At 66.6% G+C, this 55,208-nt stretch carries 56 protein-coding genes, 1 tRNA gene and 1 pseudogene; 30 read left to right on the forward strand and 28 right to left on the reverse strand.

What is annotated here, in order from left to right:
- Window positions 1-65 precede the first annotated feature (65 nt).
- The 3 genes from MQH10_RS00735 to MQH10_RS00745 form a co-directional block, all read right to left on the reverse strand.
- The gene (locus tag MQH10_RS00735; RefSeq protein WP_242562159.1) at window positions 66-872 is read right to left on the reverse strand and encodes a universal stress protein; all 807 of its coding nucleotides are present in this window, start codon (window positions 870-872) and stop codon (window positions 66-68) included.
- A 602-nt stretch (window positions 873-1,474) separates the two neighbouring features.
- Window positions 1,475-2,734 (reverse strand): type II toxin-antitoxin system HipA family toxin, encoded by a 1,260-nt coding sequence (locus MQH10_RS00740; protein WP_242562160.1) that lies wholly within the window; start codon window positions 2,732-2,734, stop codon window positions 1,475-1,477.
- A gap of 802 nt (window positions 2,735-3,536) precedes the next feature.
- Window positions 3,537-4,034 (reverse strand): DUF305 domain-containing protein, encoded by a 498-nt coding sequence (locus MQH10_RS00745; RefSeq protein WP_242562161.1) that lies wholly within the window; start codon window positions 4,032-4,034, stop codon window positions 3,537-3,539.
- Between the two features lie 275 nt (window positions 4,035-4,309).
- On the opposite strand from MQH10_RS00745, the gene copC reads away from it, so the two are divergent.
- From copC to MQH10_RS00785, 9 genes and pseudogenes are all read left to right on the forward strand, one after another.
- Window positions 4,310-4,672, forward strand: coding sequence for a copper homeostasis periplasmic binding protein CopC (gene copC / locus MQH10_RS00750; protein ID WP_242562162.1), 363 nt, complete (start codon window positions 4,310-4,312; stop codon window positions 4,670-4,672).
- Between the two features lie 3 nt (window positions 4,673-4,675).
- Window positions 4,676-5,605: a copper homeostasis membrane protein CopD gene (gene copD, locus MQH10_RS00755; RefSeq protein ID WP_242562163.1), complete on the forward strand. Its 930-nt coding sequence runs from the start codon at window positions 4,676-4,678 to the stop codon at window positions 5,603-5,605.
- Between the two features lie 89 nt (window positions 5,606-5,694).
- Complete coding sequence (locus MQH10_RS00760) at window positions 5,695-6,060, forward strand: hypothetical protein (RefSeq protein ID WP_242562164.1); 366 nt, start codon at window positions 5,695-5,697, stop codon at window positions 6,058-6,060.
- Between the two features lie 124 nt (window positions 6,061-6,184).
- Window positions 6,185-6,430: a hypothetical protein gene (locus tag MQH10_RS00765; protein ID WP_242562165.1), complete on the forward strand. Its 246-nt coding sequence runs from the start codon at window positions 6,185-6,187 to the stop codon at window positions 6,428-6,430.
- Window positions 6,431-6,552: 122 nt separating this feature from the next.
- Entirely contained in the window at window positions 6,553-7,779 is a 1,227-nt protein-coding gene (locus MQH10_RS00770; RefSeq protein WP_242562166.1) for a TolC family protein, read from the forward strand.
- 106 nt (window positions 7,780-7,885) lie between these two features.
- Window positions 7,886-8,533 carry a heavy metal-binding domain-containing protein gene (locus MQH10_RS27220; protein WP_473828304.1) on the forward strand — a complete coding sequence of 216 codons (648 nt, stop codon included), beginning with the start codon at window positions 7,886-7,888 and terminating at the stop codon, window positions 8,531-8,533.
- Entirely contained in the window at window positions 8,527-9,387 is an 861-nt protein-coding gene (locus MQH10_RS27225) for an efflux RND transporter periplasmic adaptor subunit (RefSeq protein WP_473828305.1), read from the forward strand. Before MQH10_RS27220 ends, MQH10_RS27225 begins: the two co-directional genes overlap by 7 nt.
- A pseudogene (locus tag MQH10_RS00780) lies at window positions 9,384-12,499 on the forward strand (efflux RND transporter permease subunit). Before MQH10_RS27225 ends, MQH10_RS00780 begins: the two are co-directional and overlap by 4 nt.
- A 98-nt stretch (window positions 12,500-12,597) precedes the next feature.
- Window positions 12,598-13,035 (forward strand): DUF1775 domain-containing protein, encoded by a 438-nt coding sequence (locus tag MQH10_RS00785; protein ID WP_242562167.1) that lies wholly within the window; start codon window positions 12,598-12,600, stop codon window positions 13,033-13,035.
- Window positions 13,036-13,828: 793 nt separating this feature from the next.
- On the opposite strand, the gene MQH10_RS00790 is transcribed toward MQH10_RS00785, so the two are convergent.
- The 6 genes from MQH10_RS00790 to MQH10_RS00815 form a co-directional block, all read right to left on the reverse strand.
- Window positions 13,829-14,299 (reverse strand): DUF411 domain-containing protein, encoded by a 471-nt coding sequence (locus tag MQH10_RS00790; RefSeq protein WP_242562168.1) that lies wholly within the window; start codon window positions 14,297-14,299, stop codon window positions 13,829-13,831.
- Window positions 14,300-14,316: 17 nt separating this feature from the next.
- Entirely contained in the window at window positions 14,317-15,495 is a 1,179-nt protein-coding gene (locus MQH10_RS00795) for an acyltransferase family protein (RefSeq protein WP_242562169.1), read from the reverse strand.
- Between the two features lie 178 nt (window positions 15,496-15,673).
- Window positions 15,674-16,426 carry a PepSY domain-containing protein gene (locus tag MQH10_RS00800; protein ID WP_242562170.1) on the reverse strand — a complete coding sequence of 251 codons (753 nt, stop codon included), beginning with the start codon at window positions 16,424-16,426 and terminating at the stop codon, window positions 15,674-15,676.
- Window positions 16,427-16,505: 79 nt separating this feature from the next.
- On the reverse strand, window positions 16,506-17,639 hold the full coding sequence (locus tag MQH10_RS00805) for a copper resistance protein B (protein ID WP_242562171.1): 1,134 nt from the start codon (window positions 17,637-17,639) through the stop codon (window positions 16,506-16,508).
- On the reverse strand, window positions 17,636-19,489 hold the full coding sequence (locus MQH10_RS00810; protein ID WP_242562172.1) for a copper resistance system multicopper oxidase: 1,854 nt from the start codon (window positions 19,487-19,489) through the stop codon (window positions 17,636-17,638). Before MQH10_RS00810 ends, MQH10_RS00805 begins: the two co-directional genes overlap by 4 nt.
- A 107-nt stretch (window positions 19,490-19,596) precedes the next feature.
- On the reverse strand, window positions 19,597-20,328 hold the full coding sequence (locus MQH10_RS00815) for a helix-turn-helix domain-containing protein (protein WP_242562173.1): 732 nt from the start codon (window positions 20,326-20,328) through the stop codon (window positions 19,597-19,599).
- 5 nt (window positions 20,329-20,333) lie between these two features.
- On the opposite strand from MQH10_RS00815, the gene MQH10_RS00820 reads away from it, so the two are divergent.
- Together MQH10_RS00820 and MQH10_RS00825 are read left to right on the forward strand one after the other, a co-directional pair.
- Complete coding sequence (locus MQH10_RS00820; RefSeq protein WP_242562174.1) at window positions 20,334-21,092, forward strand: class I SAM-dependent methyltransferase; 759 nt, start codon at window positions 20,334-20,336, stop codon at window positions 21,090-21,092.
- A gap of 289 nt (window positions 21,093-21,381) precedes the next feature.
- On the forward strand, window positions 21,382-22,497 hold the full coding sequence (locus MQH10_RS00825; RefSeq protein ID WP_242562175.1) for an acyltransferase family protein: 1,116 nt from the start codon (window positions 21,382-21,384) through the stop codon (window positions 22,495-22,497).
- Window positions 22,498-22,504: 7 nt separating this feature from the next.
- Here the strand turns inward: MQH10_RS00825 and MQH10_RS00830 are convergent, their stop codons facing one another.
- A complete protein-coding gene (locus tag MQH10_RS00830) occupies window positions 22,505-23,026 on the reverse strand; it encodes a hypothetical protein (RefSeq protein ID WP_242562176.1) in 522 nt (173 codons plus the stop codon).
- A complete protein-coding gene (locus tag MQH10_RS00835; protein ID WP_242562177.1) occupies window positions 23,023-23,229 on the reverse strand; it encodes a hypothetical protein in 207 nt (68 codons plus the stop codon). The genes MQH10_RS00830 and MQH10_RS00835 overlap by 4 nt, the downstream gene beginning before the upstream one ends.
- Before the next feature lie 119 nt (window positions 23,230-23,348).
- On the opposite strand from MQH10_RS00835, the gene MQH10_RS00840 reads away from it, so the two are divergent.
- Window positions 23,349-23,924, forward strand: a complete 576-nt coding sequence (locus tag MQH10_RS00840; RefSeq protein WP_242562178.1) for a TetR/AcrR family transcriptional regulator — start codon at window positions 23,349-23,351, stop codon at window positions 23,922-23,924.
- 18 nt (window positions 23,925-23,942) lie between these two features.
- Here MQH10_RS00840 and MQH10_RS00845 read toward each other — a convergent pair whose 3' ends face one another.
- Window positions 23,943-24,356 carry a four-helix bundle copper-binding protein gene (locus MQH10_RS00845; protein ID WP_242562179.1) on the reverse strand — a complete coding sequence of 138 codons (414 nt, stop codon included), beginning with the start codon at window positions 24,354-24,356 and terminating at the stop codon, window positions 23,943-23,945.
- 207 nt (window positions 24,357-24,563) lie between these two features.
- Between MQH10_RS00845 and MQH10_RS00850 the strand changes: the two genes are divergently transcribed.
- Together MQH10_RS00850 and MQH10_RS00855 are read left to right on the forward strand one after the other, a co-directional pair.
- The gene (locus MQH10_RS00850; RefSeq protein ID WP_242562180.1) at window positions 24,564-24,761 is read left to right on the forward strand and encodes a heavy-metal-associated domain-containing protein; all 198 of its coding nucleotides are present in this window, start codon (window positions 24,564-24,566) and stop codon (window positions 24,759-24,761) included.
- 122 nt (window positions 24,762-24,883) lie between these two features.
- Complete coding sequence (locus MQH10_RS00855) at window positions 24,884-25,210, forward strand: copper-binding protein (RefSeq protein ID WP_242562181.1); 327 nt, start codon at window positions 24,884-24,886, stop codon at window positions 25,208-25,210.
- Window positions 25,211-25,236: 26 nt separating this feature from the next.
- Here the strand turns inward: MQH10_RS00855 and MQH10_RS00860 are convergent, their stop codons facing one another.
- The 3 genes from MQH10_RS00860 to MQH10_RS00870 all read right to left on the reverse strand — a co-directional run bounded on the left by MQH10_RS00860 (window position 25,237) and on the right by MQH10_RS00870 (window position 28,570).
- Entirely contained in the window at window positions 25,237-25,539 is a 303-nt protein-coding gene (locus MQH10_RS00860; protein ID WP_242562182.1) for a hypothetical protein, read from the reverse strand.
- Window positions 25,540-25,649: 110 nt separating this feature from the next.
- On the reverse strand, window positions 25,650-26,087 hold the full coding sequence (gene cueR / locus MQH10_RS00865; RefSeq protein ID WP_242562183.1) for a Cu(I)-responsive transcriptional regulator: 438 nt from the start codon (window positions 26,085-26,087) through the stop codon (window positions 25,650-25,652).
- On the reverse strand, window positions 26,084-28,570 hold the full coding sequence (locus tag MQH10_RS00870; protein WP_336605019.1) for a heavy metal translocating P-type ATPase: 2,487 nt from the start codon (window positions 28,568-28,570) through the stop codon (window positions 26,084-26,086). The genes cueR and MQH10_RS00870 overlap by 4 nt, the downstream gene beginning before the upstream one ends.
- A 149-nt stretch (window positions 28,571-28,719) precedes the next feature.
- Between MQH10_RS00870 and MQH10_RS00875 the strand changes: the two genes are divergently transcribed.
- The 4 genes from MQH10_RS00875 (at window position 28,720) to MQH10_RS00890 (ending at window position 30,735) form a co-directional block, all read left to right on the forward strand.
- Window positions 28,720-29,295, forward strand: a complete 576-nt coding sequence (locus tag MQH10_RS00875) for a DUF305 domain-containing protein (protein WP_242562184.1) — start codon at window positions 28,720-28,722, stop codon at window positions 29,293-29,295.
- Window positions 29,296-29,432: 137 nt separating this feature from the next.
- On the forward strand, window positions 29,433-29,714 hold the full coding sequence (locus MQH10_RS00880) for a hypothetical protein (protein ID WP_242562185.1): 282 nt from the start codon (window positions 29,433-29,435) through the stop codon (window positions 29,712-29,714).
- Entirely contained in the window at window positions 29,711-30,151 is a 441-nt protein-coding gene (locus tag MQH10_RS00885) for a Spy/CpxP family protein refolding chaperone (RefSeq protein WP_242562186.1), read from the forward strand. Before MQH10_RS00880 ends, MQH10_RS00885 begins: the two co-directional genes overlap by 4 nt.
- Complete coding sequence (locus MQH10_RS00890) at window positions 30,148-30,735, forward strand: RNA polymerase sigma factor (RefSeq protein WP_242562187.1); 588 nt, start codon at window positions 30,148-30,150, stop codon at window positions 30,733-30,735. Before MQH10_RS00885 ends, MQH10_RS00890 begins: the two co-directional genes overlap by 4 nt.
- On the opposite strand, the gene MQH10_RS00895 is transcribed toward MQH10_RS00890, so the two are convergent.
- Window positions 30,728-31,858: a type II restriction endonuclease gene (locus tag MQH10_RS00895; RefSeq protein ID WP_242562188.1), complete on the reverse strand. Its 1,131-nt coding sequence runs from the start codon at window positions 31,856-31,858 to the stop codon at window positions 30,728-30,730. The two genes, MQH10_RS00890 and MQH10_RS00895, sit on opposite strands and share 8 nt — an antisense overlap.
- 209 nt (window positions 31,859-32,067) lie before the next feature.
- Between MQH10_RS00895 and MQH10_RS00900 the strand changes: the two genes are divergently transcribed.
- The 3 genes from MQH10_RS00900 to MQH10_RS00910 all read left to right on the forward strand — a co-directional run bounded on the left by MQH10_RS00900 (window position 32,068) and on the right by MQH10_RS00910 (window position 33,961).
- Window positions 32,068-32,577 (forward strand): nuclear transport factor 2 family protein, encoded by a 510-nt coding sequence (locus MQH10_RS00900; RefSeq protein ID WP_242562189.1) that lies wholly within the window; start codon window positions 32,068-32,070, stop codon window positions 32,575-32,577.
- Window positions 32,578-32,772: 195 nt separating this feature from the next.
- Window positions 32,773-33,192 carry a flagellar basal body rod protein FlgC gene (gene flgC, locus MQH10_RS00905; protein WP_242562190.1) on the forward strand — a complete coding sequence of 140 codons (420 nt, stop codon included), beginning with the start codon at window positions 32,773-32,775 and terminating at the stop codon, window positions 33,190-33,192.
- Window positions 33,193-33,442: 250 nt separating this feature from the next.
- Window positions 33,443-33,961, forward strand: a complete 519-nt coding sequence (locus tag MQH10_RS00910; protein ID WP_242562191.1) for a hypothetical protein — start codon at window positions 33,443-33,445, stop codon at window positions 33,959-33,961.
- Between the two features lie 132 nt (window positions 33,962-34,093).
- On the opposite strand, the gene MQH10_RS00915 is transcribed toward MQH10_RS00910, so the two are convergent.
- Window positions 34,094-34,321: a helix-turn-helix domain-containing protein gene (locus MQH10_RS00915; RefSeq protein WP_242562192.1), complete on the reverse strand. Its 228-nt coding sequence runs from the start codon at window positions 34,319-34,321 to the stop codon at window positions 34,094-34,096.
- Window positions 34,322-34,417: 96 nt separating this feature from the next.
- Here MQH10_RS00915 and MQH10_RS00920 point away from each other — a divergent pair, with 96 nt between their 5' ends.
- A complete protein-coding gene (locus MQH10_RS00920) occupies window positions 34,418-34,855 on the forward strand; it encodes a helix-turn-helix domain-containing protein (RefSeq protein WP_242562193.1) in 438 nt (145 codons plus the stop codon).
- A 284-nt stretch (window positions 34,856-35,139) separates the two neighbouring features.
- Here MQH10_RS00920 and qatD read toward each other — a convergent pair whose 3' ends face one another.
- The 4 genes from qatD to qatA all read right to left on the reverse strand — a co-directional run bounded on the left by qatD (window position 35,140) and on the right by qatA (window position 40,866).
- Complete coding sequence (gene qatD, locus MQH10_RS00925; protein WP_242562194.1) at window positions 35,140-36,732, reverse strand: Qat anti-phage system TatD family nuclease QatD; 1,593 nt, start codon at window positions 36,730-36,732, stop codon at window positions 35,140-35,142.
- Window positions 36,732-38,090 (reverse strand): Qat anti-phage system QueC-like protein QatC, encoded by a 1,359-nt coding sequence (gene qatC / locus MQH10_RS00930; protein WP_242562195.1) that lies wholly within the window; start codon window positions 38,088-38,090, stop codon window positions 36,732-36,734. The genes qatD and qatC overlap by 1 nt, the downstream gene beginning before the upstream one ends.
- A complete protein-coding gene (qatB, locus tag MQH10_RS00935; protein ID WP_242562196.1) occupies window positions 38,087-38,839 on the reverse strand; it encodes a Qat anti-phage system associated protein QatB in 753 nt (250 codons plus the stop codon). Before qatB ends, qatC begins: the two co-directional genes overlap by 4 nt.
- 74 nt (window positions 38,840-38,913) lie before the next feature.
- Entirely contained in the window at window positions 38,914-40,866 is a 1,953-nt protein-coding gene (qatA, locus tag MQH10_RS00940) for a Qat anti-phage system ATPase QatA (protein ID WP_242562197.1), read from the reverse strand.
- Window positions 40,867-41,060: 194 nt separating this feature from the next.
- Here qatA and MQH10_RS00945 point away from each other — a divergent pair, with 194 nt between their 5' ends.
- The 7 genes from MQH10_RS00945 to MQH10_RS00975 all read left to right on the forward strand — a co-directional run bounded on the left by MQH10_RS00945 (window position 41,061) and on the right by MQH10_RS00975 (window position 46,297).
- Complete coding sequence (locus tag MQH10_RS00945) at window positions 41,061-41,396, forward strand: hypothetical protein (protein WP_242562198.1); 336 nt, start codon at window positions 41,061-41,063, stop codon at window positions 41,394-41,396.
- Window positions 41,389-42,531: a DNA cytosine methyltransferase gene (locus MQH10_RS00950; protein ID WP_242562199.1), complete on the forward strand. Its 1,143-nt coding sequence runs from the start codon at window positions 41,389-41,391 to the stop codon at window positions 42,529-42,531. Before MQH10_RS00945 ends, MQH10_RS00950 begins: the two co-directional genes overlap by 8 nt.
- On the forward strand, window positions 42,528-43,253 hold the full coding sequence (locus MQH10_RS00955) for a GIY-YIG nuclease family protein (protein ID WP_242562200.1): 726 nt from the start codon (window positions 42,528-42,530) through the stop codon (window positions 43,251-43,253). The genes MQH10_RS00950 and MQH10_RS00955 overlap by 4 nt, the downstream gene beginning before the upstream one ends.
- A gap of 758 nt (window positions 43,254-44,011) precedes the next feature.
- Window positions 44,012-44,497 (forward strand): helix-turn-helix domain-containing protein, encoded by a 486-nt coding sequence (locus tag MQH10_RS00960; RefSeq protein WP_242562201.1) that lies wholly within the window; start codon window positions 44,012-44,014, stop codon window positions 44,495-44,497.
- A gap of 10 nt (window positions 44,498-44,507) precedes the next feature.
- Window positions 44,508-44,611, forward strand: a tRNA-Thr gene (locus MQH10_RS00965).
- Between the two features lie 152 nt (window positions 44,612-44,763).
- On the forward strand, window positions 44,764-45,360 hold the full coding sequence (locus tag MQH10_RS00970) for a hypothetical protein (protein ID WP_242562202.1): 597 nt from the start codon (window positions 44,764-44,766) through the stop codon (window positions 45,358-45,360).
- Window positions 45,350-46,297 carry a nucleotidyl transferase AbiEii/AbiGii toxin family protein gene (locus MQH10_RS00975; protein ID WP_242562203.1) on the forward strand — a complete coding sequence of 316 codons (948 nt, stop codon included), beginning with the start codon at window positions 45,350-45,352 and terminating at the stop codon, window positions 46,295-46,297. The genes MQH10_RS00970 and MQH10_RS00975 overlap by 11 nt, the downstream gene beginning before the upstream one ends.
- A gap of 12 nt (window positions 46,298-46,309) precedes the next feature.
- Here the strand turns inward: MQH10_RS00975 and MQH10_RS00980 are convergent, their stop codons facing one another.
- From MQH10_RS00980 to mobQ, 5 genes are all read right to left on the reverse strand, one after another.
- Window positions 46,310-47,584, reverse strand: coding sequence for a hypothetical protein (locus MQH10_RS00980; protein ID WP_242562204.1), 1,275 nt, complete (start codon window positions 47,582-47,584; stop codon window positions 46,310-46,312).
- On the reverse strand, window positions 47,581-48,180 hold the full coding sequence (locus MQH10_RS00985; RefSeq protein ID WP_242562205.1) for a cation efflux transmembrane domain-containing protein: 600 nt from the start codon (window positions 48,178-48,180) through the stop codon (window positions 47,581-47,583). The genes MQH10_RS00980 and MQH10_RS00985 overlap by 4 nt, the downstream gene beginning before the upstream one ends.
- 96 nt (window positions 48,181-48,276) lie before the next feature.
- The gene (gene trbB / locus MQH10_RS00990; protein ID WP_242562206.1) at window positions 48,277-49,230 is read right to left on the reverse strand and encodes a P-type conjugative transfer ATPase TrbB; all 954 of its coding nucleotides are present in this window, start codon (window positions 49,228-49,230) and stop codon (window positions 48,277-48,279) included.
- Window positions 49,231-49,255: 25 nt separating this feature from the next.
- On the reverse strand, window positions 49,256-51,247 hold the full coding sequence (locus MQH10_RS00995; RefSeq protein WP_242562207.1) for a type IV secretory system conjugative DNA transfer family protein: 1,992 nt from the start codon (window positions 51,245-51,247) through the stop codon (window positions 49,256-49,258).
- Window positions 51,248-51,254: 7 nt separating this feature from the next.
- Window positions 51,255-52,751 carry a MobQ family relaxase gene (mobQ, locus tag MQH10_RS01000; protein ID WP_242562208.1) on the reverse strand — a complete coding sequence of 499 codons (1,497 nt, stop codon included), beginning with the start codon at window positions 52,749-52,751 and terminating at the stop codon, window positions 51,255-51,257.
- Between the two features lie 255 nt (window positions 52,752-53,006).
- Between mobQ and MQH10_RS01005 the strand changes: the two genes are divergently transcribed.
- Window positions 53,007-53,690: a hypothetical protein gene (locus tag MQH10_RS01005; protein WP_242562209.1), complete on the forward strand. Its 684-nt coding sequence runs from the start codon at window positions 53,007-53,009 to the stop codon at window positions 53,688-53,690.
- Here the strand turns inward: MQH10_RS01005 and MQH10_RS01010 are convergent, their stop codons facing one another.
- Both MQH10_RS01010 and MQH10_RS01015 read right to left on the reverse strand, forming a co-directional pair.
- Window positions 53,691-54,521, reverse strand: coding sequence for a cell wall hydrolase (locus MQH10_RS01010; protein WP_242562210.1), 831 nt, complete (start codon window positions 54,519-54,521; stop codon window positions 53,691-53,693). It abuts the gene before it with no gap.
- Window positions 54,521-55,027 (reverse strand): S26 family signal peptidase, encoded by a 507-nt coding sequence (locus MQH10_RS01015; RefSeq protein ID WP_242562370.1) that lies wholly within the window; start codon window positions 55,025-55,027, stop codon window positions 54,521-54,523. Before MQH10_RS01015 ends, MQH10_RS01010 begins: the two co-directional genes overlap by 1 nt.
- Window positions 55,028-55,208 lie beyond the last annotated feature (181 nt).

Consider the following 55,208-nt stretch of genomic DNA (forward strand, 5'->3'; position numbering starts at 1 on the left):
TCATTGGACGCCTGGACGGTCCTGTCAAAGACGGGCAGGGCAGCGCTCGTTTTCGAACTCCTCCATCAGTGGCTGAAGAGCACGGGGAGTGGGGAACACTCCAGCAGGGTCTGGGTCATTCCGCCGAGCAGCCACTCGCCCGCCTTGCTGTGTCCGAAAGCGCCGGACACGATCAGATCTGCTCGGCGTGAGGTCGCGAAGCTGATGAGCTTATCGGCTGGGTCGCGCCGGGTGGAGACGGGCTCGACGACGGCGTTGACGCCGTGGCGCGCGAGGCGACTTATAAGATTGTCGATGGAGGCCGGCGTGGCCGCAGCGCCGGAATGTGTGGAGACGCTAACGATGGCCACCTCGCCGGCTCGGCGCAACAGCGGGAGCGCGTCACTGACGGCGCGTCTTGCCTCGCGGGTGTCCTTCCAGGCGACGACGATGCGCTCGAAACCGATCTGGGGATGCCCGGCGGGCAGGGCGATGACCGGCAGGCCGGCCCGAAGCACGGTGTCGGCAGCGTCTGGCGCAAAGTCCGCAGCAGCGCGCTCAAGGCCTGTGATGATGAGATCCACGCCTGCGGCGTTGTCACACATCGCGTCCGTGGGATAATCCGGCACGGCCCGCCAGGTTGCGCCGCCCCCCAGCCTGCGAAATGTGGCCTCGACCTCGGCGAGCGAGCGCGCCTCGTCTTCGGCCCAGGCCTCCACCGCGTAACTCCCGCCCTCCGCCATGGCCAGCGGCGCCGCCTGGATCATTGACGCGCGACCACCGAGACCGATGAGTTCGGCGTCCAGCTTGCCTGCGAACTCGACGGCGGCCTGCAGGCGCGCCTCAGACGCGGGGGTCGGCTCCAGGTGAACGAGGATGGTCTTGTAGCTCATGTGGACACCTGCCCTTGCTGTGCGAACTGGCGGCGTTCTCGCAGCCTCCAACTTGCGCGGAAGGGTTGCCCCGCTCAGATCTCCCAGCATTGAGGGAGATCAAGCCGGATCCGAGTGCCCGACGCGGTCGTCCTCGGCGCCGGCATTGGCGTCGGACGTGTGCGCCTTTCTAAATCAGCCGCGACAGCTATCGGGCGGGATATGGCTGCGACAGGCTAACTAAGAGCCTTACGGAGCGGAGGACTATAGCGGAAGACAATTCGAAGCGCATGTCGATCACGTTGGCCACCACCACGATCGGCCTGAGCGTTTCTTACCCAGACGGCAGCCCGGTCCAATTGACCATGCCCAAGCCCTTCGGGACGATCAGACCAGCGCGCCGACGGAGGCGACTGTCGCGCGGTTGGCGCGGCGACTTCTCATAGCTTCAGCGGAAGATTTAGCATAGCGGGCAGCGAACTTGGTCAGCATGCAGTTTCTTGCTAAGAAATCTTCATAATATGTTGATTTATAATGATAATTTCCGATAACGAACCTTAGGCGCAACAATTTTTGGGCCCGGGCCAGCCCAGTTTTCGACATTATCGATAATTCCACGTCCTCTACCTCGGCTCGAAATCCGCCCAGACCCTCGCGTGCGCCTCGCCAATGGTCCTGGCCGAGGCCACGGTGACGCCGGATTGCTTCGCGAGCGTGGGCCAATCAGCGACCGCAGCTCGGACCTCGTCGATCACCGCGGAGACCTGTCTGGGGGTATAACTGTGCTTTTCGCCAAGGCCCGTGATATGGGCGCGTGTCGGCCGTCGCCCTTCGCCCGCGATGTCCATGTAGTGCTCGCCGCCGGGCCCTGGCGAATAGGTCAAGTCGTAGGCTGGCGCCAGCCGCCAGTCCCCCGCAGAATCCATCAGATAGGCGTGCTGGCGCGTGTGGTCGTCGCGGTTGGAGGTCAGGACGTTGAACACCATCCGCCGGAACGCCGCCGCCACATCGTCGGCCCGGCGGGTGATCGCCCTCGTTGCTCGCAGGAACATGTCATAGCTGGCCGATGGCACGCTGGCGGGCGCCTCGATGGCGCCGGCCAACGACAACATGTGCAGTCGTCCTCCGCCATCAGTCCGGTCAAACCGTTCCGCCGCGAAATAGCCGGGGCCATGTCGGGCCTCGATCAGACGGTGCGCGCTCAGCTTTAAGCCGGCCGCCTCGGCCATCGCGGCATAGGCTTCCTCGATGGGGCCGATGTCGATCGGGTCCTCGGGCGCGCGGAATTTCACTAGCCAGGCGACGTGGCCGGCCGCGATCTCCCCCTCGCCCACCGAGACGCCCCCTTGGCCATCGAAACCCACATGCACCTTCGGCCGCGCGCCGCCAGAGCCGCCAGCCAGGCCCGCCAGGGTGTCGGCCAAACGGGCTTCCTCGCCGGTCAGCAGCGCCGTGGCCTGCTCGGCCAAGACGTCGAGATCCAGAGTCTCCACATCCTCGGGCGGCGTGGTCGAGGGCTCGAACACCAAGGCGCCGCGGCCGTGATCGCCGATCAGGGCGAGACGCTCCAGCGGCGTCAGGCTCGCGATGTCGACGCCCAGCTTGGCGAGGCGCTTGCGCATCAACAGGTAGCCCCACCCCTCGGGCAGGCTGTCGGCAAGGAAACCGTGAAGCCCGTCAAAGGCGCGTCCGCGCGCCGCCTGCAGCCCGACCTCGGGCGGGTACAAGAGCCCCGCAACAATCAGCTTGCGCGCGATCACCTCCCGGGACCACTCCAGCTGCGCCAGGCCAGCGTCGATGGCGAGGCGTCCGACAGGCAGGCGCGGCCGGATCGGATCGAAGGCGAGCGAGATGGAGAGCGGCGTGCCGGGCGCCAGCTTCATGGGGACTTTCCGTGTCGGCGCGCGCGCTGACGGGGCCTGGGCTTCGCCGCTGAAGCCTGTCGCGTGAGGAGATCGTCGAGACTGCTGGCGGCCGGCGCCGGGAAGAGCTGGGACAGCCCCTCCTCGCACCTCAGGGCGATGGCGGCATTGACCAGGGTGTCTATCGTCGCCTGCCCGTCGATTTCCAGGCGCCGCCAGGTGCGAAGACCGATGCCGGCCCGCGAAGCGGCTTCATTCTGTGACCAGCCCTGCCCGATCCGACGTGCCCGGATAGCCTCGCCGAGTTCATGGAGGAGCTCCTGTGGGGTCTTCAACATGAGGCCGTATATGGCCGTTTACACCTATTTTGTCAACCAAATAGGCCAAACATGGCCCGTTTCGGAATCAGCTTGCCGCGCCGGTGCGTCGCATTAGTGAGGTCGGGTACAAACTGCGCCGCTTTGGGGGTGTGGCGCATAGCGGAGCGTCGCCAGACCGCGAGCGTTGTCGGCCAACGCAAAGTTGATGGTTGGCCTCATAGGGCCGTCGGCGACTTCTTCATCGAGGCCCACAACGCCGATCCAAAGCGCTTCACGTGGACCATGTCCGCCGATGACATCCTCGCCTCCATCGAACGCTTCTGTGTCTACAATAACCCAACGAACTTCTGAACCAGGACACTAGGTGTCTGATCCATCTGGCGCGTGAGCCCAACCGCTCAGCCGGCGCTCCGTTAGTCGCCCGCGCGCGGCGACGGCTGAGCTGGCGGGGAGATCGATCGTGAGGCTGGCCGACCTAAACAAGAGCATCTGGGCGCGTGAAGCTAAAGGCGCTTCAGAATAGCTTTCATTTGCGCGATCTCGCGCTTCTGGGATTCCACGATCCCATTGGGGCCGAAGCAAAGTTCGCGGATCTCAGCATCCTTGATGGGTGCCTGGCTGCACATCAAAATCGCACCGGAGTGGTGCGGTATCATTGATCGAACGAACTGCCGGTCGCCTACGAACCCCTGCGCGCGTATTCCTGCGAACGAAAGGACGAACACCATGGCGAAGGCGACGTACAGCAGGAGGTTGAGCTTGGTGTTTTTGTACATCGACTTCATTGTCAGCAGCATCACAACCGCCATCGGCGCCCACATCACCAGCGCCATATAGAAGAAGTTGATGTTCTGAACGAACTCGCCCCAACTCGAGATCATCGCGAACATGGCGACATACATGATGACGAAGCTCAAGGCGAGATTGAGCGCCAGCATCTTGTAGTGATGCTGCATCATCTGGCGATCCATTGACCCCCCACCCTTGTGCTCTGCCTCCACGTCACCTCTCCTGTCCGACTCATTTTCTAGATTGTGGCTTCGCCGCAGATCTATCGACTACAACGCCGCTTCATGGCCGAGGTTCAAAGCCGGAGCCGCGATGCACAAGAGCACGCAGGATCGGAAGTTGGTCAGCAGGCGCGGCGGGCCCGTTATGCGGACTATGTGCCCAGGCTTCCCACTTGCGTCCTGCGGTCGCAGAGGTCGCATGAGGGGAAATGGCAAGGCGCTGCGTATTCTCTCAAGGGACAGCGTTCAAACCTCGGGGATACCCAATGAATCACAGAAGCCTTTCCATCGCCGGCCTCGTCGCGGGCGCAGCCTTGCTGGTCGCCGGGACCGCCTCGGCCCACGCCCACCTGGTCAAGTCGAACCCGGCCGCCAATGTTACGGTGGCTGCGCCGAAGACGATCACGCTCACCTTCAACGAAAAGCTGACGCCGGCTTTCTCCGGATTCGAGCTGGAGATGGGCGGCGGCATGAAGATGCCGGTGAAGACCACGGTCTCGAAGGACGGCTTGTCCATCGTCGGCACGCCCCAGGGCGCGCTGATGGCCGGCGCCTACAAGGTCACCTGGCATGCCGCGTCCTCCGACGGCCACAAGATGAATGGCGACCTCGCCTTTACGGTGAAATAGAACGTGCTTGAGCCTGCGGTCATCTTCCTCAGGCTGGTTCAGTTCGCAGGGGCGATGATCCTTTTTGGATCATCGCTCTTCCTGATCTACGCCCTGCCCAGCGCGGGTCCTGGATCCGGGGCGCAATTGAACTGGTCCCGGTCCTTACTGGGATGGAGCGCTGGCGCCCTTTTGGGCGCCACCCTGCTCGGCCTGGCGGCGCAGACGTCAGTCCTCGCAGGATCGATTTCTGAGGGCCTGAAACTGTCGTCGCTGACCGCCGTCGTCACCACCATGTCGCTGGGCAAGGCGGCGATCGTCCGCGCGGTCGCCGCGGGGCTGGCGCTCAGCGCGGTGCTCGTGCTCCGCCCTGGCCGGCCCCTGTTCTGGCTCTGCACCACCCTCGGCGCTGTCGTCAGCGCCAGTCTCGCCTGGATGGGCCATGGCGCGGCGAGCGAAGGAGCGGGCGGCCCGGTTCATTTGACAGCCGACATTCTTCACGCGCTCGCGGCCGGGGTCTGGATCGGTGCGCTGGTGGTCTTCTTCGGCTTGCTTCACCCGACCACGGGCGACGCAAGAAATCATCACGCCGTGCATGGAGCCCTCCACGGCTTCGCCGGCGTTGGATCCGGGCTCGTAGCGGTCCTTGTCGGCACAGGCCTGGTCAACAGCTGGTTCCTGGTGGGCCCTGCGCGCATCAGCGGCCTTTGGACGACGCCTTACGGACAACTCCTCCTCTTGAAGCTGGTGCTGTTCGCCGGGATGTTGGGATTGGCTGCGGCTAATCGGTTCCGCCTGACCCCGGCTCTCGGCGCCGCTCTAGAGAACAACGAAACTCGACAGGAGGCGCTGGCCGCCCTGCGTCAAAGCCTTGTGGTCGAGACGGCGCTGGCCTTCCTGGTGCTGGGCGTGATCGCCTGGTTGGGCATGCTCGCGCCGGTGTCCGCGCAATGAACGCCCGCCGCTCCTCCCGCCATGGCGCAGCCGCGCCGAAACGGGGCGGCTGTCGACTTGGACCCTTTGCCGGCGTAGGTTCCGCGGCGATGCGGCGTCTCCTCGTCCTCTTCGCCCTCTTGGGCCTGCTCTACAGCCCGGCCGCCGCCGCCGCCGCCCAGCGATCGTGCGTCGAGGCGGGCGCCGAGATGGCTGGCATGGTAATGGCGGCGACGGCGGCCGATCACGCCGCGCCAAACGCCCCCGACCCATGCTGCGACCACGGCAAGAAGGCGATGGACGGCAAGGCATGCGCGCAGGCCTGCGCCACGATGTGCGGCGTCACCGCAGCGCTGCCGACCGCGAACGTCTATGTCGCCCCACGGCCGAAGGCGTTGGTTGTCGCCGAGCGGGTCTTGCCGTTGAAGCCTCGCCCGCCGCCCCGGACGGAGCGACCACCGAGATCGATCGCCTGAACTGTCCGCGCGACCTGCGCGGGCCCCGCTCACAGGTCGTGGCCGACACTCTTCTGAGGCCGTGACGCATGTGGGCTAGAGGACCGCAATCCCGCGGCCTCATCAGTCATTCAGGACGATTACGATGAACCTTTCCAAGCTCTTTGCCGCGACCGCCTGCGTCGCCGCGCTCACCGCCGTGAGCACTTCCGCCCTCGCGGCCTCGGCTCCAGACGGGCAATATGAGTACCGGGTGGGGCCCCCGCCCTCCAACCCGCACGACGTCTTCCGACCGGTGATCCGAACCGCCAAACCTGACGCGGCCGTCGCCGCCAAGGATTGCCCCTGCCCGATGATGCAGGGCCCGGCGTCACAGACGCCCAACGGCTGAACCGCCAAGGGGCCGCGTCCTCTTATCCCCTTGGGCGCGGTCCTGACGGGCCGCCGGCGGAGCCCCGCGCTCCGCCGGCGTGTCCCGACCGGCTTTGCTCCATGCCCCTTCGGATCCCGAACATGCGTCTTCCCATCGCCCTCGCCAGTCTGCTGGTGGCCAGCGGCGCGCAGGCCGCGCCGTTGACCTACGCCGCCGCGCTCGACGCAGCCCAGAGGACCTCGCCCAGCCTCCAGGCCCGCGCTTTGCAGATCGAGAGCGCGCGCACCGCCGCGCGCGCCGCGGGCGCGCTTCCCGATCCGAAGATCGCCTTCGGACTCGACAACTTCCCCGTCTCCGGTCCACCGGCCGGACGGTTCAACAAGGAAAGCATGACCATGGCGCGGGTCGGCATCATGCAGGACATGCCGAACGGGGCCAAACGCGCCGCCGAACGCACCCGCGCCCAGACCGACATCCAGGCCGCCGGGACCGCCGCACAGGTCGGAGCCCGCGATGTGCGCACCGCCACGGCCCTCGCCTGGATTAACCTCTACTATGCCGAACGTCGATTGTCGGCGATCGACGAGCTGGCGAAGAGCCTCGATCCCCTGTGGAACAGCGCCCCCTCCACGGTCGCGTCGGGCGCGGCGCGGCCCGCGCAGTCCCTGGAGGTCGAGCAGATGCGGGCCGACCTGCAGGACCGGCGCAGTGAGATCCTGGCCGCCGTGGGACGCGCGCGCGCCGACCTCGTGCGCTGGACGGGCGATCCGCAGGCCGACGTCGCCGGATCCCCGCCGAGGTTCGAGGTCGATGCCACCGCACTGCGGGCCGGGCTCACCGGCCACCCGCGGCTGGCGGAGCGGGCGGCGATGACCGCGCAAGCCCAGGCCGAAGTGCGCTTCGCCCGCGCCCAGAAGCGCCCCGACTGGAGCTGGGAGCTCGCCTACCAGCGCCGAGACCCGATGTTCGGCGACATGATCTCCGCGGGCGTGACCGTGACCCTGCCGCTGTTCGCCGCCCGGCGGCAGGACCCGATCATCGCGGCCAAACTCGCCGCGGCGGCCGAAAGTCGGGCCGAAGCCGAGGCGACCCGTCGCGAACTCGCCGCCCAGCTCGAGGCAGGGCTGGCCGACTACCTAATGCGTCACGACCAATGGAGCCGGGCCAAGGACGTGCTGCTGCCGCTCGCCAAGCGGCGCGCCGACCTGGAGACGGCCAGTTACGGCGCGGGCCGCGGCGGGCTGACCGACGTGCTCCAGGCCTTCACGGCGCTCGCCAACGCCCAGCTCACCTTGCTGGACCGCGAGGCGGCGGTCGCCGCCGACGCCGCCACCCTCGTGCTCACCTACGCGAGCGACCGACCATGAGCGTTGCCTCAGCCTTCAGGCGGCCCGACCCTGTCCGGTGCGCCGCAGAACACACCCATCCGAGCGATCACATCCAAGCCAGCACCACCCACGAAAGCCGCCAGCCATGAGCTCCGCATCACAGTCAAACCTCCGAACCCTCTCGGTCGCCGGCGTCATCGCCATCGTCGCCGCAGCGACCGGCTACGGCCTCGCCCAGTTGAAACTCCGGCCACAGGCCGCATCCGAGGCCAGCGCCCCAGGCGGCAAGAAGGTTCTCTACTGGTACGACCCGATGGTTCCCCAGCAGCACTTCCCGGCTCCGGGCAAGTCGCCGATGGGCATGGACATGGTGCCCAAGTACGCCGACGAGAGCGTCGGCGCCGGCGCGGTCGGGTTCAAGATCGATCCCGCCAAGGTCGCCAACCTCGGGCTTCGGATCGCGACCGCCACGCGCGGGGAACTCGCCAGCGGGGTGACGGCGACCGGCACGATCGACTTCAATCTGCGCGACGTCGCCATCGTGCAGCCGCGCTCGGCGGGCTTCGTGCAACGCGTCTATGGCCGCGCGCCCGGCGACATCATTCCAGCTGGCGCGGCCTTTGCGGACCTCCTGGTCCCGGAGTGGGGCGGCGCGCAGGCGGAGTACCTGGCGGTGCGCCGGACGGGAGATCCAGCGCTCATCCGCGCCGCCCAGCAGCGGCTACAACTGCTCGGGATGTCGCCTGGGCTCATCCGCCAGATCGACCAGAGCGGCGCGCCCGCAATGTGGTGACCGTCACCGCCCCGATCGGCGGGGTGATCAAGACGCTCAACGTGCGCAGCGGCATGTCGGTCTCGGCCGGCGAAACCCTGGCGGAGATCTCCGGCCTGGGCACTGTGTGGCTGAACGCGGCCGTGCCCGAGGCGATGGCTGGCCAGGTCCAGCCGGGGCAGCCGGTCACCGCCACCCTCGCGGCCTACCCCGGGGAGACCTTCTCGGGACGGGTGACGGCGGTCCTGCCGCAGGCCCAGGTGGAGAGCCGAACGCTGCAGGTGCGCATCGAGCTGCCGAACCGCGGCGGTCGGCTGAAGCCGGGCATGTTCGCCAACGTCCAACTCACCTCCACCGCACGGCCCGCGATCCTTGTTCCCACCGAAGCGATCATCCGCACGGGCAAGCGCAGCCTTGTGATGCTGGCCTTGCCGGGCGGCCGTTACCAGCCGGCCGAGGTGCAGGTCGGACAGAGCGGCGGTGACAAGACCGAGATCCTGGCCGGGCTCTCCGAAGGCGAGCGTATCATCGCCTCCGGCCAGTTCCTCATCGATTCCGAGGCCAGCCTTTCCGGTGTCCAGGCCCGCCCGATCGGCGGCGGCATGACCATGCCCGCGCCCCCGACGGCCGCCCCGAAAGCCGCGGCCGGATTGGCCGAAACGACCGGCCACATCGAGTCGATCGGCATCGACGGCGTGACGATCTCCCATCAGCCGGTCCCCGCCGTCGGCTGGCCCGCCATGACCATGACGTTCCGCGTCGGGCATCCAGCGCTGCTGAAGGGTATCAAGAAGGGCGACCGCGTGCGGTTCGCCTTCGACCAGCCGGCGTCCGGTCCCACCCTGCGCCGCCTCAGCAAGGAGGCCGGTCAATGATCGCCGCGATCATTCGCTGGTCGGTCAGGAACCGCTTCTTCGTCCTCCTGGCCGTCCTGGCCATTGCCGTCGCCGGCGGACTGGCGGTCAAGTCGACGGCCGTCGACTTCCTGCCGGACCTCTCCGACGTGCAGGTGATCATCCGGACGAACTATCCAGGCCAAGCCCCTCAGATTGTCGAGAACCAGGTCACCTATCCCTTGGCGACGACCATGCTGTCGGTTCCGGGCGCCAAGACGGTGCGCGGCTATTCATTCTTCGGCGATTCTTTCGTCTACATCATCTTCGACGAGGGGACGGACCTCTATTGGGCCCGCTCGCGGGTGCTCGAATATCTCAACCAGGTGCAAAGCCGGCTCCCGCCCTCGGCAAAGGCCTCGCTGGGGCCGGACGCCACCGGGGTCGGGTGGGTCTATGAATACGCCCTGGTCGACAAGACCGGCCGCCACGACCTGGCGCAGCTCCGCAGCCTGCAGGACTGGTTCCTGCGCTACGAGCTGAAGACGCTTCCCGGGGTCGCCGAGGTCGCCAGCATCGGCGGGATGGTCAAGCAGTACCAGGTCGTCCTCGAGCCGACCAAGCTCGCCGGCTACGGCGTCACCCAGCAACAGGCGGTCGAGGCGATCCGGCGCGCCAACCAGGAGGCCGGCGGGTCCGTCCTCGAATTGGGCGAGGCGGAGTACATGGTCCGCGCGGGCGGCTATCTTCAGTCGCTGGACGACTTCCGCGCCATCCCGCTGCGGGCCGCCGCCGGCGGGGTCCCGGTCCGCCTGGGCGATGTCGCCACCATCCAGATCGGGCCGGAGATGCGGCGCGGCATCGCCGAGTTGAACGGCCAGGGCGAGGTGGCCGGCGGGGTGGTGGTGCTCAGATCCGGCAAGAACGCCCGGGCGACCATCGCCGCGGTCAAGACGAAGCTCGACGAGCTCAAACACAGCCTGCCGCCTGGCGTCCAGATCGTCACCACCTATGACCGTTCGCAGCTGATCGATCGCGCGGTGGAGAACCTGCGTGGCAAGCTGATCGAAGAGTTCATCATCGTGGCGCTGGTCTGCGCGCTGTTCCTCTGGCACATGCGCTCCGCCCTGGTCGCGATCCTGTCCTTGCCGATCGGCGTCTTGATGGCCCTGATCGTCATGCGCGTGCAGGGCGTCAACGCCAACATCATGTCGCTGGGCGGCATCGCCATCGCCATCGGCGCCATGGTCGACGCGGCCGTTGTCATGATCGAGAACGCGCACAAGCATATCGAGCAGTGGGAGCACGAACATCCCGGAGAGAAGCTGAAAGGCGCCGAGCACTGGCGGGTGATCACGGAAGCCGCCGCCCAGGTGGGGCCGGCGCTCTTCCTCAGCCTGGTGATCATCACCTTGTCCTTCGTGCCGGTGTTCACCCTGCAGGCGCAGGAAGGCCGGCTGTTCAAGCCGCTCGCTTTCACCAAGTCGTACTCGATGGCCGGCGCGGCCATCCTGTCGATCACCCTCGTGCCGGTGCTGATGGGCTACCTGATCCGCGGCCGCATCCCGCCGGAGAATTCGAACTTCCTGAACCGGGGGCTGACCGCCCTCTATCGACCCGCCATCAACTGGGTTCTGAAACACCCGAGGAAGACGCTGCTCGCGGCGCTCCTGGCCTTCGCGACCACGGCTTGGCCGCTCACCCACCTAGGCGGCGAGTTCCTGCCGGCCATGAACGAAGGCGACCTGCTCTACATGCCGTCCGCCCTGCCGGGCTTGTCGGCCGCGAAGGCCTCCGAGCTGCTCCAGCAGACCGACAGGATGATCAAGACCGTGCCTGAGGTCGCCACCGTCTTCGGCAAGGCCGGACGCGCGGAGAGCGCGACCGACCCGGCCCCGCTGGAGATGTTCGAGACCGTGATCCAGTTCAAGCCCCAGAGCCAGTGGCGCAAAGGCATGACACCAGACAAGTTGATCGAGGAACTCGACAGCAAGGTGAAGGTGGCGGGCCTGACCAATGTCTGGGTGCCGCCGATCCGCAACCGGCTCGACATGCTCGCGACCGGCATCAAGAGCCCGATCGGCGTAAAGGTCTCCGGCGCCAATCTCAGCCAGATCGACGCGATCGCGCATCGCATCGAGACCGTGGCCAAGACCGTTCCCGGCGTCAGCACGGCCTTTGCGGAAAGGCTCACCGGCGGCCGCTATGTGGATGTGAACATCGATCGCACCGCGGCGGCTCGCTACGGACTGAACATCGCCGATGTCCAGGACATCATCGGCGGGCCGTCGGCGGCGAAAACGTCGGTGAGACGGTCGAAGGCCTGGCGCGCTATCCGATCAATGTGCGTTATCCGCGTGAGATTCGCGACAGCCTCGACGAGCTGCGCGCCCTGCCGATCTTCACGCCTTCGGGGCAACAGATCACCCTGGGCACGGTCGCGAAGGTCGAGGTGGCCGAGGGGCCGCCGATGCTCAAGAGTGAGAACAGCCGGCCTTCGACCTGGATCTATGTGGACGTGCGCGGGCGCGACCTGGCGTCCGTCGTCAAGGATCTGCAGGTGGCGGTCACCAAGGACGTCAAGGTTCCGCCGGGGATCAGCCTCTCCTATTCGGGCCAATTCGAGTACCTTCAGCACGCCGTCGAGCGGCTGAAGATCGTCGTCCCGGCCACCCTGCTGATTATCTTTGTGCTGCTCTACGTCACCTTCGGCCGATTGGATGAAGCGGCGCTGATCATGGGGACCTTGCCCTTCGCCCTGACCGGCGGGCTCTGGACGCTCTACCTGCTGGGCTTCCACCAGTCCGTGGCGACCGGCATCGGGTTCATCGCCCTGGCCGGGGTCGCCGCCGAATTCGGCGTCGTCATGCTCATCTACCTCAAACATGCCCTCGAGGCGCGCGGGCCAAATCCGTCCCGGCAGGATCTCGAGGAGGCGGTTCGTGACGGCGCGGTGTTGCGGGTCCGGCCAAAGTCGATGACGGTTGCCGTTATCATCGCCGGCCTGTTGCCCATGCTCATCGGCCATGGCGCGGGTTCGGAGGTCATGGGCCGCATCGCCGCGCCGATGATCGGGGGGATGCTGACCGCGCCGCTGCTCTCGATGCTGGTCATACCCGCAGGCTATCTGCTGCTAAGGCGCAGGCGCCTTTAGCTTAGCCGCCGCTCGCTTGCTCTGCTCGCGGTCGAGGTTAGACTTGCCGCCTGATCCGGCATCAAGCTCGGGCGGCAAATCCAGGGGAGGCCTTTTCGATGTACCGCTTCACGGCTCTGGCGCTTCCTCTCGCCCTGCTTCCCGGCATGGCGCAGGCTCATGTCACGGTCTCGCCGGGCGAGTCCACGCCCGGGAAGGCGGAAACCTACACGTTCAACGTGCCGACCGAAGGTAAAAGCCCGACGACAGCGGTCGAACTCGACGTTCCGCCTGAGATGACCATCATCTCTGTAAGGGGTCCGGAGAGCGGGTACACGCTCACCAAATCAGCGGACCGCATCGTCGGGATCACCTGGCGCGTGAATATTCCGCCTGGCGGCGGCCAGCAGCTGGTGCTGGTGGCGAGAAATCCAACGGAGCCAAGCTTTGGCGTGCAGTGGAAGGTCCATCAGCGCTTCGCCGATGGCACCAGTGCTGATTGGGTCGATCCTCCCCCCGCGCGCCCAGCGCCGCGCACCCGAATCCTGCCCAAGTGAGCGAGCGCATGGCCACTGGACGCGGCCGAAGCCGCGCCCAGTGGCCTTCGCAGCTACCGATGTGAATCCTCCACGATAGGCGCCGGAGCGTTTATTCCGGTCGTGAACTTGGAATTTCCCGGTCGCCAGTGGACGCGATCACCGGTCGTGCTGGCGCAGGCGCTGATTGCGACGAGCAAAAGTGCGCTCAAGGCCGTCACAATGATCTTCATGATGTTCTCCTGAGACTTTGCGGCCGACAGACGCCGGCCGCGTGTGAACGGCCGCCTTCAGGCGGCGAAGGTCGTCTCAGGGATGGGCGGTCGAAGGGGCGGGACCAGGCGGAGCCCATGCGGGTCAAGCCGCACCGGCGTCGGCCAGGCGCTCGGACCAGTACCCGCGGCATGGTCGAAAACGTCCGCGGAGCACAAGGCGGAGACTGAACAGTGACAGGACGAACCGGACGCAGGAAGCAGTTTGCAGTCCACGAGCGGGCAGTGGCAGGGCGCTGATGCGGCACACGGACATTGAGCCGCGCGGTTCACTGAGAAGGGCACGCTGATGGCGAACGTGAGGATCGCCGCCACAAGGACGAAGAACCGTAACCGCTCCATGTTCGGAGTATAGCACGAGGCTTTCCGCGCAGCGCGATTCAGATCGAGAAAGTCTGGGCACAATACGACCCGGCGACATCAAGACATCAGAAAGCCTCGGACGGTCGGCACGCCCAGCCATGCTTCGACGGGGGGTCATCCCCGAACGGCTCATGGCCTCCAAAGGCTTGCGCGAGATCGCGCTCGCGCACGCCGGCTAGTCAGGCCCCATGTGTCGCGAAGACCTGGGTCCGTCCGGACCGATCCAGGAGCAGCAAAGTGTCAAATCTCTCCGCCGGACGGTCCGGGACTTCCATGCCCGGGGAACCGATCGGCATGCCCGGCGCCGTGAGACCAAGCGCTTTCGGCTTTTCCCGGAGCAGGCGCGCGACATCGTCTGCGGGCACGTGTCCTTCGATCACATAGCCGCCGATGACGCCGGTGTGACAGGAGGAGAGTTTGAACGGCACGCCATAGCGGGCGCGCACCGGCGCTAGATCCTCCACCTCATGGATGGTCGGAGTGAAGCCGGCGCGAGTCATGTGGGCCACCCAACCCTTGCAACAGCCGCAATAGGGGGTCTTGTAGACGACCAATGTTTTCGGATTGGCCGCGCGGGCGCAACTGCTCGCCAAGAGCGCAGCGGCGGCAGAGACAACGAGCCCGCGCCGATGGATCGCCTGGGAAATCATCTTGTCTCGTCCTTTGGCTAAACGTCGGGGGGCTGTGATCCGGGCGCCATAGCGGCCCGCGAGCCGGGCGCCGGCCATAGGCGATCGGCGCGGCGCCGGATCCAAGTTCGGGCAGGCCCCTCGAAGAGGTAGTGCACGGCGAACGCGGCGACGAGCGTGAGCGTGAGCAGGCACGCGATCTCCCACCACGCCAGCACATAGGCGCTCGGGCGCTGCGTGAGAGCGGAATTGACGCCCTTCCATCCAATCAGGATGGGCATGTGAACCAGATAGAGCGCGTAGGAGGCCTCGCCCCCGGCCAGCATCAACGGGTGTGCAAGCGCGCTATCCGCGCTGGCTTTCGAGAGCAGGCCCAGGCTGAGGATCAGGGGCCCGGCCGCGGCCACGACGATCCGGTCGTCCGCCTTGAGATGCATCAGCGCCAGCAAGGTGATCGCCGACAGCCAAGCCGCGCCGATCGCCCATCGCCGCGTGATTTGCAGCCGCTGTCCCAACCGGTAGAGACCGATGCCATAGAGGAACTCGGGGATGATCCGCAGCACGCCCATATTCAGTTCAGCATGGACCACCACATCGCCGAACACCGCCTGATAGATCAGATCCAGCGCCAGGAAGACCAGCCCCGACAGGGCGAGCAGGACCCAGGGCCGGCGCGCGAGAACCAGACCCACCCAGGCGAAGGCGGGGAAGGCGAGATAGGCGAACCATTCGGCGGACAGCGACCAGGAGGGTCCATTCCATTCCGCCACGACGGTTTCGGGCAACCAGGCATGCACCAACAACAAGGTCGTGAGCAGGCCGAGCGGATTGTAGAGCCCGTGATCAAACTCCGCGCCGATCAAGGTCGCCGCGCCGACCATCACGAGGACGAACGCCAGGACGGCGACGTGCGCCGGGTAGACGCGTGCGAAGCGCGCCGCCAGGAAGCGGCGGTAGTCCAGCCGCCGGTCCTCCAGCGCCTGACGATAGGCATGGGTGAGGACGAAGCCGGACAGGATGAAGAAGGCGTCGACGCCGAGCCGGGCCCGATTGAGGATCCCGGTCGACGCCATGGAGTCCCAAGGCCACTGGAGTTGGTAGTGGAAGAGCACAACCCCCAGCGCCAACGCGAAACGGACCGAGGTCAGGGCAGGCAGATTGTTCGGGAAGGGCGACCCTGTCGTCCCTTCAGGTTTGAAAGGCTCGCCGTTTCCCATTCTGATCCCCGCCCCGCTCCTCAGTATACGCGCGGGGACAACGCCGGCCCTCAGGCGCCAGCTCCGGAGCTGCGCACTCCGGGAGGTCGATCGAGCTCCTTCGGGTAGGTGAGGCGCCGAATGTAGCCCCCTGAGCGCCACCTCCAGGCTTGGAGGCTTGCGGGCCGCCCAGGTGAGATCAGACGCCGGGCCTCCGATCGATTGGGGTCGCCGGCGCTCCGCCGCGCGGGCGCGCCCTCAGCCGCCGAAGATCGCTTCCCAGGCGCAACACGAGCAGGACGATCCCGGTCACGACGACCACCAGGGTCGCCGCTGCGGCGGCGACGATCAGCGGATGATTGTAGCTGCGCGAGGCGCCGAAATTCATGATGTGGATCTGGTAGAAGAAGTCGTAGAGCGCCCACAGGTCCGAGCGTCGGCTCAGCACCTCGCCGGTAAAGGCGTCGAGATAGAGCCGGCTGTGTTCCTTATCGCCGAAACGCGCCCGCCAGAGCGGTCCGCTGACCTGGGCTTCCGGCGGCGCGCTCTCTTCATAGTCGACGGCGAGCAGCTTGCCGGCTCCCTTGTACGCCATCTGCGCATAGGTCCGGGCGGCGGCGGCGGTGATCTCATCGACGTTCTCGCCGCTGTAGGCATTCCACCAGCCCTCGCTGCCCGCGGCCGACTTCAGCACCCAGATTGGGCCTCGCGGCGTATTCTTGAGCGTCGCCTCACCGACATCGGTCATGTCGGCGAGGGCCAGCTGCTTCTCCAGCGGCAGCAAGCGCTTGGTGTCGATCGGCGGCAGCGCCGCCGATCCAATGTGCTGTTCGCCGCGCACCTGCTCGATCGGTATCGCGGTCATGATAAGCCCACCCGCGACCCAGCCGAGCACCTGTATCGCGACGACCAAGGCGATCCACTTGTGCAGTTGAAGCGACAGACGCAGCATGGTGCCCCCGGACTTCTAGTTACCGAGCGACCTCTATCGCCTCAACATTGCGCCGGTATTTCCCAGTTGGGCCGCGGAACTAGAAGAAGGCGCGAAGACCCACGACGAAGCTTGTGGCCTTGACGTCTTCACCGAGCGCCCGCGCATAGTCCGCGGTCTTGCCGAACTTGCGGTCCCAGGAGACACCGATGTAAGGGGCGAATTCGCGTCGGACCTCATAGCGCAGGCGAAGTCCCAGCTCGGCATTCGACAGGCCCGAGCCGGTCCGGGTCTCGAGCGTGTCCTGGGCGGCCAGGTTGAACTCGGCCCGGGGCTGCAGGATCAGGCGATTGGTCAGGCGAAGGTCGTAGGTGCCTTCGATGCGGCCGAGCAACTCGCCCTTGTTGGACAAGAAGGCGGCCCCCTCGATATCGAACCAGTAAGGGAACAGGCTTTCGAAGCCTACGGTCGCGTAGGTCCGATTGTGCGGCTCGAAATCCTGACGCACCCCGATCTGAACGTCGGTGTAGACCCCCACGGCGCGAGAGTAGAGCGCCTGCACCTCGGCCGCTTCGATCCCTTCGCCGCGGGTCCCCTCCCCTTCGCTCTTCAGCACGAAGCGATTGATGTCGCCGCCGAACCAGGCTTGGCCATCCCAGCGATAACCGTCAGCGCCTTTCCGAGCCTGGAATTCGGCGAGGTTCGTCATGACTTTGGAGGTGATGACGGCGCCATGCTCGCGTCGCAGCTGCGCCACCGCCTGGTCCATCTCGGCGCGCGGGAAGAAGCGGTCAGCGGCGCGATCCGCAGGCGGCGGCGGGGGCGGAGACTTGGGGATGTCCGGCTGGGCCGTCGGGCCCATATCCATGCCAGGCATGGCCGAATGGTCCATTGGCGCAGAATCCGCGGGCATCGCCATGCCCGGCATCGCACTATGGTCCGGCGCCGGGGCCGCCGGCGCGGCTGGCGCCGGCATCGTCATGCCCGGCATGGCCGAGTGATCCATCGGCGCGGCCGGGGGCGTCGCAGAAGGGCTCGAGGCGGGTTTCGACTGAGGGGTCTTGCGGGCAGGAGCCGCCGCGGGCTTGGCCTTTGGTTTCGGCTTGGGCTTCGCCTTCTGGGCTGGCTGCGCCGGCATGGCCATGCCGGGCATCGAGGAGTGATCCATGGTCTGGGCGGCGACCGGGGTCGCCAGCGCCAGAGGGATCAGCGAGATCAGGGCCAACCGGTTCATGCGGCGCCTCCATCGAGCGGCCGCACGCTGAACACTTGGAACATCCCGGCGTGCATGTGGTAGAGCATGTGGCAGTGGAAGGCCCAGTCTCCGGGATCCGCCGTGAAGTCCCAGGAGACCTTGCCGCCAGGCGCGACGATGACCGTATGTTTTCTGGGTCCGTGGCCTGGTGGTGCGTGCGCCAGCTCGAAGAAGTGACCGTGCAGGTGGATTGGATGCGCCATCATGGTGTCGTTGATCAGCGTCACCCGCACCCGCTCGCCCTTTTCGAAGGTGTAGGGCTTGCTCGTCTCGCTGAACTTCAGGCCATCGAACCCCCACATGAAGCGTTCCATGTTGCCGGTGAGGTGGATGTCGAGCGCGCGGGTCGGCATTCGCGGATCGGAACTTGGCGTCAGCGCGATCAGGTCCTTGTAGACCAGCACCCGATGACCGACGCTTTCCAGGCCTTGTCCGGCCTCCCCGGTCCGATCCATGGGCATCGGCGCGATGGTCTGGACCCCGGGCCCCAGCTTCACGCCTGGGGCGTTCTGCGGGTCGCGCATCGACATCTTCATGCCGCCCATGTCGCCCATCGCGTCGGAACCGCGCGGCTTCGGCGCGGCCATTCCGGGCGCAGCGGCCATGCCCGGCATGCCAGCCATGCCGGGCATCGCGGCCATGTCGTGGCCCGCCGCGCCATGGTCCATGCCGGCCATCGCGCCAGACCCGCCCATGTTCATGCCCTTCATGGAACTCATGTCCATGCCCATGTCCTTCATGGTCGCGAGCGGCCGCTCCCGAAGCGGCGGGACCGGTGCGGCCATCCCGGCCCGCGGCGCCAGCGTCGCGCGGCCCATGCCCGAGCGGTCGACAGCCTCTGAGACGATGGTGAAGGCCTTGTCTTCCGTCGGCTGCACGATGACGTCGTAGGTCTCGGCGTTGCCGATCTGGAACTCATCCACCTCCACAGGGCGGACATCCTGGCCGTCAGCGGCCACGACCGTCATCTTCAGGCCGGGGATGCGCACATCGAAGACCATCTGCGCTGCAGTGTTGATGAAGCGCAGGCGCACCCGCTCACCCGGTGTGAACAGGCCGGTCCAGTTGTCCTTCGGCCCGTGGCCGTTGATCAGGAACTTGAGCACCGAGCCCGTGACATCGGAGATGTCGGTCGGGTCCATCCGCATCTTGGCCCATTCCATCCGCTCCTGAAGCGTCTGGTCCCTGCCCTCGAGCAGGCCGGCGATGGTTTGCTTCTGAAAATTGAACACGCCGCCCTGCTGCTTCATGCGCTTGAAGATCACGTGCGGGTGCATGAAGCTGAAGTCGGAGAGCACGATGACGTGTTCGCGATCATAGGCGATCGGATCGGGCCCGGCGGGGTCGATGATGATGGGTCCGTAGTGCCCTTCAGCCTCCTGCAGACCAGAGTGGCTGTGATACCAATAGGTCCCCGACTGCTTGATCGGGAACTCGTAGACGAAAGTCTGTCGCGGCTTGATCCCCGGGAAGCTGACGCCGGGAACGCCATCCATTTGGAAGGGCACGAGGAGGCCATGCCAGTGTATCGAGGTCTCCTCGTCGAGGTCGTTGGTCACTGAAAGACGAACGTTCTGGCCTTCTTTCAGACGCAGAAGGGGTCCCGGGACCGTCCCGTTGATGGTGATCGCATGTCCGGCGCGACCATCGACCGTAAGGCTCGAGTGACCGATCCGCAGATCGATGTTCGGCCCGGTCAAGGTCGGCAATGTCGGACCGGCGCCCATCGTGGCGCTCTGCGCCCAACCAGGCAGCAGGCTGCTGAGCGCCAGGCCGCCGCCCATCAGTGAGGCGCCACGCAGCAACTGGCGACGATCAAAGTCCTTCATGTCGATGCGGTATCCCAGGCGAATGAATGGCACGGCTCTCGGCCGCACATTTTTATGGAATACGCGCGGGGTCGGCTGGCGCCCTTATGGAAATGTCGAAAAATACTTCACGTTGCAGGCCGTGGAGGGCGCGCAACGACGCGAGACGCGGTCTGCGGCGTGATTCCAAAGAATCGTCGCATCGTTCGGCTGAGGTGGGCCTGATCGCTGAACCCGGCTTGCACAGCGGCGGCGGCGAGGGAGTCGCCGCGGCGCAGCGCGCCGATCGCCCGTTCGAGCCGAAGCCATGCGCGCCAATGGGCGAGCGGCGCGCCGAGTTCCGCGCGGGTCAGCGCGCGGAGGCGTGCGGGTGAGAGACCGACCCGTCGGGCGACGTCGCCGAGATCGCTATCAACCTCCGTTAAGCCTCTCAGGTCCTGCAGCGCGGCGGCCAATCGCGGATCCAGGCGGCGTGGCTCGCAGGCGGCCGACGCCGCCGCCAAACTCCGGCCCGGGTCGGGGCCGCGCAGCCGGTCCGCCCACCGCGCCGGCAGCGCGTACGGGGCGGCTGGCCGCGTCGGGATGCCCCAGCTATGCGCGAGCCCTCCGAAACTCTGGAGATAGACGACACGAACGATCCGGTCAGACGGCACGATCGCATGCAGGGCGCGCGGCGCGATCAGGACCGCCTCCCCGACCACAGCGCCGCAAGGCCCCTCGACCGTTACCGAACCAGAAAGGCCGACCACGACCTGGGCGGCGAGATGGTGATGCGCTCGGGCGTCGCCGCAAAGACCTTCGAAGCAGGCCCAGTCCTCACCAAACCAAACTTGCCCGGACCAAGGATGCGCTGACGTCATGTCCGATGATCGGAGCGGACGAACTGCGCGGCAAGCGTTCGGTTCAAGACCCGCTGAAACAGGCGCCGCCTCCTGTTCGCGAGAGGTGCGTCATGTCTGACCCGAAAGACTTTATACCGGCGCTGGGACGCGCCGAGCTGACTGGCGACTACGACCGGGTGATCGCGGTGATGACCCGCGAACGTCGATGGCGAGAGGCGCTGCTGAATCTGACCGATCCTGCCGACGGCGAGCTGATCGTCGACATCGGCGCGGGGACCGGGTCCCAGGCCATCGCCATCAAGGCGCGCTGCCCGGGGGCTCGCGTGGTCGGGGTCGACCCAGATCCCGCGGTCCTGCGGATTGCAAGGGACAAGGCGGCAGCGGCCGGGGTCGAGGTCGAATGGCTCGAGGGCTATGGAGATGAAGCCGACCGTCTGTTGGGCTCAGCCGTCGCCGACAAGGTGATCTCGAGCTTGGTGTTCCACCAGTGCGATGTGCCGGTGAAGGCGGAAATTCTGAAAGCGACGATTCGCCTGGGGCGACCGAACGCCCGCGTCGTCATCGCCGACTACGGGCTGCAACGCACCCTGCTGATGCGGCTGCTGTTCCGCCAAGTTCAGGCCCTCGACGGCTGGGAGCGGACCGGATTCAACGCCAAGGGCAAGCTTTCCGATCTCATGGCCGAAGTCGGGCTGATCGGCGTGGCCGAACGCCGCGTTATCCCCACCCCGACAGGTTCGATATCCCTTTATGTCGCCACGACGGCCGGGATGGGCGGCTGAAGCCCGCGCCCACGAGAAGTTAGACGAAGACAAAATCCGTGTCGGCGGATTGGGACGCTGACCAACCTCCACCTGCCAAATGGAGGATGCGCGAGCGCGTATCATCAGCAAATCCCGGCGATGCACGTCCATTGCTTGCTGACCATCTTTCGGCGCTGCTGCCTTAGGCATCCCTCCCACGACTGGAAGGCTTGGTGCTGCGGACTCTAGTCTCTATAATGCCATGCTGCATTTGCGGAATCTTAGGATCGTCGACCTAGGCTGGACTTACCAGTATCCGGACCGGTCCATGCCCCAGAACCTCAAACCCCTCACCGCCATGCGCTTCTTTGCGGCGATGTGGGTGGTCGCCTTCCACTTCACGCCCAGCCTCGGTGTCGGCATGCCCGCCCTGGTCGCCAAGGGCTATCTCGGCGTCGAGCTGTTCTTCGTGCTCTCGGGCTTCATTCTCAGCCATGTCTATATGGAATCGTTCGGCGACCGGCGGTTCCGCTATCCGGACTTCCTATGGGCGCGGCTGGCGCGCATCTACCCCGTCCATCTGGCGACGCTCGCGGGCCTTGGCCTGGTGGTCGCCGCGGCGACCGCCGCAGGCGTCGACGCCGGCGACAAGGTGTTGGCATGGTCGTCATTGCCCGCGCACCTAAGCCTTACCCAGGCCTGGGGCCTGGGCCTGGCCGGCGGCTGGAACCATCCCTCCTGGTCGATCTCGGCCGAGTGGTTCGCCTATCTGACCTTCCCCGTCTTCGCCTTCTTGATCTGGCCGCTGCGCGCCCGTCCGTGGGTCGCCGTCGCGCTGGCCGTCGTGCTCGTCGTCGGCCTGAACATCGGCTTCCAGCAGGTCGCCGGCTTCCCGCTGACCCAGGCGACCATCGCCTGGGGCGCGCTGCGGATCGTGCCCTGCTTCACGCTCGGCTGCGCGGTCTGGCTGCTGTGGCGTTCAGATGTCATTCGGTCTCCACGCATCGCGATGGGCGGCGTTCTGGGGTCGGTCGCGGCAGTGGCGGCCTGCGCCTTCGTCGGCGCGCCTGACTGGCTGAGCGTCTGCCTGTTCGGGGCTTTGATCCTGAGCTTGGGAAGCCTGGCCAGCACCGGATCACGGCTGCTGACGGCGCCCCTCTGGGTCTATCTGGGCGAGGTCAGCTTCGCCGTCTACATGGTCTGCATTCCCTGGCAGCTGGTCTTCGAGCACGGCGCGAAGAAGCTGCTCGGCCTCCCCGGCGACACCCTGCCGCCCTGGCTCTGGGCAGCCTTGTTCGTCGGCGTCGTTCCGGCAGCCATGGCGGTCCACCACTTGGTCGAGCGTCCCGCCCGTGAGGCCATGCGGCGCCATGGCGTGCCGTTCGTGCGCCGCCGCGCCGCCCTAGCGCACCGCGTCGCCGAGGTGGCCTTGGCGCGGCGATAGGGACGCCTCAGGAACGTGCGCGGAGCGCCTGCTGGCGACGGAAGCCGTAGGGCGTCAAGCCGGCCGGCTTGTAGATGGACAACACGGCCGGGACAAGCAGCACCGCCAGGCCGCCGGCGGCGTGGACCAGAAGCTGGACGCCCAGGCTGTTCAGGTCGGCGCGGGACACAGTCAGGTCGCTCGCCAGCCGCGCCGCGTCGCCGATCATCCGCATCTTGATCAGCAGGATCGCCGTGGCGAAGCTCGTCAGCAGCAGCTTGAGCAGCACCCAGTAGTGGCGCAAGAGGCCCCAAGGCGTGGCGAGGCCCTGGACCAGCCCCACCAGCAGCGCAGCGAAAGCGAGGGGGAGGATGACGGCGCGAGCAATCAAGGCCATTGCGGCATAGACGCCGCGTTGGGTCTGTTCGTCCGCCGTGCTAACGCCCAGGACGGCCAGCGCCAGGAACGCCGCAATCGCGCCGAGCAGGCCGACCGACGTCACTACATGCACGGTGAGGACGAGCTTGCGCTGGGCCGGCGTCAGGGTCACGCCGCCGCCCCGGTCCTTGCGGCCCCGGCATGCCGTCCGTGAAACCCATGCCCGCCTGGCCGGAGGCCGGCGAGATGTAGAGCCACGAAGAGGACGATCAGGCCGGCGACGACCACGCAGAACACCTTCACCCAGCGCGGCATGCCCGGTGTAGACGCGGAGCGGCCGCGATCGCCATCGGCCTCGGTCACTGGCCCGGTCATGGCATCTCCTCAGCTGGCGGCGCGAGTCCCAGGCCGCCGCTTTATCGAGACACTATGTATCGGACTCGTCAATATGTCTCATATATCGACACATCGACTCGAACGGTTATGCTGCGCGAGTGCCTAGACTCTGGAACGACACGATCGAAACGCACCGCCAGGCGGTTCGCGATGCGACCCTGGACGCCACTGCGGTGCTGGTGGCCAAATACGGCCTGGCGTCCGTGACCATGTCGAAGATCGCTCAGGCCACCGGGATCGGGCGCGCCACGCTCTACAAGTATTTCCCGGACATCGAGGCAATCCTGATGGCTTGGCACGAGCGCCAGATCGGCTCCCACCTGGACCAGCTCAGCCGGATCCGCGACCAGGACGGCGACGTCGGCGCGCGGCTGAAGGCGGTGCTCATGACCTTCGCCATGATCTCCCACCAGCGCCACGATACCGACCTGGGGGCGCTGCTGCATCGGGGCGACCATGTGGTCCGGGCGCATCAACGCCTACGTGACCTCGTCGGCGGATTGCTGGCCGAGGGCGCCGCGAGCGGAGCGCTGCGGTCCGACATCGCTCCGGATGAACTGGCCAGTTACTGCCTCCATGCTCTCACCGCCGCTGGCGCCCTGCCCAGCAAGGCCGCAGTCAGCCGGCTCGTCGAGGTGACGCTCGACGGCCTGCGGCCCCTGGCGCGCGGCTGAGGGCTAGATCATCAGGGGTTATTGCAGCGTTGGCGTGATGGTTTCAGCGGCCTCGCGGCAGGCCTGTTCGCACCGCCGGCAGGCCTCAGCGCAGATGCGGCAGTGGTCGTGCATCTGCGCATGCTTTTCGCATTCGTCACCGCAGAGACGGCACGCTTCGGCGCAAGTCTCGGTCATCCGCTTGATAACCAGCTCGTTGCTCCCGCTCCGCCGTGAAGCGACCGATCCCGTCGCGGCGCACACGTCGGCGCAGTCGAGATTGAGGCGGATGCATTGGACCAAATCCTTGAGCATCGCCTCCGCAAGACAGGCGTCGGCGCAGCTGGTGCAGGTCTGGGCGCATTCGTAGCAGGCCTCGATGCACCGGATCAGCGCCTCGTTGGTGTTCCCCTGAACGTCGGGGTGCGTCGCGATCATCTGCTGGACGTGCATGGCAAATCCTCCTCTGGCTTCGGGGTCATCGTCGTGAACCGGCTGCGCCTGATGGAGTTCCGCAGAAGAACGGATTACCCGGAAAAGACAGAAGCTTACTATGCTTGGAGGGTTGCCCAGCATTTGTTTACGGCTGCCACCCTTGACCTTCCCACCGTGGGAATCCTTACGTGCTAGGACGAAGTGAACCTAACGAGGAGATGAGACATGCTTCGCCTAAACATTGAAGGCATGACTTGCGGGCACTGCGTGCGGTCCGTGACCGACGCCGTGAAAAGCGTCGATCCGAAAGCGGACGTACGGGTGGACCTGGGCGCCAAGCGGGTCGAGGCCGAGACCACAGCAGACGCAAGTGCGATCATTCGAGCGATCGCGGACGCCGGCTATGTCGCGGCGGCAGCTTGATCGGCGGCCCACCCCGGCGGTAGCCGCCGTTGAGGGCCGCGACACGCGTCATGCGTAATCCTAGCGAGACGAGCTGTAAGCCCAGCGCTTCGTACCCCTTTGTTCAAGACCAGGAGATTCGAATGAAATTGCTACTCGCCGCCATCACGGCGCTCGCGCTCGGCGGCCCCGCTTTCGCCCAGGCTGGCCACGACATGAGCAAGATGCCGGGCATGGGTCAGCCGGCCGCCGCCGGCGCCCAGGGCGCGGGCGTCATCAAGAAACTGGATGCCAAGGGAGGCTCCGTGACCCTGCAGCACGGCCCGATTGCGGCCCTGGGCTGGCCGGCGATGACGATGCCGTTCAAGGCCGAACCCACCCTCTTGAAAGGGCTCAAGGTGGGCCAGCAGGTGAGCTTCACCGTCAAGCCGGGAGCCACCCCCGAAGTGGTGTCGATTCAGCCCAAATAGGACGGTCCGCGGGACGGCGCGCTAGACTAGGGGCGCCGTCCCGGCGGCTTGTCGGTCACGATCCGGCCCACCACCTTGAAGGTGACGCTGCCGACGATCGGCTGAGCTTCTCCGGGAATGCGAGCGAGGAATTTGAGCGCCCAGGTCCCGTCGGTCGGCAGATCCGCGCGGAAGTTGTAAGTCCCATAATCCAGGCTCGGCGTGAAAAACGCCGGCAAGGCGCCGCCGAGCTGACCTTCCGGCGACCGATCGACCCGCGCCTCGCCCATCTCCACGCCTCCAACCAGAACCGCGCCAGCGCGCGACCAGACTTGGATTTTGATCGGCACGCCTACGCCACGTTCGACAACGGGCGCCACGGCCTCGAACCGATAGTCGGCCGGCCCCGCCTGGCCTGCGGCGGGCCAGAGCGTTAGCGCCAAGAGCCAGCCCGAACGGCTCACGAGGTCGCGCCGTTGTGGTCTTCGATACGGGCCGCGCGCGGCTTGGGTCCCTCGGCAAGGTCGATGAGGATCGGGCAGTCAGATCGGTCGTCGCCGGCGCAACCTTCCGAGAGCGCTGTGAGGGTGTCGGCCATCGCCTGCATCTCTGCAATGCGTGCGCGAAGGTCCGACACATGAGCGTCGGCGATCGCCTTCACCTCGCGGCTCGGGCGGGTGTGATCGCGCCAAAGGGACAGCAGATTGGTGATCTCTTCGACCGAGAAGCCTAGCGATCGGCCGCGTTTGATGAAGCGCAGATCGTTGACGTCGCGCTCGCTGAAGCTGCGGTAGTTGCTGTCGGTGCGTTCAGCCGGCCGGATCAGTCCGATCTGTTCGTAGTAGCGGATCATCTTCGCGGACACGCCGGAAGCGCGTGCCGCCTGGCCGATGTTCATGCCGTTCTCCCCGCCGCAGCGATGCCCGGTGGCCTGAAACGTCGCAGGCGCAGGGCGTTGGTCAGAACACTGATACTGGAGAGCGCCATCGCGCCCGCCGCCAGCATGGGCGACAGAAGCCAGCCGAAGGCCGGGTAGAGCGCGCCGGCGGCGAGCGGGATCAGCACAACGTTGTAGCCGAACGCCCAGCCCAGGTTCTGCCGGATGTTGCGCAACGTGGCGCGCGAAAGGCCGATGGCCGTCACCACGCCGGTCAGGTCGCCGCTCATTAGCACGACGTCGGCGCTTTCGATCGCGATATCGGTCCCCTGCCCCATGGCGATGCCCACCTTGGCGGTGGCAAGAGCTGGCGCGTCATTGACCCCATCGCCGACGAAAGCGATATCGCCAAACCGCTCTCGAAGGCGCTCCACGGCGCGCGCCTTGCCGTCGGGCAAGACGTCGGCGAGAACCTCATCCACCCCGAGCGTGCGGGCGACGGCCGCAGCGGTGCGGTGATGGTCGCCGGTGACGATGGCCACCTTCAGGCCAAGTTTATGCAGCGCCGTGATCGCCAGAGCCGAGGTCGGCTTGATCGGGTCGGCGACCGCGAGCAGGCCCGCGAGGCGACCATCGATGCCGACGAACAGCGGGCTCTCGCCCGCATCGGCCAAGGCGTCCGCCCGATCCAATAAGGCGGAGACGTCCATCCCCGCGGCCTGAAGGTGGCGTCCGGCCCCAATCACCAGGTCACGCCCGGCGACCGTCGCCGTCACGCCAAAGCCTGGAGTGGCCTGGAAATCCGTAACCGGTTGGAGGGACAGGCCCCGACGCCGCGCCTCGCTGACGATCGCCTCGCCAATCGGGTGCTCGGAGAGCTTCTCGACGCTGGCGGCCGCGGCCAGGACCTCGTTCTCCTCATATCCTTCGAGGACCTGCAAGGTGGTGAGGGCCGGACGGCCCAAGGTGAGCGTCCCGGTCTTGTCAAAGACCACGGCCTTCACGTCGCGTAGCGCCTGCAGCGATTCCCCGCGCCGAAAGAGGACGCCGAGCTCGGCCGCCCGGCCTGTGCCGACCATGATCGACGTTGGTGTCGCCAAGCCCATCGCGCAGGGACAGGCGATGATTAGCACGGCGACGGCGTTGACCAGGGCAAGACCGAGCGCCGGCGCCGGTCCGAAGACCAGCCAGACCCCGAAGGTCAGCCCAGCAAGCGCGATCACCACGGGCACGAACCAGGCCGTGACCTTGTCCACCAGGGCTTGGATGGGCAGCTTGGCGCCTTGCGCCTGTTCGACCATTCGGACGATCTGCGCCAGCAGCGTATCCGCCCCAACCTTGGTGGCGCGGAAGCGGAAGGCGCCGGTCTTGTTCACGGTGCCGCCAATCACGACCGCGCCCGGGCCTTTTTCGACTGGCATCGCCTCGCCGCTGATCATCGATTCGTCGACGAAGGAGCCGCCGTCGAGGATCTCGCCATCCACGGGTATGCGCTCGCCGGGGCGGACGATCACCAGATCGCCGGGCCGCACGGCCTCGATCGGCACTTCCACGTCTTCCCCCGCCCGCTGAACCCGCGCGGTCTTGGCTTGCAGGTGCAATAGACGCTTGATCGCGTCGCTCGTCCGCCCCTTGGCGCGGGCCTCGAACCAGCGGCCGAGCAGGATCAGGGTCACGATCACGGCGGCGGCTTCGTAGTAGACGTTATTCGTTCCGGCGGGCAGCGCCCTGGGAAATAGCGTCGCCACCAGCGAATAGGCCCAGGCCGCCGTGGCGCCCAGCACCACGAGGCTGTTCATGTCCGGCGCGCCCCGCAAAAGGTTGGGCACGCCCTTCTTGTAGAAGCGCAGCCCAGGACCGAAGAGCACGAAGCTCGCCAGCGCCAAGCTGATCAACCGCCAGGGTTGTTCGCCCAAGGTCGTGACCAGCCAGTGGTGGACGCCGGGCGAGACGTGACGCGCCATCTCTAAGGTGAAGAGCGGCAGGGTCGCGATCGCGGCGAGCATGACGGATCGGCGCAGGGCGCCAAGTTCCGCCAGCCGTGCGGCCTGCTCTCGGTCTTCGTTCGCGCCACCCGCAGCCTGCGCCGCCGTCGCTTCGTAGCCCGCCTGCCCGATCACGGACGCCAGCCGCTCGGAGGTAACCGTCCCGTCCAGGACCCGCACAGTGGCGCGTTCAGTCGCCAGATTGACCTGGGCGTCGAGCACCCCGGGCTCGGCCTTGAGCGCGCGTTCGACCCGTCCGACACAGCTGGCGCAGGTCATGCCGTGGACCTGGAGCTCGACCGTCTGTTCGAGGGGCTCGTAGCCTGTCGCGCGAATCGCGGCGGCCACGGCGGCGGGATCACCACCTTCGATATGGGCGCGCTCTGAAGCGAGATTGACGCTCGCCCGGCGCACGCCGGGCACGGCGCCGATCGCCCGCTCGACGCGGCTCACGCAGCTGGCGCAGGTCATGCCGAGGATGGAAACGTCGATGGTTTCGACGGATGAGGCTTCGGGCACCGCAGGTTCCTTCTTCCGATGCCCACGTCACGTAGGGCTTCCCATGATGGGAAGGTCAAGGCTCCGTGCTACTCTTTGGGATACGCGCTGGCGCCATCGCGCCCCTCAACAGCCATCGTCGACGGGCGCAGCACCCCGTAGAGCAAGTTGTGGTCAAGGACAGACGCCACATCCATGCCGCCCCTTCCAATCATTGGAAGGATTTCGCCGTGCATCGTTTCGTGGTGGTCGAGCAACGAAGTCACGCTTTGGCGGTTCTACTCACGTTCGTGACCAGGCTAGCGGCCGGGGTTGCGCCTCAACGTCAGAACGGAACAAAGAAGATGCAAAAGACAACAGTGGCGCTCGCGGTGATCGCGGCGTTCTCGGTGGGCGCGGCGACGGCCTCGGCGCAGTCGACCCAGGGCGCCATGAAGGGGATGGATCACAGCGCCATGCCGGCGATGAAGGGCATGAAGGGCGATCACAACATGATGGCCATGAATGACTACATGGCCGCCATGAAGAAGATGGACCAGGCGATGATGAGCGCGAAGGGCGCCACACCTGACGCGATGTTCGCGCGCAAGATGATCGCCCACCACCAAGGCGCCATCGACATGGCGCAGATCCAGCTTCGGCATGGCGCCGACGCCGACGCCAAGAAGATTGCGCAGAAGACGATCGATGAGAACACCAAGGGCAAGGCCGAACTTGAGGCTTGGCTGAAATCGCACGGCGGCTGATTTACAGCCGCTGCGGCGGCGAGAACGCCGATCGACGCGGGCTCGCCGTGTGTCGTCCGATGATCCTTTAGGGGTTGGGCCCGTCTGGAACGTATAGTTTCTGGGGCGGCCTAGAAGGATTTCACATGAGCGAGCGCTTGGACGAGCTGGTCGATCGATTGGCGGCGGCTCCGGCCGACCGTTCCTTGGACGGACTGGAGGCGCGGATCGGCCAAAGCATCGTGGCGCGTCGGCGCGATGCGCGGGCGCTCGCCGCGCTCGCGCCGGTTCGTTTCGCCTCCGTAAGTTTGGCCCTGGCGATGGGATTGACGGCGGGCGGCGCGGTCGCCGCATCGGCGGCATTGGCCCCGCAGCACGACGGCGCCTTCTCTAGCGGGGCCCATCTCGCGCCGTCCAACCTGCTGGAGGGCCGCCGATGAGCGTGATGCGCAGCATGGCGCTGACGCTGATCTTGTCGGTGCTGGTGGCCATCCTCGGGGTTTGGGGCGGGGCGCAATACGTCATGCATCGCATGCAGCGGCCGACGCCGTTGCATGAGTTGGTTCATGAGAAGCTGGGCCTGACCGCCGACCAGGAGAGGCGCATCGCCGGAATGGAACGTGACCACGAAGCTCGTCGCCAGGCGCTCGAGGCTGAGATGCGGGCGGCCAACGCCCAGCTGGCCCAGGCCTTTCAGCAGAGCCACGCTTATACGCCCCAGGTCCAGGAGGCGATCGATCGCTTCCACCGCGCCATGGGTGAACTGCAAAAGGAGACGATCGTGCACACCCTGGCGATGCGCGCGGTGCTGACGCCCGATCAGGCGGCCAGGTTCGACGAGACGGTCGTCAGGTCCCTGACCGAAGACCCGAGGTGACCGGGGACGCTCAGGCGTCCGACAGCCTCCTCGCCCGATCGGCCGCAGCTGGAGATGATCGGGCTTTCGCGGTGCTCGTTGGTCGCCACAAGGATGGTCTTTATCGGCTGCTACGTCGCTACACGGGGGACGCTGATGAAGCCTATGAGGCCGTCCACGAGGCCTTTATCGCCGCCTGGAGCGCCCTCAAGCGCTATGACCCGCAGCGGCCCTTCGGCGCCTGGCTGCGCACGATCGCAATCAACAAGGCCCGCGACCGCGGCCGTCGAATGGTCGTCCGCCGCGTGATCTTCGGTTCGGGCGGACTCGACGACGGTGAGGCGTTGAACGCTCCCGACATGTCGGCCAGCGCCGAGGCCATCGTATTGGAAGACGAGCAAGCGATGCGGTTGGACCGCGCGGTCGCGCGGCTGCCGGCCACTCTGAAGGAGCCTCTCCTGCTGACGGCGTTCGAAGGCCTGAGTCAGCAGGACGCCGCGCAGATCCTCGGCGTGTCCATCAAGACGATCGAGACCCGCGTCTACCGGGCGCGCAAACTTCTCGCCGAGCAGCTCGACACCGATATGCGGCCTTCGGCTAGGTGAGCCGGTGGGAGACCTTCTCGAGCGCTGCAACCCCGGATCCAAAACGGGCCATCGCCTCCCGATGCTGCTCCAGGGCGCTATACGGAAGATACCGCACGCTCAGGTCGGCGATCCGGCTGAAGGCCGGTCGGGCGATCTGCGCGCGCACGTCCGCTTCGCGCTTGTCGGGCGCGACGAGGAACAGGCTGTGAAGGCCGCTCGCGTCGCCGCCCAGCGCGAGGTCGAGCATCCGCACGATCCCGGAATAGATCGAGGTCGTGTGCTCCACCTCGAAGGCGGCCACGATGGCGCCCGCCGTGTTCAGCCACAGCACATCGATCAGGCGCACGGCTTCGGCGCCGGGGCGATTGTCGAGCGCCGTCGGCAATCGCTCCAGGCAATGATCGCCGAGCCGGCCGGGCCCACATGGCCGCCCGCGGTCGTTCTGCGCGATCCATACGTCGTAGCCGAGCGCGCGCCCCAGATCGCGCAGCCAGCCCTGGATTTCAGTATGGGTCCGCGCGTCCGCCTCGGCCGCCGAGGGTTTGATGGCCTGGGCGCGAACTCTGGCCAGATCCGCCGCCCAGTCGGCCCGCGCGGCGACGTCATTGGAGCGCGGCGGCGGCGCATAGAGCCCCATGCCCAGGTCGAAACAGAACGCCGCGGCCGCCCCGAGGTCATTGGACAGCAAGTCGCGGTATTTGCGATTGAAGGCGATCAAGCCCTGCCGCATCGCCAGGTACTCGTCCCACCGGCCGAGCTTCACATTGGCGCCGGTCAAGGCGTTGTAGCCGCGCACGATCGCAGTGTTGAACGGCGGCGCGATGGTGGGGTGCAGGAAGTAAAGGATATTGGCCACCGCTGGGCCCAGACCCTTGATCTTCAGCGCATCAATCCGGTGAATCTCCGCCAGGACATGCTCTTCGGTGTCGCAACAGACACAGGCGTCCAGCAGTTGGCCAAAGGCGCGCTGATTGCCAGGGTGCTCATAGATGTCGGGAATCCGCAGCTTCGGCTTCCACAGAAAAGCGTGGTCCGCCCCCTTGAACACCTGTCGTTGCTCGGCGATCGAATGGACGACAGTCTCGAGGGACGATCCGCGGTAAGCGACGCCGAATCGCTCGGCCTCGATCTCGGCGGCCACCTGTTGGACGCCGCGACGGATCGACCGGAAATTCTTCAGGCGGTCCTCCCAGAGGAACCAGCTCTGATAGGCCCCGGCCGGATCGTTCCGCCACCGGCTCAGCAGTTCACGCGTCAACTCGGCGGACAATGCCATTCCCCCCACAGATGCGCATGTTCGCTGCACCGTCCTCCGACCACAAGCACTCCCCCTGTTGAAAAGGCACGTAGATGGATCGTCTCCCCAAACCAGTCGCGATCATCGCTGCGGCCCTGCTCGCCGCGCCGATGGCGGCATCTGCTCACGATCCGGTTGCTGGCCCTGCACCGACGGCCGCACGCCTCGACCCCGCGGCCGCCGAGGCGGCGGTCGTCGTGGACGCCTTCCACGCGGCTCTGAAGGCTGGCGACACATCTAAAGCGGAGAGCCTGCTCGCCGACGCGGTTCTGATCTTCGAGGCCGGCGGCGCCGAGCGCTCAAGGTCAGCCTACGCGGCCCATCATCTGGCCGCCGATGCTGCCTTCGCCAAGCTGGCGACCGAAACCCTGAGCCGTCGCAGCGGCGGCGGCGGGGGAAATTTCGCCTGGATCGCTTCGGAAGGCGCGGTTCGCCCGCAAACCGACGGCAAGACACAACCGCGGGTCACCACGGAGACTATGATCTTGCAACAGACGGCCGGCGTCTGGCGGATCGTCCATGTGCACTGGTCGTCGCGCACACTTCCAACGGCGCCCCGCTGAGGCCCAGAAGGAATCCCGCAGACCGCATGCCCGCAAGATGTATCCAAGACGACAACACTAACATTCCAGGAATGTTAGTGTTGTCGTCTTGGCCAGTGAGATTTCTCAAGGCTCCAAGTCTCTGATTTACGCTGCGTTAATCGATCGTTAACCACGACGCTTGAGCCTGAAGGCGATGACGAGGGACGGATGCTCATGGCCAAGATCGGGATGCAGGGCGACGGCGTCGCCGCTATTGCCGCATCGGCGCTTCGGGCTGAGCAAGCGCGAATGCGTGTCATCGCCGAAAACATGGCCAATTCGTCCTCGACGTCCCAGACCCCGGGTGGGGAACCGTACCGACGGCAAGTCCCTGTCTTCAAGGTCTTGCGGATGGAGGGCGGCGACGGTGTCCAGATGGCCGGCGTCAAACCGGACCCTTCGGCGTTCTCCAAGGAATACAGCCCTGGCCACCCGGCCGCCGACGCGAGCGGTTATGTTCTGCTGCCCAATGTGGACGGGCTAGTGGAAGCGCTCGACATGAAGCAGGCCATGCGCGCCTACGAAGCCAATCTCAACGTGCTCGAGACCCAAGACGCCATGGAAAACCGCACGCTTGATCTTTTGAAGCGCTGATCCCGATCTCGGTCCGCGCCAACTGGGCTGCAAGCGCAAGCTCAGGTCCGCAGGCGAACCTGGATGGGCTCTTGAGGGCGAAATCTTCCTAAGAAATCCTGGGATCCGACCAGTCCGCACCGGTGCGCCGAGGTCAAAGGGTGGCGTCGATCTTGGTAGGCGCCGCTGCGGGGAACCCCTCGGACCGTGCGTATACACAGTCAGATGCCGTTGATCTCAATCCGGCCTACGCAGAACGGAGAAACGACGATTGGACGCAATCGGAGACCGGCTGTTCGAGGTCGTCGCGCGCACCCGGGACAAGGTCGTCATGGGTCCCATCAGCGATCCGCCCGAGGCTCAATTTCGGGCGGACGTAACCCGATATTTCATGGCCGTCGCCTGGATCGTGGCAGACGCCGAGCTAGCGCGCTGCAAGTTGGCGGGTAACAAGCCGAAGGCAGTCATGAGCGCCTTCCTCGAAAGAATGCACAGCGAGCTTCGGCGTGTGCAGATCGCGATCCAGCCATCGTGTACGGAAAGTGAGATCTGGCGGATGCTCTTTGATGATGCGGACGTCTACCGCCATGCCTGGAAAGAGGCTATGGCCCACCAGTCAGAGAATCCCACGCTCGAAGCCGGGTTGCGCTGGTTTGACGAGCGCTCCCCCGTCAATCTTGCGTCAGCCGAAGCCTACGGCGGGTGCGTCGCTGTTCTGACCACCGGGGCCGCGATCACGTCCCGGATCGTTGCCGTGGTCGAAACCATGGGCATCGGCGGGCTCGGCTGAGCGAAGGTTGGGCGTCGGACGCCCGCCCTTCGGCCGACCCCAAGCCTGGCCTGCCATTTCCAACTGGGCGTTCCCGGGCGACATCTCTATCCCGCGTAGCCAGAATTTCGGGCCTTCGACGATGACCTGCCGCTATGCGCCGTCATCGTCATGGTCGTCCGCAAAGAACACCCCAGGCCGCACCTCCATCGCTTCTGCAAGCCGGCCGAGGATGACGGCCGTCGGACTACTCGTCCCACGTTCGATCCGCCCCAGATGCCGCATGGCCAGGCCAGCCTCCCCGGCAAGGTCCTCCTGGGTCAACTTGCGCGCCAACCTGAGACGCCGCACGTTGCGCCCGACGACCCTGTTCCAATCCATGCACGATGGATTTAACGGTGCGTCGACAACTTCTAGGACATATATGTCCTATTAGTGGGGTGGCGGTAGGATTTGGCGCCCGAGGAGATGCTTCACATGGGCTCCGAGCCAGCTCAGGTCGATATCCACGTTGGCAATCGCCTTCGGCTGAGGCGTCGACAGCTCGGCATGAGCCAGGAACGCTTGGCCTGCGGTCTTGGCCTGACCTTCCAGCAGGTCCAAAAATACGAACGTGGGGCGAACCGCATCAGCGCTTCAAGACTCTATGAGGCGGCCCGATGTTTGGAGGTGCCGGTTAGCCATTTCTTTGAAGGGCTCGCGGATCCGGCGACGCCGGATGGCGACGCCTATGCGAAAGCCTGGAGTGGAGTCGTCGAGGAGCTCCTCGCGGAACCCAACGGCAAGGCGCTGGCGGAGGCCTTCTTGAGCATCCGAAAGCGTAGCGTCCGAAAAGGTCTCGCGGATCTGGCCCGTGAGATCGCCGCTAATGACGACCCGTCGCCCGACTCCAAGGGCCGGTCTAAGCCCGAGTGAGCAAGTGAGGTTTCGGCGCAGAGACCTGCTCTTAGCGATGCCCCTGGCTGGCTTGGTCGGCGTGATGGCCTGCATCCTGACGGACGCGGCCTCCGTATGGATGGCGTTTTGGGTGGTTGGATCGGGCTGGGCGGTCGCCGCCTACCTGGTGATCGAGCGCTATCGACCGCGTGCGTAACGGGGCCGTATCGACACTAAGTTCGCGTTCTTCGCAGCATCGCCGTGTGCCAAGGGTTCCATCCATCGTGCCCGGGGACCCGAGGTCGCGCGAACCCAACTCAACTTCAGGCGCGCGGCGGCATGACCGCCGCGTCTAGCCGACGATGGATCAGCGACACCAACGAAAGCAGGTCCTCGGCGTCTTCGAGACTCATGTCCCAACGGATCCTCGCCTCGTGAGCGGTCGGATTGCGGAACATGCCGAACGTCCCGATCACGAGATTGGCGAAGCCCCGCTGCTCGTCCTGCTCGCTCTTGGTGCGGCGAGGATTGATGGCCAGCATAGGCGTGTCGCCGCCGAGGGCGCGGTTGACCAGGGTGGCGCCATCGTCCGTCAACCCCGTCCGCGTCCGCAGCTTGTCGCCGACGCTCTTCACCGCCTCCAGGACGGCGTGGAAATAATTCTCAGCGAGCCACTCCGGGCGGCAGAACGCCAGGACATCGGGATGGACGTTGCGCCGAAGCAGATCGGCCTTAAGGTTCCGCGCCCGCTTCTCCGCCTCGGAAATGGTGGCCGCCGCCGTGGCCGTGGCGAGCGTACCGGCCGCGTCCACCTCCAGGCCCATGAACGCGAGCGTCTCGTTGAGGCGCAGACGAAGTGGCTCGTAACCGTCGCGCTTGCCGAGCCAGCGGGCCGGGGCCATGGCGCGACGGATGAATTCCAGGATGCCGGTGCGCTTCTGGCGGCGGTTCTGGTCAGCCGCGAAAGTCGCTAGGAGGCGATGTCGCTTTGTGGCGGTCGGGTCGGGATCGGCCATCTTCAGGGTGCTGAGGATGTGACCGATCTCGCTGCCGCTGAGACCGATGACCGTGTCCCCCAGTGCGGCCGCGATCCCTTCAACCTCGATCTGTGAAATACGGCCATCCCCTCCCCTTCCCGTCGATGGCCGAACGCCTACGATCGTCGGCGTCACAAGGCTCCGCAGGTTCTCCACGAGCGTGCGCTGCAGGGTCTCCGTCGTGACGCCGCGCAGCCGCGCGAGATCGGGCAGCATCAGGGCGACATCGGACGGGCGCGCGGGCCGACCGTCGGCCTGAGTGAACGGGCCATCGGTCTCCGTGAGCAAGCGGTCCAGCGGCAGGCCCGCCACGATCTCGCGGTGACGCGGTTTGATCAGCATCTGCGCGTTGATCGAGAAGTAGCAACCGAAAGCGGCTGCGCGCCGGGCTTCGGACTTCGAGCCGGTGAACCAGTGCAGGACCACCCTGCCCCGGTCCGGCGGCAGGTGCCGCTCAAGGTGATCGAGCACCGGGCCAACCGCGCGGACGCTGTGGATGGTGAGGATCTTCCCGCCGGCTTCCGCGCTGGCGCGAAGGACACGCTCGAAGACCGCCTTCTGGTCGTCGAAGGATCGATAGAACCGCGGGCCGGCGTCGAGGCCGACCTCGCCGACATAAGTGGCTTCGGGCAGGAGCTGCTCCCAGAGCGCGATCTCCGACTTGCGGTCAGCCACCACCTGCGGATGGAGGCCCAAGGCCACCCGCACGTGGGCGGATCGGCTGGCGAGCTCCACGTTCCGCCGCCACGCCTTGGGCGTCGTCGTCACCGCCAGGGTCGCCACCTTTCCCCGGTCGCACTCGGCGATCAGGGCCTCATGATCAGGGTAGAGGTCGAGGTGGCAATGCAGGTCGATCAGCTTCGGCGTCGCCATCGTCATCAGAGGGGCCTTGCCACAACCCCGGCCAGCAGTGCGCCCACTTCGTTCAGGCCATTCACATAAACCTGTTCATAGGCGCCAAGCTCAGCCGGCGCGTCGTTCAGCGGGCCGGGCTGATGGATACGGAACCGCGCGGACCCGGGCCGCGCCCTATGCCGGGCGATCGCCAGCTGGAACGAGCGGACGTGCTCGCCTTCCGCCTTCGCCGCGTCGAGCGGGGCGGCGCGCAGATCTTGCAGGGTATAGGTGGTGTCATCCGTGCCCAGTCCGGCGACCAGGGCAGCGCGACGGATCAGGCAGGGGACGCAATGGCCACAGTGCTGCGGCGGGGCGCCGGACCAGCGCGCCTTGGCCGGCGAGCTGCAGGACATCGTCCCCTTCGCGGTGCGTTCGAGGAAGGCGCGATCGGCGCAACCGGCGACCATCTCGCCCTTAGTCTGGTGGCGGTAGCGGTTGTTGAGGTTTGCCTTGATGCCCAACCGGCCGAGGAGCTCATTCCATCGCGCCATGTAAAAGGGGTGCGTCGTGCGCGTGCTAAGCGATCCGAGCCGGAGGGGGTCGAGTGGCACGTTCAGCGAGATGAGGCCGTTCTCGGGCACATGAATCACCACATCGTCCTTGATCGCGTCCGCGGCCAGCGCCGCGAGGGCGAAGAACAGGAAGGAACGGCCGCGAAGCGAGTTCTCGACGCCTGAACCGGCCACGGCGTCGGTTGGGAAGCCAACGCGCGCCCGAAGGTGCATGAATCCCGCCTTCGGATAATGTTTCTCCAGCCGGTCGCCGCAATAGGTCTGGTGAGCGCTCGTCACGCCATCCCAGTAGTGGCTGACGAAAAGGGGCGCACGGCCACCGGCCAGCAGATCGATGGCGCCGATGAAGCTGTCGAGGCCGCCCGAGAACAGACAGACGTCCGGCGGGCGATATATCGCAAGGCGGGTCGGCGCCGGCGCGAGGCGCTTCAGCCCCGCCGGCCGCGCGCGGAAGCGCAATCCCCACCGATCGCCGGTGAGGAAATTGAGCATGCGGACCAGCAAGTCTTCTACCGATGTCCACAGCGCCGGGTCGGAGACAGGAACTTCGAGGGTAATCTCGCGCGTCCAGCCATCCTGCGATTCCGAGCGCCGATTGATCCGCGTGTCGGCGGCGGTGAGGGTCGCCGCCAGCACCCCGAGGTCAACGGCGATCTCGCTGGGCCGCAGGCCCACCGCCGCCAATTGATCGAGCGCATGGCCCAGGCCGAAATCCAGCCGGCGATCCGCCGCGATAAAAGAGATCTCCGTCTGCTGGACCCCCGCGGCGGCGGGAATCCGCGCGCGGTCCCGGTCGCCGAGCCGGCACACGACGCTGTGGGGTCTCATGCGTCGTCTCCCAGGATGGCCAACATCTCGAACGCCGCCTCGTAGATGCCGTTCGCCGCGCCGACGACCGCTCGATCACTCAGGCTCTCGACGCCGCTGAGCCGACCGGCCAGTTCGCCACGGACCGTGCCGGCAACGAAATCGTGCAGCTGCGCCTGCAGCCGGTCGATCGCCCCGACATCGTCGGGAATACTCACGCCCTTGATTCCGATGTCGTTGAGAATCCGGGCTTCGATGGTGCGGGCGACCACATCGAGGAAGAACTCTTCGAGCTGGCCCGCGGTCAGCGTGTCGAAGGCGCCCAGCCCTTCCTCAGCCAAGCTGTCGATCGCCTCCAGCATCCCCTGTCTGGCGATCGCTTCGTCGAGCGAGCCTCCCGGCGGGCAGATTACTTCCAGGAGGGAAAGCAGCACGTCCTCGGCGGGGCGGCCGGCCAGACCGGCCAGATCGACCCGCCGCAGCGCCTCGGCCGCCCCATCCCGCGCGACGTCGCGAACCACCCCGAGGAGCCGGCCGGCAGCCGCGCGCGCTTCGCCCATCCGGCGCGCGGCCCGCCCGCTGCCGCCGACGCCATCGCGCACGTAACGGGAGACGCCCCGGGCGAGCGCGTCTCGGTTGCCCGTGCGCGCAAACTGGTTGAAGGCGATCCGGGCGCCGCGGAACGATCCCGCGCCGCTGAGGTCCGGCGTGATGCGCGGCGGACCGGACGCCGCCGCGGGATCGACGGGAGCCGTCTCGGGTGCGGCCACGCCCGTGGCGGGGTCGTCTACCCAACTGGGGATCAACCCGATTTGAGGCCCGCCATAACTGCTGGAGGTCCCCATCAGGTGGCCCGTTTGAGTTTCGACGAAGCCACCGCCGCCGCCTTGAGACCGGCGCTGGTCGCGCTTGTAGCCCAGGTCTGCTGTAGGCTGGCGAATTCGCTGACGATCGCGGGCTCAACGAACGCGCCGCCCCAGCTGGTGACCGCCCAACCGCCGACGGTGTCAACGGGAAGGCCCTGCAGGAAACCGAGAAGCCGCCGCTGCAGGGCGGGACGCAGACGCGCGAGAAGGGCCAGTCCCGACACGCCCGCCGGTGCGCTCGTTAGTTTGTCGGCCGATAGAATCCGCGATTGAAGCGCGTCGAATACCTGTTCGGCCTCCGCATCGTTCAGGCGCCCCACCTCCCCTTCGGCCGATCGAGCGGCCATGGCGGAGCCGCTCAGACGCTCCACGAGAGCTTCGAGGTGATCAGCGGCGATCACGCCGGCAAAGAAGCTGCGCTTGTCGCGGGTCACGAACACATAAGGCCGCAGGTCCACGTCAGCGAGCGCCGGCTCGATCGTCGCCCAGCCCTTGGCCCAATCACTCTTCAGCCAGTCTTCGAGCTCGGGCGCCGCCGCCGTCGTGCTGGTCTTCGCTTTCCGCGAGGGGTTGGCGGCTTCGCCCTCCGGGGATGCGGCTTCAAGCACGGCGAGCGCGGGGACCTTGCCGTTCGCCGCCGTCGCCGCCAGGCGGGAGAGCTGCTCGTAGAGGTCCGGCGCGAACCGCTCGGCGAGCATGACCTTGGCGAGCACGGGCAGTTCGATCTCATCGCCGAAGCCCCGCTCGTCGGCGATCGCCTGGCGCAGCGCCATCGAATTGAGGAAGCGCTTGATCTGGCGCGGATTACCCCGCGTCCCGTCGGTCAGGAGCCGCGTCACCTGCGCGCTGATGCGCAAGGCCTCCTCGACCGGCTTGGGGATCACGCCAGAGAGGGCCGTCTGGACCGCCTTGCGGTCGAGGCCACGGCTGGCCCACGGCCGCCGCAGGTCCTCGCGCGCTGCGGCCAGCAGCGCCTTGAACGGCGCCGCCTCCTCCCCCAGGGCGCGCTGCGTCAATAGCAAGGTGACGTAGGCTCGTGTCTCGGCCAAGCCGAGGGCGGGAATGCGGAATGGGACCTGGATCAGCTTTTCGAGATAGTTGCGGGCATAGGTCATCGGCCCGGAACTGGCCGGCAGGTCGGGGAAGTGGCGACGCACGGAATATTCGATCATCGCCTCATCGGCGGCGATGACGAAGGCGGTGCGCGGGACGAACAGGAAGAGCCGGATCGCTTCGAGCGTCGAGATCGCGGTTTCGGGCAGACACCGGTCGAGATCGTCGATCAGCACCACCAGCTGATCGATGTCGGCGGCGTCCAACAGCGCATCGAATTCCTCGCGGAAGGCGTGCATCTGATCCGGGACCGTATCCGAAGACGTCTCCGCCGCCTTCAACAGGCCACCGGCCTGCTCGGTCAGCGCCTTCAGGTTCTCCGCGGTTAGCACCTGTCCGGGGTTGGCGGCCAATCCCGAGAGGCCGTCATAGAGGCTCTTCAAAAGGTCGGGCGACGGGACACCTGTCGCGGCCGTGAACGCTAGGCCGCCAGCCTTCTGGGCCACCTTCAGCCAGTCGACCCGCTTCAATACCTTTTTCGCCGCCTCGGCGACCTTGGTGGATGTCGGACGCGCCCGCCGCAATTCTGCGACCAGCGTCTCAATGACGACGGTCTTGGCGTCCTGGAAGCCTTCGAATACCCAGCCGTTGAACCAAAGGGTCACGACCCGCTTCTCGCCCTCGAAGGCCTGGGCCGTCATTTTAAGGACGCTCGACTTGCCGGCGCCCCAGTCCCCGTGGACGCCGATGGTGACCGGCACGCTCGCGCTCTGACGGATCAACCGCACCACAGTGCGCGCCACCGCCTCATAATAAAGGAGATCGACTGCCGTCTCCTGGTCGCTGAGAAAAAGCGTTTCGGCCGGCGCAGTCATCATGAAGCCTCACCGGTCCCTCAAGGGGCGGCGAAGCGCTTACCCACATCGTCCGGAAAGACGAAAGCTAAACATTCGTCATCACAACTGTCCAGCTTGTGCGTCTTTGCCACGGTGACCCGCCGAGCGTTTACACATCGCCGCTTCTTCGCCAGCGCCGAAGCTCTTGCGCTCACCGCGAACGCGACGAGGGGACCATGTCGGCATGGATAATCTTGGCGGGCGCAAACCCCCGTTCACCCTGCACCAGCTTCGATACCGCGCAGAACAAACAAGAAACACCGCTCGACGTGGCGCCACGCAGGCGCCAACGTGGCTCCATGGATTTTGATTCGAAGACCGCCACCGTCCGCAGCCTGGACCGCATCAACCTGCGGCTCACAGCCGAGACCTTCGCCAGCATCGACGCTGCCTGCGCCGCGCGGCCCGGCAACGTCTCGCGCAACACCTGGATCGCCGAGGCCGTGCAGGAGAAGCTGGTGCGCGAACCGCAGAGCGCTGCGCATAACGCGGAGCGTCGCGCGCATGGCTGAGTTCTACGAGTTCTTCGCCGGCGGCGGCATGGCCCGAACGGGCCTGGGCCCTGACTGGACCTGCCTGTTCGCCAACGATTTCGACTTCAAGAAAGGCCTGACCTACCAGGCCAACTTCGGCGCGGACGAGCTGAAGGTGGCTGACATTCGGGCCATCACGCCCGCCGATCTGCCGGGTGTCGCTGACCTGATGTGGGGCTCCTTCCCCTGCCAGGACCTGTCGCTGGCCGGAGTCGGCGCCGGGCTGAAGGGCGAGCGGTCCGGGACCTTCTATCCGTTCTGGGACGTGGTTCGAGCGCTCAAGGCTGAGGCCCGGGCCCCAAGGCTCATCGCCCTGGAGAATGTCTGCGGCACTCTCACCTCACACAGCGGCAAGGATTTCGAAGCGATCTGCCGGACGTTCGCCGAGGGTGGCTACCGCTGCGGCGCTTTGGTGATCAACGCCGATCTGTTCGTGCCGCAGTCGCGGCCGCGCCTCTTCGTCATTGGCGTCCGCGAGGACATGGCGATCGACCCGGCCCTGCTGTCGCCCGAGCCGCTCGACCCCTTCCACACCCGGGCTATCCGCCGCGCGGTCGATGCGCTGCCTAAGACCGTGCGCGCCAACATGCTGTGGTGGAACGTGCCCACGCCCGGTCACCGGATGCGCACCCTGGCCGACGAGATTGAAGAGCACCCAACCAGCGTCACTTGGCATACGCCCGCCGAGACCGAGCGCCTGCTGGCCAAGATGTCGCCGGTCAACAAGGCCAAGGTCGCCGCCGCCGTGCGCGCCGGCCGCCGCATGGTCGGCGGCGTCTACAACCGCACCCGCCTCGATGAGCGCGGCGTGAAGGTGCAGCGCGCGGAGGTAAGGTTTGACGATGTGTCGGGCTGCCTTCGGACCCCCGGCGGTGGCTCAAGCCGCCAGGTGATCCTGGTCATCGACGGCAAGCAGATCCGCTCCCGCCTGATCTCGGCGCGGGAGACCGCTCGGCTGATGGGTCTGCCGGACGACTACAAGCTGCCGAAGAACTACAACGAGGCCTACCACCTGACCGGGGACGGTGTGGTGGTCGATGTCGTGCGCCACCTGGCCAAGCACGTGTTCGAACCACTTCTGTCGGAGGCGGCCGAGGCGCGAGCGGTCGCGTGACCGAGTTCTTCAGGCGCGACCCAGACGCGGTCAACATCCCGCCGTTCGAGACCGAGGATCTGCGGCAGAACCTCAGCCGCTTCCTCGACAGCCCCTTTGAGGATCCTGCCGGGACCCGCCCCTTCGTGGGCAACTACAAATGGGGCGTGTACGCCTTCTTCGATTACGACGGCGAGCCGATCTATGTCGGCCAGACCAACGAGCGCCTGCGCACCCGCATCCGCCGCCATCTGACCAACCAGCGCACAGACGCCGTGGCCATGTCCGTGCTCGACCCCTTTGAGGTCTTCGAGATTGAGGTCTGGCCCCTCCCCCAGTTTCAGGATTCGAACCGGTCCGATCTGGCCGCCCGGCAGCACCTCGATGCGCTCGAGCGACTGATCACCGACCGCGCTGTCCAGGGCTCGCAGTTCAAGGCCATCCTCAACGAAAAGGACCCGCCGCCCGGTGACCTCGCCGTGGAGGCGCCGCCGTCCTTCCGGGCTCGCATCGTCTCGGACCGCGTCTTCGAGCTGCGCGCACACCCGGACTTCCGCATCGCTCGCCGCTCCCTGATCCTCTCGCGGCTCGCCCAGGTTATTTCCGAGCGCAAGGTGCAAGGCGGCCTGCGGCGTGTCCTGCTGACCCAGGCCAAACGACTGCAGTGGCTATCGGCTCGACGTTACGAGGCACTGGGCGGCGCCGCCTCTGTGGCCGTCGAGGCGGAAGGGGAAGAGGTCTAGGAATGAGCTGGCGCGCCGTGACCCTGTGATCGCGCCGCATCCTGCCGAGACGGCGCCGAAGGACGGCCGCGTGATCCGCGGCTGGTTCAGGTTCGACGGCGGAGCGCGTCTGGTCGCCGTGAGTTGGAGCCGTCAACACGCGGCTTGGGTCGATCTCTTGGGCCAGCCGTTACCAGAAGGCGAAGCGCTCAAGAATTGGGGTGAGGACTAGCGCGTCTCGTGTGACCCCATCAAAAATGAAGGCCGCAAGGAGCCTGGCCAACGGCCATGGCGGGACGCGCCGTCGAGTGGCCGGCGGCGCCTGAAGGCGCCCGTTAGGGGCGGACCCGTAGGAGCCGCGAACGCGGCGGGACCGAGCACGCCCGCCGGCCACTCTCCGTTTTCCGGGGCGTTGCGGGGTGTTCCCGCTCGAAGGGGTCGGGCGAGATCTCAGGCTCGGCCGCAGGGGAAGGCTTTCCCCCTGCCCGGTATTTCGATGCCAAAGCCGTTTTTAGAGCGGGACCGGGTGTACCGGGGTACCCGGGGTTTGTTGTCCTTGTTGCTCTGAGCCGTTGGTCCTCGATGCCTTCGTCCTGATTACCGAACGTCCTATTTTGGGTGAACCTCGCGGCGCCCCATCCCTGCACCTGGGCGCACCCGCTCCCCGTCCTTGGATTCGCCCGGGGGCGTCCCTATATACACCCCCTTACACCGCCGCAGCCATTGTAGTCGGAGCGGCGAGGGCGGATATTCGCCACAACAGATCACGAGTTTCCGCCATGACCAACACCGCTATCAAACCCGCCGAAGCCGAAGCACTCCGGAAGAACGAAGCCAAATGGACCAAGCCGTTGATGGCCGCGGGATGGAACGCCATCCCCAGCATCATCATCGAAAAGCAGGAGGCCCTGGGTCTCGACGCCATCGACATGAACATCATCCTGCATCTGTCGAACTACTGGTGGCATGCCGACAACCTGCCCTGCCCGTCAGTCGCGACCATCGCCAAGGCGATCGGCATCAAGCCCCGGACGGTGCAAAAGCGCGTGGCCTCCCTCCAGGCGATCGGCCTGCTGACCCGGACGGAACGGCGCAAGACCCGTTTCGGCAGCGACACCAATCTTTACAGCTTCGAAGGCCTGATCGACGCCGCCCTGCCCTACGCCCAGGAAAAGGTTGCCGAACGGGAGAAACGGGACGAGGCGGAGAAAGACCGCATCGCCCGTAAGAAGCCCAAGCTCCAGCTGGTCAAGGCCAGCGAATAGGAGGCCCCATGGCGGCGTAGCTCAGCCGGATAGAGCCCCCGTTTTCGACAGTCTAGGTGGGTCGCACCCCTAGTATGGGCGGGGAGGTCGCGGGTTCAAGTCCCGCCGCCGCCAGCCACCTGACTCTGACAACACCAAGCTCGGCCCCCGACCCTGCGAAGCCGCAGTCACGCCCTCGTCGAACCCGGCGGCCCTGCCGGATTACCTTTGCATGGATTTTTAATGATATTCCTTGCAAACTGACGGCGGAGGCCTAAGTTGGAGCCATGAGCAAGTTCGACCAGTTCAAGGCCAAGCTCCGCCCCGGACAGACCTACCGGCGGGCGGACCTGGTCCAGTGGTCGACGGCGGTCGACCGCCATCTCAAGGAAGCCCTGCAGGCGGGCGCCCTCACAAAACTCGCGGGCGGACTCTACTATGCGCCCAAGCAGACCGCCTTCGGCAAGGCGCCGCCGCAGGTCGACACCCTGGTGTCGACCTTCCTGAAGGGCGGCCCGTTCCTGCTGGCTTCGCCGAACGCCTATAACGCCCTCGGCGTCGGCACCACCCAACTGCACAACAAGACCGTGGTCTATAACCACAAGCGCCACGGCAAGTTCGCCCTGGGCGGACGCACCTACGACTTCCGCATGAAGCCGGCCTTCCCGAAGAAGCTCACCCGGGAATTTCTGCTGGTCGACCTGGTCAACAACCTCGACCAGCTGGGCGAGAGCGCCGACGAGGTGCTCGAGCGGGTCAAAACGCGCCTGGCCGCCAGCGACCGGACGCGCGTGAAGAAAGCCGCCCAAACCTACGGCTCCGAACGGGCCAAGAAGTTCTTCGCCCGCGCCCTGGCCGAGGTCGGGGCGCAGGATGCCGCCTGACCTGCTGCACAAGCACCCCCAGTTCGCCGATCTGATTCGGATCGTCGCCGACAGCGAGGGCATCGCCCCGGCCCTGGTCGAGAAGGACTATTGGATCATGCAGAGCCTCTATGGCCTGCAGCAGCTCGGGCTCACCTTCGAGCTGAAGGGCGGCACCTCACTGTCCAAGGGCTATGGGCTGATCAGCCGGTTCTCGGAAGATATCGACATCCGCATCGAACCGCCGGCCGATCCGCCGGTGATGTCCGGCCGTAACCACGACAAGCCCGCCCACGTCCAGAGCCGCAAGGACTTCTACGACCGCCTGGCGCAGACCATCGTCATCGACGGGATCACCGTGGTTGAACGCGACCCCGCCTTCGACGACGAGCGGCAATACCGCAGCGCCGGCATCCGCCTCGCCTATGACAGCATCAACGGCTCGGTCGAAGGCCTGAAGGACGGGGTCCTCTTAGAGGTCGGCTTCGACGACGTCGCCCCCAACCAGGCGCGCGATATCAGCTCCTGGGCCTATGACTACGCCGCCAGCCGGGTCGAGCTTCTCGACAACCGCGCCCTGGCCGTCGCCTGCTACCACCCCGGCCACACTCTCGTGGAGAAGCTGCAGGCCATCTCGACCAAGTTCCGCCAGCAGCAAGAGACCGGCGTCTTCCCGCCCAACTTCATGCGCCACTATTACGACGTCTATTGCCTGCTACAGGACCCAGCCGCCCAAGCCTTCGCCGGCACGCCGGCCTACCTCGACCACAAGGCCAAGCGCTTCCCCAAGGCCGACAACCCGATCATCGCCAAGAACGAAGCTTTCGTCCTCAGCGACCCAGAGGTTCGCCAAAAACTCCAGAGCGCCTACGCCGCCTCGAGCGCCCTCTATTTCCGCGGCCAACCGGCTTTCGACGACATCCTAGCCGAGATCGCCAGTTGGGCGCCCAAGCTGTGACGCCGTCCCAGTTCAGGTGACGAAGACCGGCGCGAAACCGCCGCCGGGCGTCCTGAAGTTCGTGGTCTGGCCTTGATAGACCCGCGCCGCCGTCAGCAGCGGCAACCCCTTGTAGGTGTAGAGGCGCACGTCGAGCTTGAGCGCCTTGATCTCGCCGTCGATCCGGATCCGCCGTTCGCTCGGCGCGGCCAGCTCCTGGGCGATGTAGCCGCCTTGCTGAACCGCCTCCCAGACGCCGCGGGTCATCTTGTCGCCCCGGTAGACTGCCTTACCGCCATGGCCGCCCGCCGGCTTGAAGAAGTAGCGCTTACGCGTCGACCACAGCTCGTCCGCGTTCGCGGCCGTCACCATCACTGTGCTGGGGACGGCCGAAAGGCTCTGCCGCTTGTCGGGCGTCAGCCCAAAGGTGCTAGCGGCCACCGGGTCGGACAACAGGGTTAGGTTCCGCTTGTCGGCATAGAGCGCGTGATTTCGAGGGCCCGGCGTCAGCACAACCGCACCCGCGAGATAGGCATCGCGCAGCCCTTCATGCCCGGCAGCATCGAGCGAGAAGTCGACCAGGCGATTGTAAACGAGGTCGACCGCCTCGCCCTCGTGCCGCAACAGCCCGTCGACAAAGCGAAGCTCCCCCGGATCCGCGATCCATGCCGTGACGCCGTGGCGCTCGAAGAACCGCTGCGCCAGCAGGAATTCAGGATAGAGATACTGCTCTCGCGGTCTGTCATCGACGATGGCGATGGTGCGCGGCTGGCCCGTCCGCCCCTGCGACGACCACTCCGCCAGGAACATCAACCAGACCGCGGCGTCGAACTCCGCCATCGGCGCGGCCCGCATCGCGTCCTCCGCTTCACGGCAGCATGCGCCCTGGGCGCGGGCCAAGAAGGCGTTCAGGAAGGCGCCGCCGGCGTTGGTGTTGACCTCGATCAGCTTGGGGCCATCGGCTCCAAGATGAAAATCATAGCCCATGAAGACCCCGCGCGGCCCGAAGTCATGTCGCGTGATCGCCGGCGCCCAGGCTAGCACCACGGCTTGGTAAGCAGGGTCCTCGCCGGCCGCCTCAACCGCGGCCACCACGTCAAGCATGGCCTTGAGGTCATGCTCCGCCAGGAAGACCGGCATGGCTGCGAAAAGATGCGGGCGGGCGGCGAGCAGAGCGCCCGCCAGGTCCGGATCGGGCGCCTCCGCCTGGATCGCGGTCAGCAGGCGCGCGCTGTTCAAGGTGACGCAGAAGCACCCCTTGTTGAGGATCGCGTCCCTGTCATCCGCTCCGAGGCCATCATGGGTCATGCAGCCCCCTCCTTGGCGGCGACGTGTTCACTCCGCGCGGCGGTCCAGACCTCCCGCGCGGCGTCGAGGTTCATCAGAGCAATGCCCAGGCCAACGATCAGGTCCGGCCAGAGGGAATGGGTGAACGCCGTCGCAATCCCCGCGCCGATGATCGCGACGTTGGCAAGAGCGTCGTTGCGAGCCGACAGGAACGCCGCCCTGGTCAGGCTGCCGCTGTGTTCGCGAAACCGCGCCAGGGTGAAGGCGCAGATCAGGTTGATCCCTAGCGCGCCTAGCCCGGTCAGTGTCAGCGACAGGGCCTCGGGCGCCGCCGGCGCCGCGAATTTCCGCCAGACGGCCCACAGGAACGCCAGCGCCGGAATCAGCAGGATGGCGGCCAGCGCCATACCAACCTGAGCGCGCCGCCTGCCGCTCCATCCCAGGGCCGCGAAGATCAACAGGTTGACCGCCGCGTCCTCAAGAAAATCGACACTATCGGCCAAGAGTGAAACCGAGCCGATCTTGAGAGCCACGGTGAACTCGACGCCGAAATAGGCAAGATTCAGAAGCGCAACCAGCATCACGGCGCGGCGTAGCGGTTGGGTGAGTGAAGTCATGGTGCTGGATCACCAATACCAGTCAGGATCGAGCGGCAAGGTCGCACGACAGCTGCGGCTTGTCGCATCACGCCGAGTCGACGGCGCCGCGCCAGATCAAGCGGGCTGCAGTTGGTATCCGCCCTCCCCCCACCCCGTCACTCTCACAATGTCAGAGACCCGGCGCCCGCCTGGCGTGCGCGCGATATGGATGACCAGGTCGATCGCCTGTCCGATGGCGCGGTGAGGAATGCGCTGGGTCACTTCGCCAATCAGGTCCTCAAGCCGGCTGAGGCCCTCCGCCGCGCTGTTGGCGTGCAGGGTGGCTAAACCGCCAGGATGGCCCGTATTCCAGGCCTTCAACAAATCCAGCGCCGAGCCGTCACGGACCTCGCCAATGACGATGCGGTCTGGCCGAAGGCGCAGGGTGTCACGCACCAGATCGGTCATGGTCACCGCAGGCTCGGTGCGCTTGGTCAGCATCTGGATTTGGTCGGCCGCCGAGCATTGCAGCTCGGCTGTATCCTCGATCAACACCACCCGATCTCCGGCAAAAGCTGGCTCCGCGAGGATAGCGTTGGCCAGCGTGGTCTTGCCTGACCCCGTGCCGCCGACGATCAGCAGGTTCTCGCGCGCCACGGCCGCGGCCCGGATGATCTCGGCCTGTGCGGCGCTCATCATGCCGCCCTCGACATAGTCGTCGAGGGTGAACACCACCTCGGGCCGCTTGCGGATCGCAAAGGCCGGTCGCGCCACGACCGGCATGAAGGCGCCCTGGAACCGCTCGCCGGTCTCCGGCAGGGTCGCGCTCACCCGGGGCCGGTCGCGGGTCACCACCTCGCCCGTATGGTCGGCGAGCAGCCGCAGGATGCGGTCGGCGTCGGCCGCCGCCAGGTGCTGGCCCGTCCACGAGCGCCCCTCCCCGATCCGATCGATCCAGATCTTGCCGTCCGGATTGACCATCACCTCCACCACCAGGCGATCGGCCAGAGCCTGGGCGATGACCGGCCCCATGGCCTGGCGGAGTGCGGCGACCTTGCGGTCCAGAACAACAGGATGGCGTTCGGTCATGGGGCGCTCGCAAGACTAGGAGGGATCAAAGGCTGCCGTCGTCGTCATCGGCCCGTAGAGTCGCGACAGGCGCCAGGGTGAGATAGTCGGCGGCCGACACCGCATGGGGCGCGCCCGGCGCCTCTGGAGGGTCCTCAGCGGCGCTATAACGGGGCTTGGGCACGCGGACCCCAGCGAAGGCCTCAGGCGGCGCACAGACGGCCCTGACGCCGCGCCAATCGATGCTGGCGGGCCCGGGCAGGTCCGCGGCGCCCGGCCGCTGTTCGTAGGCCGCCGGCACGCCGTGGAAATAGTCGCCGGTCCGTGCCTTGAAGAACGGCTCCTCGTAGTAGCGGATCTTGTCCGCCAGGATCGGCTTGGTGTTGTTGACGAACAGGAACTGCTTGCGGTCGTCGAGGCCCCGCACGTCCTCCTCCGACAGGATGTAGCGCTGCTGCTCCGACTGCGAAGTCGACCGGTGCGCCCGCCCGAACAGGCTGCGCGGGTCGCTGTAGCTCTCCCGCATCTCCAGCGCCTTGCCGGCGCGGCGCGTAACCTTCTCGATGCTCGTCGGCTCCGACGTCGCGAAGGTCGCGGTGATGTGCATGTTGTCGAATAACGGCGTTTTGTCACCGTACTTGGAGAACACGTCGTTGAAGCTCTGGCAGACCAGGTGGGCGGTAATCCCGTAGCCGGCCATCTCGCCCATCGCGTTCTCCAGGAACGGCAGGCTGCCCAGCTTGGGAAACTCGTCGAGCAGCAGCAGCAGCCGATGACGCTTGCGCCGCCGGCGGCTGTCATAGTGCTCGTGCTCCATCAGGCTGTTCACACTCTGGCGGATGAACACCCGTACCAGGAAGGCCAGACGGTCCGCATGGGCCTGGGGCGTGATTAGGTAGAAGGTCACCGGCGCCTCGGCGCAGACCAGGTCGCCGATCGAGAAGTCGGACCAGCTGGTAGCGTATTCCACCAGGGGATCGGCCCACAGCGACAGCGAGGCCCGGCAGGTGGCCAACACGTTCGACTTCACCCGCTCGTCCATGCCGGCGAGCGCCGTCGCCCCTAGCCGCACCTCGGGATGGATCTCGGGAATCGGCGCGTGGTCGTCGTCGCGCACCAGGCCGTCGGCCGCGTGATAGTCCGGCCGATGCCGGTGCTGGGTGTGCAGCATGGCGTGCAGCGTCGGCTCGATGTCGATCAGCAGCCGGCGAACCTGGGCGAGATTCTTGCGCTCGTCGGGCTCGCTGTAGAGCACGTGCAGGATCACCGCCGTGAAGAAGTCCGTGGCGCTCTGATCCCAGAAATTGAGGTCCCCGGCCTTGCGGCCCAGCGGGTCGACCAGGATGCCGACGACGTTCTGGATGTCGGCGATTTCCATCGGGCCCTTGCGGACCTCGAACAGGGGGTTCCAGCGCGCCGTATTGGGATCGGTGGGGGCGAAGTAGAAGACGTGGCTGAAGGTCTTCCGATGATCGGCGGTGATGTGCCAAAGCTCGCCCTTGCGGTCATAGACGAAGGCGCTCTCGGGCCACGCGACCAGGGTTGGCACCACATGGCCCGCGCCCTTCCCGCTGCGCGAGGCGCCGACGATGATCGCGTGCTCGGGCCCGCCGTAGGTCAGGTAGCGGCCCTTGAACCGCCCCAGCACACGCCCCCGGATCTGGCCGCCCGGCCCGAACAACTTCGCCCGCGCGACGTCCGCCAGATCCGCCCAGGCATCGAGCCCAAAGGCCTTGGGTTCGCGGGCCGAGCCGCGCGTGGCCAACGCGACCAAAAGAATCGGCGCCAAGGCCACGGCAAGTCCTGCCAGGCCGGCGCCGTCGAACAGGCGCGGATAGCGCGGCTGCAGAGCGAGATACCACTCGACGAAGGCCCACGGGCGATAGAGGCGAACCGGACCGATATCCGCCCAGCCTGCCCCTAGCGCGGCCGCATAATGCAGTCCCTGCGCCGCCTGCTGGGTCGCCCAGCACAGGCCCAACAGGATCGCCAGAACGGCGACGGGAAGCACGAGGACGAGGCGCTGCGATGTGCTCATGTGCCGCTCACCGACCCGGTATGACGCCGCGGCCAAGCGTCTGGCCCATCGAGCGGTTGACCCGCTCCACGGCCAGCGCCCGGGCCTGCGCCGGATAGCGCATCAATGCGGCGCGAGCGGGACCGCCGACCTCACGGATGAACCGGGTCTCGTCCGGCAATCGGGATGGGACCTGCAGCTCTTTTTGGCCGAGGGCCTGGGCGACGCGCAGATCGTTGTAGGCCCGCGTCGCGCCCTCGATCCGCTTGTCGATCCGCTTGATCTTGCGCTCGAGCGTCCGCCGCTGACGGGCCACATCACCGGCCTGTTCCAGCTGCGGGCCGCGTCGGCCGGACACATAGGCCTGACCCGCGGGCGAGGCGATCCAGGCGGTCCGCACCTGGACCGCGATCTCGGCCCGTCTCATCTCTGCGCGCACCCGCGAGATGGCGTTCAGCTCCGCGTGTTTGGCCCAAATCATCCGCGCCGGGTTGCGGATCCACTGCACCAGGGCCAGACGCCGATGACGCACCTGGGTGACCCGCTGTTCGGTCTGACGCAGGCGAAGTTTCGCCGTCGCGAGCGTGGTCCGGGCCGGCTGCAGAAGCTCACGTTCTACGGCCCGCACGCTGTCGATCTTCGGCAAGGTCAGCGCCACGCGCTCGGCCGCCCAGCGATCGCGCTCCGCCACCATGCGGGCGCGGACCTGCTCGGCCTCGGTCGTCAGTTTCGCGACCGGCACGGCGATCACCGGCGCCTCGCGCACCAGCCGGTCGGCGGTCGCCTGGAAGTCGGTCCGAAGCTCCTTGCGTTTTCGGTTGTGAGCCTCGGTGTCCCGGTTCTGCTGACCCCGTTCCGAGGCGATGTCCTTGCGTTCGAGCGCGCTGGCCGTGGGTCCCAGATGCACGCCCGGCTCGCGGTCGGAACCCTGCTCGGCCAACGACAAATGCGAGACCTGCGGGGCGTCGGGTCCAAGGTGCCGACGCAGATGTTCGTTCTGGATATCCGCCCACGCGGAGCGCCATTCCCGAAGCGCCTTCGGACTCCACCATTCGGCCGGTTTCTTGCCGAAGCCTTCGGGCGTCACCGACCGCGTCGTGACGAGAATATGGGCGTGAAAATTGCGCTCATCACCCGCCTGGCCGGGCCGGTGCATCGCGACGTCGGCGATCATCCCGCGCGCCACCAGTTGCTCGGCGACGAAGGCCTGAACCAGGGCCCGGCGCTGCTCGAAATCGAGCTCATGCGGCAGCGACACCAACAGCTCCCTGGCGGGCACAGCGTCTTTCCGCCGTTCGGCCTCTTCAGCCGCGTTCCACAGGGTCTGCCGGTCGCTGAAGGCCGCCGGCGCTTCGGCCGGCGCCATCACCGCCGCGAACTCGATATCGCCCTTGGCGCCGAAGTCGAACTCCATGGCGAGGCGCTCGTCGACCAAACGGTCGCCCGAACGATAGGCGGCGGCCGCGACGGCGGACCGGCCGGCCGACCTCTGGATGGTTTGGACCTCTAGTCGGTACTGGGCCATGCGCCCTCCCCTGCTCTGGCCCCTGCCGGGATCGCTAAGGGCTGCGCCCTTGGCTCAAGGAATCCGTCGGCGCGGAGCGACGAGGGGCCTTGAGGGTGTCGGGCGGGGCCTGACCGCAGGGTTGGTGGGCGCAGCACATCCAACCCGTAACTGCGCCATTGTGACGAAATACGATGAACCACGGCATAGACCGATTTGCACTTTGATGGCAGCATTACGCCGGTTTGTGCTTTTTCATCATCGAAAGGCCACATCATGGCCAAGGTCGACAAGCGCCGCAGGAACGCCCGTCCCTCCAAGTACAAGCCCCGTTCGCCCGCCCAGCTCGCCCGCAAACGGGAGCTCTGGGCCGCCCGTTCAAGCGACCGCGAACGGGCGAAGCGGACCGATGAAGAAGCCGCCCTCATGGAACGGCTCGAGGAGTTGGAGACAGCGCTGCGGGAAGCCGGACAGGACGGAATCCACAAGCAGCGGCACGTCACCCCGCTCGAAGATATCGAGGACGACGCCAAGCGATTCCATGTCCTGAAGGCGCGCGTTGAGCGGCTCGAAGCCCTGTGGTCCATCAACAAACGCAGACGCGAGACACGCGGCAAAATCATCATAGGGGGCGCCCTGCTGGCGGAAGCGGGCGACGCGCATTTTGCCGGGGATGACGAGCTTCTGGCTCGGCTCGTCGACATCCTGGATCGTCGGGTTGAGCGGGTCCGCGACCGTCTGACGGTGCGCGAGTTGCTGGGCAATGTACCCCTGCCTCTGCGGCCCGGCGGTGATCTCGACGAAGACGCGGAAAGCGCGCTTCAGGCCGTGGGAGACCGCCTTCCAGACTTCGATCTGATGGCCGAAACAGCCCTCGCGCAGGAAGCCGACGACGCCCTCGTTCCGAGCGAACTCGACCCCGATTACGCTGACCTCGACCAAGCGTGGCGCGCGGCGTGATCATTGGTCTAGACCGGCCGCCAGGCCCGGCCCGACCACGAAGATCGCGCGGCCCGGGTCCGTCACTTTTGTCGCGCGCACAGCCCCGTCGCCTGCCCCATTCGTGACTGGCGCTGGGGCCGGGTCGGCCGCGCGCGCGGCACGGTTGTCACCGACGAAGATCGGCCCGCCGGCCGCCTGCCAGGCGGAAGGCGAGGATCCACGAGGTGCGGAAGAGGACGCGGATATGCGAGGCCCCCTGCCCCCGGTTGACCGCACGTCGACATAGAAACTATGCGCGCCGATCACGGCGGACGGGCCCGTCCCGCCGAAGTCGACGAGGCCCTCTGAGACCTCGCCGCGCGTCGCGCGTTCGGCAACGATCTGCGGGTTCTGGAAGTAGCGCGCGCCGTTCGTCAGGTCAGGCAGCCGGCCTTCAAGCGCGAGGTTGAGGATGGTGTCGATCCGCGCCCGCTGAGCCACCGTGGACGGCGGCAGGCGACGCCAGTCGCCGCCGGCCCGCGTCACCGGCTCAAACTGGCCGCGGGCGTTGACAACCGCCTCCACGCTGGCGCCCCAACGGCCGTCCTGGGCCCGATTCAGGATCGTGTAGACGACGGCCGCCAGCCCGCTATCACCCTGGTTTCCGGCCTCGGCGAAGGCAACCCGGGTGATGGCCTCCCGCGCCTCCTGGCCGGCGACCAGCGGGGCGAGCCCGCCGCGTGCCGAAGGGCCGGGCGGCGCCGCGCGCGACGGCGCCGGCGGCGGACAATTGACGCCAGCCGGCAAGGGTTGAGCGGTCTGTCCGCGCGCGAGCAGCAGGCACAGTCCCGCCAGGGCGGCCGGGTCCATCAGCGGTCTCCAGGAGTGGCGAAAGGAAGGGCCAGCGGCCGAAAGACGCCGACGATCTCGGCGCGGTCCACAGGCCCGAAGTAGCGGCTGTCGAAACTGTTGGGGATGCGATCGGAGAAGACGAACACCTCGCCGTCGCGAAGGCGGCGGCAGCCCTCCCAGCGCGGCAAGGCCGCGCCTCGACGGTCTTGGCGAAGGATCGGCGCCCTCACGCGACCGTTGATTTCCAGCCTGTTATTCGCGGTGCAGACCTGATCGCCGGAAACGGCGGCGACGTGCTTTAGGACCGGCACGCGGCGGAGGTAGCCCATGCGGCCGTCAGCGTAGGGAAAGGCGGCGGACGGCGCGGGAAAAGCGATCAGCGCGCCGACCGATACCGGCCCTGCGGCGCGCACATAGAGCCCCTCAGGTTCGCTCGCCGTGCGGTTCCACAGAAGGAGCGGCCGAGCCCCGCCGGCCGTCGCCAACGACAGCCCGCCCATCAGCGCTACGCCCGCCGCCAGCACGCCGGCCAACGGAGTCCAACGCGGGGCTGAAGAGGGTAGGAACATGGAGCGGGACCGGTGCAGCCAAAACGAGCCGAAGGCTCGGCAGGGCTTGCGGCCACGGTGTGACCCATGCCCGGCGATTGTGGGCACGAGGGCGCCGCAACGCTGTCAGCCGGCCACTCTAGAGCCCGGCATGCGC

Origin of the sequence: Phenylobacterium aquaticum, assembly GCF_022695515.1 — a bacterium.
Classification (GTDB): domain Bacteria; phylum Pseudomonadota; class Alphaproteobacteria; order Caulobacterales; family Caulobacteraceae; genus Phenylobacterium; species Phenylobacterium aquaticum.

Excerpts from the sequence above, each read along its gene's own strand:
- MQH10_RS00735 (WP_242562159.1), bottom strand. The coding sequence starts at position 872 with ATGAGCTACAAGACCATCCTCGTTCACCTGGAGCCGACCCCCGCGTCT.
- MQH10_RS00740 (WP_242562160.1), bottom strand. The coding sequence starts at position 2,734 with ATGAAGCTGGCGCCCGGCACGCCGCTCTCCATCTCGCTCGCCTTCGAT.
- copC (WP_242562162.1), top strand. The coding sequence starts at position 4,310 with ATGAATCACAGAAGCCTTTCCATCGCCGGCCTCGTCGCGGGCGCAGCC.
- MQH10_RS00760 (WP_242562164.1), top strand. The coding sequence starts at position 5,695 with ATGCGGCGTCTCCTCGTCCTCTTCGCCCTCTTGGGCCTGCTCTACAGC.
- MQH10_RS00765 (WP_242562165.1), top strand. The coding sequence starts at position 6,185 with ATGAACCTTTCCAAGCTCTTTGCCGCGACCGCCTGCGTCGCCGCGCTC.
- MQH10_RS00770 (WP_242562166.1), top strand. The coding sequence starts at position 6,553 with ATGCGTCTTCCCATCGCCCTCGCCAGTCTGCTGGTGGCCAGCGGCGCG.
- MQH10_RS27220 (WP_473828304.1), top strand. The coding sequence starts at position 7,886 with ATGAGCTCCGCATCACAGTCAAACCTCCGAACCCTCTCGGTCGCCGGC.
- MQH10_RS00785 (WP_242562167.1), top strand. The coding sequence starts at position 12,598 with ATGTACCGCTTCACGGCTCTGGCGCTTCCTCTCGCCCTGCTTCCCGGC.
- MQH10_RS00790 (WP_242562168.1), bottom strand. The coding sequence starts at position 14,299 with ATGATTTCCCAGGCGATCCATCGGCGCGGGCTCGTTGTCTCTGCCGCC.
- MQH10_RS00795 (WP_242562169.1), bottom strand. The coding sequence starts at position 15,495 with ATGGGAAACGGCGAGCCTTTCAAACCTGAAGGGACGACAGGGTCGCCC.
- MQH10_RS00800 (WP_242562170.1), bottom strand. The coding sequence starts at position 16,426 with ATGCTGCGTCTGTCGCTTCAACTGCACAAGTGGATCGCCTTGGTCGTC.
- MQH10_RS00805 (WP_242562171.1), bottom strand. The coding sequence starts at position 17,639 with ATGAACCGGTTGGCCCTGATCTCGCTGATCCCTCTGGCGCTGGCGACC.
- MQH10_RS00810 (WP_242562172.1), bottom strand. The coding sequence starts at position 19,489 with ATGAAGGACTTTGATCGTCGCCAGTTGCTGCGTGGCGCCTCACTGATG.
- MQH10_RS00815 (WP_242562173.1), bottom strand. The coding sequence starts at position 20,328 with ATGACGTCAGCGCATCCTTGGTCCGGGCAAGTTTGGTTTGGTGAGGAC.
- MQH10_RS00820 (WP_242562174.1), top strand. The coding sequence starts at position 20,334 with ATGATCGGAGCGGACGAACTGCGCGGCAAGCGTTCGGTTCAAGACCCG.
- MQH10_RS00825 (WP_242562175.1), top strand. The coding sequence starts at position 21,382 with ATGCCCCAGAACCTCAAACCCCTCACCGCCATGCGCTTCTTTGCGGCG.
- MQH10_RS00835 (WP_242562177.1), bottom strand. The coding sequence starts at position 23,229 with ATGACCGGGCCAGTGACCGAGGCCGATGGCGATCGCGGCCGCTCCGCG.
- MQH10_RS00845 (WP_242562179.1), bottom strand. The coding sequence starts at position 24,356 with ATGCACGTCCAGCAGATGATCGCGACGCACCCCGACGTTCAGGGGAAC.
- MQH10_RS00850 (WP_242562180.1), top strand. The coding sequence starts at position 24,564 with ATGCTTCGCCTAAACATTGAAGGCATGACTTGCGGGCACTGCGTGCGG.
- MQH10_RS00855 (WP_242562181.1), top strand. The coding sequence starts at position 24,884 with ATGAAATTGCTACTCGCCGCCATCACGGCGCTCGCGCTCGGCGGCCCC.
- cueR (WP_242562183.1), bottom strand. The coding sequence starts at position 26,087 with ATGAACATCGGCCAGGCGGCACGCGCTTCCGGCGTGTCCGCGAAGATG.
- MQH10_RS00885 (WP_242562186.1), top strand. The coding sequence starts at position 29,711 with ATGAGCGTGATGCGCAGCATGGCGCTGACGCTGATCTTGTCGGTGCTG.
- MQH10_RS00900 (WP_242562189.1), top strand. The coding sequence starts at position 32,068 with ATGGATCGTCTCCCCAAACCAGTCGCGATCATCGCTGCGGCCCTGCTC.
- flgC (WP_242562190.1), top strand. The coding sequence starts at position 32,773 with ATGGCCAAGATCGGGATGCAGGGCGACGGCGTCGCCGCTATTGCCGCA.
- MQH10_RS00915 (WP_242562192.1), bottom strand. The coding sequence starts at position 34,321 with ATGGATTGGAACAGGGTCGTCGGGCGCAACGTGCGGCGTCTCAGGTTG.
- MQH10_RS00920 (WP_242562193.1), top strand. The coding sequence starts at position 34,418 with ATGGGCTCCGAGCCAGCTCAGGTCGATATCCACGTTGGCAATCGCCTT.
- qatD (WP_242562194.1), bottom strand. The coding sequence starts at position 36,732 with ATGACGATGGCGACGCCGAAGCTGATCGACCTGCATTGCCACCTCGAC.
- qatC (WP_242562195.1), bottom strand. The coding sequence starts at position 38,090 with ATGAGACCCCACAGCGTCGTGTGCCGGCTCGGCGACCGGGACCGCGCG.
- qatA (WP_242562197.1), bottom strand. The coding sequence starts at position 40,866 with ATGATGACTGCGCCGGCCGAAACGCTTTTTCTCAGCGACCAGGAGACG.
- MQH10_RS00945 (WP_242562198.1), top strand. The coding sequence starts at position 41,061 with ATGTCGGCATGGATAATCTTGGCGGGCGCAAACCCCCGTTCACCCTGC.
- MQH10_RS00950 (WP_242562199.1), top strand. The coding sequence starts at position 41,389 with ATGGCTGAGTTCTACGAGTTCTTCGCCGGCGGCGGCATGGCCCGAACG.
- MQH10_RS00960 (WP_242562201.1), top strand. The coding sequence starts at position 44,012 with ATGACCAACACCGCTATCAAACCCGCCGAAGCCGAAGCACTCCGGAAG.
- MQH10_RS00970 (WP_242562202.1), top strand. The coding sequence starts at position 44,764 with ATGAGCAAGTTCGACCAGTTCAAGGCCAAGCTCCGCCCCGGACAGACC.
- MQH10_RS00975 (WP_242562203.1), top strand. The coding sequence starts at position 45,350 with ATGCCGCCTGACCTGCTGCACAAGCACCCCCAGTTCGCCGATCTGATT.
- MQH10_RS00980 (WP_242562204.1), bottom strand. The coding sequence starts at position 47,584 with ATGACCCATGATGGCCTCGGAGCGGATGACAGGGACGCGATCCTCAAC.
- MQH10_RS00985 (WP_242562205.1), bottom strand. The coding sequence starts at position 48,180 with ATGACTTCACTCACCCAACCGCTACGCCGCGCCGTGATGCTGGTTGCG.
- trbB (WP_242562206.1), bottom strand. The coding sequence starts at position 49,230 with ATGACCGAACGCCATCCTGTTGTTCTGGACCGCAAGGTCGCCGCACTC.
- MQH10_RS00995 (WP_242562207.1), bottom strand. The coding sequence starts at position 51,247 with ATGAGCACATCGCAGCGCCTCGTCCTCGTGCTTCCCGTCGCCGTTCTG.
- mobQ (WP_242562208.1), bottom strand. The coding sequence starts at position 52,751 with ATGGCCCAGTACCGACTAGAGGTCCAAACCATCCAGAGGTCGGCCGGC.
- MQH10_RS01005 (WP_242562209.1), top strand. The coding sequence starts at position 53,007 with ATGGCCAAGGTCGACAAGCGCCGCAGGAACGCCCGTCCCTCCAAGTAC.
- MQH10_RS01010 (WP_242562210.1), bottom strand. The coding sequence starts at position 54,521 with ATGGACCCGGCCGCCCTGGCGGGACTGTGCCTGCTGCTCGCGCGCGGA.